This window comes from Enterobacter sp. B79-1 (assembly GCF_057444735.1).
The window spans coordinates 1,485,836-1,542,162 of sequence record NZ_JBYAZJ010000001.1; the positions used below are offsets into that span (position 1 = coordinate 1,485,836).

General features: G+C 59.0%; 57 protein-coding genes (2 of these 57 running past the window's edge). 22 read left to right on the plus strand and 35 right to left on the minus strand.

What is annotated here, in order from left to right; genetic code table 11:
• Both mtnC and AC2T6E_RS07215 read left to right on the plus strand, forming a co-directional pair.
• Positions 1-225: the 3' portion of an acireductone synthase gene (mtnC, locus tag AC2T6E_RS07210; RefSeq protein ID WP_320741733.1), read on the plus strand. Its footprint begins 465 nt before the window's first position; the window shows 225 of its 690 coding nt (coding positions 466-690); the start codon falls outside the window, past its left edge; the stop codon is at positions 223-225.
• Entirely contained in the window at positions 222-764 is a 543-nt protein-coding gene (locus AC2T6E_RS07215) for a 1,2-dihydroxy-3-keto-5-methylthiopentene dioxygenase (protein WP_010428475.1), read from the plus strand. The genes mtnC and AC2T6E_RS07215 overlap by 4 nt, the downstream gene beginning before the upstream one ends.
• A gap of 43 nt (positions 765-807) precedes the next feature.
• Here the strand turns inward: AC2T6E_RS07215 and AC2T6E_RS07220 are convergent, their stop codons facing one another.
• On the minus strand, positions 808-1,287 hold the full coding sequence (locus AC2T6E_RS07220) for an SRPBCC family protein (protein ID WP_010428473.1): 480 nt from the start codon (positions 1,285-1,287) through the stop codon (positions 808-810).
• Positions 1,288-1,329: 42 nt separating this feature from the next.
• Positions 1,330-2,346, minus strand: a complete 1,017-nt coding sequence (mtnA, locus tag AC2T6E_RS07225) for an S-methyl-5-thioribose-1-phosphate isomerase (RefSeq protein ID WP_214594385.1) — start codon at positions 2,344-2,346, stop codon at positions 1,330-1,332.
• 104 nt (positions 2,347-2,450) lie between these two features.
• On the opposite strand from mtnA, the gene mtnK reads away from it, so the two are divergent.
• On the plus strand, positions 2,451-3,650 hold the full coding sequence (gene mtnK / locus AC2T6E_RS07230) for an S-methyl-5-thioribose kinase (protein ID WP_214605412.1): 1,200 nt from the start codon (positions 2,451-2,453) through the stop codon (positions 3,648-3,650).
• Positions 3,651-3,740: 90 nt separating this feature from the next.
• Here mtnK and AC2T6E_RS07235 read toward each other — a convergent pair whose 3' ends face one another.
• From AC2T6E_RS07235 to AC2T6E_RS07250, 4 genes are all read right to left on the minus strand, one after another.
• Positions 3,741-4,982, minus strand: a complete 1,242-nt coding sequence (locus AC2T6E_RS07235; RefSeq protein WP_486691059.1) for an LVIVD repeat-containing protein — start codon at positions 4,980-4,982, stop codon at positions 3,741-3,743.
• An 83-nt stretch (positions 4,983-5,065) separates the two neighbouring features.
• On the minus strand, positions 5,066-6,130 hold the full coding sequence (locus AC2T6E_RS07240; RefSeq protein ID WP_427353420.1) for a sugar ABC transporter substrate-binding protein: 1,065 nt from the start codon (positions 6,128-6,130) through the stop codon (positions 5,066-5,068).
• A gap of 20 nt (positions 6,131-6,150) precedes the next feature.
• Entirely contained in the window at positions 6,151-7,146 is a 996-nt protein-coding gene (locus AC2T6E_RS07245) for an ABC transporter permease (protein ID WP_039024441.1), read from the minus strand.
• Entirely contained in the window at positions 7,143-8,645 is a 1,503-nt protein-coding gene (locus tag AC2T6E_RS07250) for a sugar ABC transporter ATP-binding protein (protein ID WP_486691062.1), read from the minus strand. Before AC2T6E_RS07250 ends, AC2T6E_RS07245 begins: the two co-directional genes overlap by 4 nt.
• A gap of 159 nt (positions 8,646-8,804) precedes the next feature.
• Between AC2T6E_RS07250 and AC2T6E_RS07255 the strand changes: the two genes are divergently transcribed.
• The 4 genes from AC2T6E_RS07255 (at position 8,805) to AC2T6E_RS07270 (ending at position 11,560) form a co-directional block, all read left to right on the plus strand.
• Positions 8,805-9,893, plus strand: coding sequence for an oxidoreductase (locus tag AC2T6E_RS07255; RefSeq protein WP_486691064.1), 1,089 nt, complete (start codon positions 8,805-8,807; stop codon positions 9,891-9,893).
• 57 nt (positions 9,894-9,950) lie between these two features.
• Positions 9,951-10,694 (plus strand): SDR family NAD(P)-dependent oxidoreductase, encoded by a 744-nt coding sequence (locus AC2T6E_RS07260; protein WP_120159123.1) that lies wholly within the window; start codon positions 9,951-9,953, stop codon positions 10,692-10,694.
• Between the two features lie 184 nt (positions 10,695-10,878).
• Positions 10,879-11,184, plus strand: a complete 306-nt coding sequence (locus tag AC2T6E_RS07265) for a type II toxin-antitoxin system RelE family toxin (protein ID WP_120159122.1) — start codon at positions 10,879-10,881, stop codon at positions 11,182-11,184.
• Positions 11,156-11,560: a helix-turn-helix domain-containing protein gene (locus AC2T6E_RS07270; RefSeq protein ID WP_029740113.1), complete on the plus strand. Its 405-nt coding sequence runs from the start codon at positions 11,156-11,158 to the stop codon at positions 11,558-11,560. Before AC2T6E_RS07265 ends, AC2T6E_RS07270 begins: the two co-directional genes overlap by 29 nt.
• Here the strand turns inward: AC2T6E_RS07270 and AC2T6E_RS07275 are convergent.
• Entirely contained in the window at positions 11,557-11,754 is a 198-nt protein-coding gene (locus tag AC2T6E_RS07275; RefSeq protein ID WP_006809671.1) for a YbdD/YjiX family protein, read from the minus strand. The two genes, AC2T6E_RS07270 and AC2T6E_RS07275, sit on opposite strands and share 4 nt — an antisense overlap.
• Before the next feature lie 59 nt (positions 11,755-11,813).
• On the minus strand, positions 11,814-13,919 hold the full coding sequence (gene cstA, locus AC2T6E_RS07280) for a pyruvate/proton symporter CstA (protein ID WP_010428450.1): 2,106 nt from the start codon (positions 13,917-13,919) through the stop codon (positions 11,814-11,816).
• Between the two features lie 268 nt (positions 13,920-14,187).
• Between cstA and AC2T6E_RS07285 the strand changes: the two genes are divergently transcribed.
• From AC2T6E_RS07285 to AC2T6E_RS07295, 3 genes are read left to right on the plus strand one after another with little or no spacing between them, the layout of a single operon-like run.
• The gene (locus AC2T6E_RS07285) at positions 14,188-14,883 is read left to right on the plus strand and encodes a nucleoside recognition domain-containing protein (RefSeq protein ID WP_010428444.1); all 696 of its coding nucleotides are present in this window, start codon (positions 14,188-14,190) and stop codon (positions 14,881-14,883) included.
• Entirely contained in the window at positions 14,880-15,344 is a 465-nt protein-coding gene (locus AC2T6E_RS07290; RefSeq protein ID WP_023334858.1) for a YjiG family protein, read from the plus strand. Before AC2T6E_RS07285 ends, AC2T6E_RS07290 begins: the two co-directional genes overlap by 4 nt.
• A gap of 13 nt (positions 15,345-15,357) precedes the next feature.
• On the plus strand, positions 15,358-16,470 hold the full coding sequence (locus AC2T6E_RS07295) for a M20 family metallopeptidase (protein WP_278435565.1): 1,113 nt from the start codon (positions 15,358-15,360) through the stop codon (positions 16,468-16,470).
• A gap of 89 nt (positions 16,471-16,559) precedes the next feature.
• Here AC2T6E_RS07295 and entH read toward each other — a convergent pair whose 3' ends face one another.
• From entH to entC, 5 genes are read right to left on the minus strand one after another with little or no spacing between them, the layout of a single operon-like run.
• On the minus strand, positions 16,560-16,973 hold the full coding sequence (entH, locus tag AC2T6E_RS07300) for a proofreading thioesterase EntH (RefSeq protein ID WP_253178837.1): 414 nt from the start codon (positions 16,971-16,973) through the stop codon (positions 16,560-16,562).
• Complete coding sequence (gene entA / locus AC2T6E_RS07305) at positions 16,974-17,729, minus strand: 2,3-dihydro-2,3-dihydroxybenzoate dehydrogenase EntA (RefSeq protein ID WP_348573044.1); 756 nt, start codon at positions 17,727-17,729, stop codon at positions 16,974-16,976.
• Complete coding sequence (locus tag AC2T6E_RS07310; RefSeq protein WP_486691070.1) at positions 17,729-18,583, minus strand: isochorismatase; 855 nt, start codon at positions 18,581-18,583, stop codon at positions 17,729-17,731. The genes entA and AC2T6E_RS07310 overlap by 1 nt, the downstream gene beginning before the upstream one ends.
• Before the next feature lie 10 nt (positions 18,584-18,593).
• On the minus strand, positions 18,594-20,204 hold the full coding sequence (entE, locus tag AC2T6E_RS07315) for a (2,3-dihydroxybenzoyl)adenylate synthase EntE (RefSeq protein ID WP_341495069.1): 1,611 nt from the start codon (positions 20,202-20,204) through the stop codon (positions 18,594-18,596).
• A gap of 9 nt (positions 20,205-20,213) precedes the next feature.
• Complete coding sequence (gene entC / locus AC2T6E_RS07320) at positions 20,214-21,389, minus strand: isochorismate synthase EntC (protein ID WP_238459082.1); 1,176 nt, start codon at positions 21,387-21,389, stop codon at positions 20,214-20,216.
• Between the two features lie 188 nt (positions 21,390-21,577).
• Here entC and fepB point away from each other — a divergent pair, with 188 nt between their 5' ends.
• Positions 21,578-22,537, plus strand: a complete 960-nt coding sequence (gene fepB, locus AC2T6E_RS07325) for a Fe2+-enterobactin ABC transporter substrate-binding protein (protein ID WP_431642530.1) — start codon at positions 21,578-21,580, stop codon at positions 22,535-22,537.
• Positions 22,538-22,614: 77 nt separating this feature from the next.
• Here fepB and entS read toward each other — a convergent pair whose 3' ends face one another.
• Complete coding sequence (gene entS / locus AC2T6E_RS07330; RefSeq protein WP_486691073.1) at positions 22,615-23,841, minus strand: enterobactin transporter EntS; 1,227 nt, start codon at positions 23,839-23,841, stop codon at positions 22,615-22,617.
• Positions 23,842-23,949: 108 nt separating this feature from the next.
• Here entS and fepD point away from each other — a divergent pair, with 108 nt between their 5' ends.
• The 3 genes from fepD to fepC are packed head-to-tail and all read left to right on the plus strand — an operon-like array spanning position 23,950 to position 26,734.
• A complete protein-coding gene (gene fepD, locus AC2T6E_RS07335) occupies positions 23,950-24,954 on the plus strand; it encodes a Fe(3+)-siderophore ABC transporter permease (protein WP_486691075.1) in 1,005 nt (334 codons plus the stop codon).
• Positions 24,954-25,943, plus strand: coding sequence for an iron-enterobactin ABC transporter permease (fepG, locus tag AC2T6E_RS07340; RefSeq protein WP_486691232.1), 990 nt, complete (start codon positions 24,954-24,956; stop codon positions 25,941-25,943). The genes fepD and fepG overlap by 1 nt, the downstream gene beginning before the upstream one ends.
• Positions 25,940-26,734 (plus strand): iron-enterobactin ABC transporter ATP-binding protein, encoded by a 795-nt coding sequence (gene fepC, locus AC2T6E_RS07345; protein WP_486691077.1) that lies wholly within the window; start codon positions 25,940-25,942, stop codon positions 26,732-26,734. Before fepG ends, fepC begins: the two co-directional genes overlap by 4 nt.
• Positions 26,735-26,816: 82 nt before the next feature.
• Here the strand turns inward: fepC and entF are convergent, their stop codons facing one another.
• The 3 genes from entF to fes are packed head-to-tail and all read right to left on the minus strand — an operon-like array spanning position 26,817 to position 32,093.
• On the minus strand, positions 26,817-30,674 hold the full coding sequence (entF, locus tag AC2T6E_RS07350; protein ID WP_486691079.1) for an enterobactin non-ribosomal peptide synthetase EntF: 3,858 nt from the start codon (positions 30,672-30,674) through the stop codon (positions 26,817-26,819).
• Positions 30,671-30,883, minus strand: a complete 213-nt coding sequence (locus tag AC2T6E_RS07355) for an MbtH family protein (RefSeq protein ID WP_174340519.1) — start codon at positions 30,881-30,883, stop codon at positions 30,671-30,673. Before AC2T6E_RS07355 ends, entF begins: the two co-directional genes overlap by 4 nt.
• Positions 30,884-30,893: 10 nt before the next feature.
• Positions 30,894-32,093 carry an enterochelin esterase gene (fes, locus tag AC2T6E_RS07360; protein ID WP_148400378.1) on the minus strand — a complete coding sequence of 400 codons (1,200 nt, stop codon included), beginning with the start codon at positions 32,091-32,093 and terminating at the stop codon, positions 30,894-30,896.
• A gap of 146 nt (positions 32,094-32,239) precedes the next feature.
• On the opposite strand from fes, the gene AC2T6E_RS07365 reads away from it, so the two are divergent.
• Entirely contained in the window at positions 32,240-34,483 is a 2,244-nt protein-coding gene (locus AC2T6E_RS07365) for a TonB-dependent siderophore receptor (protein ID WP_312961979.1), read from the plus strand.
• A 166-nt stretch (positions 34,484-34,649) separates the two neighbouring features.
• Positions 34,650-35,324: an enterobactin synthase subunit EntD gene (entD, locus tag AC2T6E_RS07370; RefSeq protein ID WP_212474165.1), complete on the plus strand. Its 675-nt coding sequence runs from the start codon at positions 34,650-34,652 to the stop codon at positions 35,322-35,324.
• Here entD and AC2T6E_RS07375 read toward each other — a convergent pair.
• The 7 genes from AC2T6E_RS07375 to betT form a co-directional block, all read right to left on the minus strand.
• On the minus strand, positions 35,278-36,117 hold the full coding sequence (locus AC2T6E_RS07375) for a metal ABC transporter permease (RefSeq protein ID WP_214594403.1): 840 nt from the start codon (positions 36,115-36,117) through the stop codon (positions 35,278-35,280). The genes entD and AC2T6E_RS07375 overlap by 47 nt on opposite strands.
• Entirely contained in the window at positions 36,114-36,962 is an 849-nt protein-coding gene (gene sitC, locus AC2T6E_RS07380) for an iron/manganese ABC transporter permease subunit SitC (protein ID WP_486691083.1), read from the minus strand. The genes AC2T6E_RS07375 and sitC overlap by 4 nt, the downstream gene beginning before the upstream one ends.
• The gene (gene sitB / locus AC2T6E_RS07385; protein ID WP_416719400.1) at positions 36,959-37,765 is read right to left on the minus strand and encodes an iron/manganese ABC transporter ATP-binding protein SitB; all 807 of its coding nucleotides are present in this window, start codon (positions 37,763-37,765) and stop codon (positions 36,959-36,961) included. The genes sitC and sitB overlap by 4 nt, the downstream gene beginning before the upstream one ends.
• Before the next feature lie 2 nt (positions 37,766-37,767).
• Positions 37,768-38,679: a metal ABC transporter substrate-binding protein gene (locus AC2T6E_RS07390; RefSeq protein ID WP_120159105.1), complete on the minus strand. Its 912-nt coding sequence runs from the start codon at positions 38,677-38,679 to the stop codon at positions 37,768-37,770.
• Between the two features lie 203 nt (positions 38,680-38,882).
• Positions 38,883-39,167 (minus strand): NadS family protein, encoded by a 285-nt coding sequence (gene nadS, locus AC2T6E_RS07395; protein WP_148400373.1) that lies wholly within the window; start codon positions 39,165-39,167, stop codon positions 38,883-38,885.
• A 2-nt stretch (positions 39,168-39,169) separates the two neighbouring features.
• Positions 39,170-39,556 (minus strand): type II toxin-antitoxin system RelE/ParE family toxin, encoded by a 387-nt coding sequence (locus AC2T6E_RS07400; RefSeq protein WP_348573101.1) that lies wholly within the window; start codon positions 39,554-39,556, stop codon positions 39,170-39,172.
• A gap of 138 nt (positions 39,557-39,694) precedes the next feature.
• Positions 39,695-41,728 carry a choline BCCT transporter BetT gene (gene betT, locus AC2T6E_RS07405; protein ID WP_089599352.1) on the minus strand — a complete coding sequence of 678 codons (2,034 nt, stop codon included), beginning with the start codon at positions 41,726-41,728 and terminating at the stop codon, positions 39,695-39,697.
• Positions 41,729-41,856: 128 nt separating this feature from the next.
• Between betT and betI the strand changes: the two genes are divergently transcribed.
• Genes betI through betA form a run of 3 tightly spaced genes read left to right on the plus strand, consistent with a single transcriptional unit; the run spans position 41,857 to position 45,608 of the window.
• Positions 41,857-42,444, plus strand: a complete 588-nt coding sequence (gene betI, locus AC2T6E_RS07410) for a transcriptional regulator BetI (RefSeq protein WP_010428377.1) — start codon at positions 41,857-41,859, stop codon at positions 42,442-42,444.
• 13 nt (positions 42,445-42,457) lie between these two features.
• Entirely contained in the window at positions 42,458-43,930 is a 1,473-nt protein-coding gene (betB, locus tag AC2T6E_RS07415; RefSeq protein ID WP_486691087.1) for a betaine-aldehyde dehydrogenase, read from the plus strand.
• Between the two features lie 13 nt (positions 43,931-43,943).
• Complete coding sequence (betA, locus tag AC2T6E_RS07420; protein ID WP_486691089.1) at positions 43,944-45,608, plus strand: choline dehydrogenase; 1,665 nt, start codon at positions 43,944-43,946, stop codon at positions 45,606-45,608.
• 93 nt (positions 45,609-45,701) lie between these two features.
• Here betA and AC2T6E_RS07425 read toward each other — a convergent pair whose 3' ends face one another.
• The 5 genes from AC2T6E_RS07425 to budA form a co-directional block, all read right to left on the minus strand.
• Positions 45,702-46,400: a GNAT family N-acetyltransferase gene (locus tag AC2T6E_RS07425; RefSeq protein WP_486691091.1), complete on the minus strand. Its 699-nt coding sequence runs from the start codon at positions 46,398-46,400 to the stop codon at positions 45,702-45,704.
• 107 nt (positions 46,401-46,507) lie between these two features.
• Positions 46,508-46,981 carry a cold-shock protein gene (locus AC2T6E_RS07430; RefSeq protein WP_010428355.1) on the minus strand — a complete coding sequence of 158 codons (474 nt, stop codon included), beginning with the start codon at positions 46,979-46,981 and terminating at the stop codon, positions 46,508-46,510.
• A 138-nt stretch (positions 46,982-47,119) separates the two neighbouring features.
• A complete protein-coding gene (locus AC2T6E_RS07435; RefSeq protein WP_212474160.1) occupies positions 47,120-47,890 on the minus strand; it encodes a (S)-acetoin forming diacetyl reductase in 771 nt (256 codons plus the stop codon).
• A 20-nt stretch (positions 47,891-47,910) separates the two neighbouring features.
• A complete protein-coding gene (gene alsS, locus AC2T6E_RS07440) occupies positions 47,911-49,590 on the minus strand; it encodes an acetolactate synthase AlsS (protein WP_108415790.1) in 1,680 nt (559 codons plus the stop codon).
• 13 nt (positions 49,591-49,603) lie between these two features.
• Positions 49,604-50,383: an acetolactate decarboxylase gene (budA, locus tag AC2T6E_RS07445; RefSeq protein WP_454539139.1), complete on the minus strand. Its 780-nt coding sequence runs from the start codon at positions 50,381-50,383 to the stop codon at positions 49,604-49,606.
• 105 nt (positions 50,384-50,488) lie between these two features.
• On the opposite strand from budA, the gene AC2T6E_RS07450 reads away from it, so the two are divergent.
• The 3 genes from AC2T6E_RS07450 (at position 50,489) to AC2T6E_RS07460 (ending at position 52,762) form a co-directional block, all read left to right on the plus strand.
• Positions 50,489-51,370, plus strand: coding sequence for a LysR family transcriptional regulator (locus AC2T6E_RS07450; RefSeq protein ID WP_431642543.1), 882 nt, complete (start codon positions 50,489-50,491; stop codon positions 51,368-51,370).
• Between the two features lie 378 nt (positions 51,371-51,748).
• The gene (locus AC2T6E_RS07455; RefSeq protein WP_454539138.1) at positions 51,749-52,204 is read left to right on the plus strand and encodes a hypothetical protein; all 456 of its coding nucleotides are present in this window, start codon (positions 51,749-51,751) and stop codon (positions 52,202-52,204) included.
• A 183-nt stretch (positions 52,205-52,387) separates the two neighbouring features.
• Positions 52,388-52,762, plus strand: coding sequence for a CDI toxin immunity protein (locus tag AC2T6E_RS07460; RefSeq protein ID WP_010430595.1), 375 nt, complete (start codon positions 52,388-52,390; stop codon positions 52,760-52,762).
• Positions 52,763-53,164: 402 nt separating this feature from the next.
• Here AC2T6E_RS07460 and AC2T6E_RS07465 read toward each other — a convergent pair whose 3' ends face one another.
• The 6 genes from AC2T6E_RS07465 to AC2T6E_RS07490 form a co-directional block, all read right to left on the minus strand.
• A complete protein-coding gene (locus AC2T6E_RS07465; RefSeq protein ID WP_325840657.1) occupies positions 53,165-53,386 on the minus strand; it encodes a hypothetical protein in 222 nt (73 codons plus the stop codon).
• Between the two features lie 368 nt (positions 53,387-53,754).
• The gene (locus AC2T6E_RS07470; protein ID WP_325840656.1) at positions 53,755-54,159 is read right to left on the minus strand and encodes an SMI1/KNR4 family protein; all 405 of its coding nucleotides are present in this window, start codon (positions 54,157-54,159) and stop codon (positions 53,755-53,757) included.
• A 210-nt stretch (positions 54,160-54,369) separates the two neighbouring features.
• Positions 54,370-54,930 (minus strand): SMI1/KNR4 family protein, encoded by a 561-nt coding sequence (locus AC2T6E_RS07475; RefSeq protein ID WP_454539137.1) that lies wholly within the window; start codon positions 54,928-54,930, stop codon positions 54,370-54,372.
• Positions 54,931-54,995: 65 nt separating this feature from the next.
• The gene (locus tag AC2T6E_RS07480) at positions 54,996-55,082 is read right to left on the minus strand and encodes a hypothetical protein (RefSeq protein ID WP_234419554.1); all 87 of its coding nucleotides are present in this window, start codon (positions 55,080-55,082) and stop codon (positions 54,996-54,998) included.
• 362 nt (positions 55,083-55,444) lie between these two features.
• Entirely contained in the window at positions 55,445-55,747 is a 303-nt protein-coding gene (locus tag AC2T6E_RS07485; protein ID WP_278435588.1) for a hypothetical protein, read from the minus strand.
• A 477-nt stretch (positions 55,748-56,224) separates the two neighbouring features.
• Positions 56,225-56,327 carry the 3' portion of an SMI1/KNR4 family protein gene (locus tag AC2T6E_RS07490; RefSeq protein ID WP_126815815.1) on the minus strand. It continues 329 nt past the right edge of the window, so the window shows 103 of its 432 coding nt (coding positions 330-432); its start codon lies off the right edge, out of view; it ends in the stop codon at positions 56,225-56,227.

Here is a 56,327-nt window from a genome sequence, read left to right on the forward strand (position 1 = left end):
ATCGGCGCCAAGCGCGAAGTGCAGTCTTATCAAAACATTGCGGCACAAACGGGCATCGCCCCGTCGCAGATCCTGTTCCTGTCCGATATTCATCAGGAGCTGGACGCGGCTGAACAGGCAGGTTTTCGCACCCTGCAGCTGATTCGCGGCGATGATGACGGCGCAAGCCATCATCATCAGGTCCACCAGTTTGACGAGATTAATCCGGAGCAGATCCCTTCATGAGCGCATTGACCATTTATTCCGATAAAGACGCCAGTCAGCACCAGTGGCACAGCACCGACGCCGCCGAAATTGCCCAACAGCTCAACGCTAAAGGCGTGCGGTTTGAACGCTGGGCAGCTGACCGCGATTTAGGCCAGGATCCTGCGCCCGAAGCCGTGATCGAGGCGTATCAACATGCAATTGACAAACTGGTCGCAGAAAAGGGTTACCAGAGCTGGGACGTGATCAGCCTGCGCGCCGACAACCCGCAGAAAGAGGCGCTGCGCGCAAAGTTCCTGAACGAACACACCCACGGCGAAGACGAAGTGCGCTTCTTCGTAGAAGGCGCGGGGCTGTTCTGCCTGCATATTGGCGATGAGGTGTATCAGGTGCTGTGCGAGAAAAACGACCTGATTTCCGTGCCCGCGGGTACGCCGCACTGGTTCGATATGGGTTCAGAGCCGAACTTTACGGCGATTCGTATTTTCGATAACCCGGAAGGCTGGGTGGCCCAGTTTACGGGCGATGCGATCGCGGATGCGTATCCACGCCTGGCATAATCTTTTCTCCCTCTCCCCGTGGGAGAGGGCCGGGGTGAGGGCATCAGCGCGCACTACGCGTTAAGCCCTTCACATACCCCACCAGCTGGTCCAGCACAATGCCCCACCCTTCGTGGAAGCCCATCTGCTCATGCTGCTCGCGGATGTCCTTCGTCGGATGACGCGCTATCGCCGTATAGCGGGTTTTCCCCTCGCCGACGTCTTCCAGCAATAAAATCGCCGTCATAAACGGCTTTTCGGCCGGTTTCCAGCCTTCGGTATAACCGTCGGTAAAGACCAGCTTTTTACCGGGATCGATTTCCAGGAAGACACCGCGGTTATCCATACGCTGACCGTCCACCTCAAACACGGTGTTGAACCGCCCGCCCACGCGCAGGTCGAGATCGCATTCGGTCACCTTATGGGGAGCAGGAATGAAGAAGTTTTTGATGTGTTCCGGCGTAGTCCAGCAGAGCCACAGCAGGTCGCGCGGTGCGTCCACCACGCGCTCCAGTTTTAAGTCTGTTTCAGGATCGAGCGTCACGATGTTGTCCTCTCAGGGGAACCCCTTAAAGGATAGCCGGACTCAGGCGAATTTTCCGTTTGCCACTGCTTCCGGCGTGACCACGCCCGTATCCAGCACCCAGCCGCTAATCAGCGAGGCAGGCGTAACGTCAAACGCCGGGTTATAGACCTGCGCGTTTTCCGGCGCCCACTGCACCGCGCCAAAGCTTCCGGCCACGCCCGTCACCTCGCTGGCTGCACGTTGCTCAATCGGGATCGCGTCACCGTTCGGGCAGTCCGGATCGAGGGTCGTTTGCGGGGCAGCCACGTAGAACGGAATACCGTGGAATTTCGCCAGCACCGCCAGAGAATAGGTGCCGATCTTGTTCGCCACGTCGCCGTTGGCGGCAATACGGTCTGCTCCCACCCACACGGCATCTACCTCCCCTTTTGCCATCAGGCTGGCGGCCATGGAATCGGTGATGAGCTGATACGGCACGCCCAGCTCGCCAAGCTCCCACGCGGTCAGCCTGCCGCCCTGCAGTAGCGGACGGGTTTCATCCACCCAGACGTTGCTAACGTTACCGTCCTGATGCGCGCGGGCAATCACGCCCAATGCGGTGCCGACGCCCGCCGTTGCCAACCCGCCAGTGTTGCAGTGGGTCAGCAGACGGCTGCCGGGCTTCACCAGCGCGCTGCCGGCTTTCGCAATCGCGTCGCAAAGCCGCTTGTCTTCGTCAATCAGGCGCAGCGCCTCAGCCACCAGCGCCGGAACATAATCTTCCTGCCACAGCGCAATTTTCATGCGGTCGAGATTGTTCATCAGGTTCACCGCCGTCGGGCGGGAGGCGCGCAGGGTTTCCAGCGCCGCCGCCAATTCGTCGCGGCTTTTGCCGTTTTCCGCCAGCAGCGCCAGCAGCAGGCTTGCAGAGAGACCAATCAGCGGCGCGCCGCGCACCCGCAGGGCATGAATGTGCCCAACCAGCGCCTCTACCGTAGAGGCATCCAGCCAGCGTTTCTCCTGCGGAAGCGCCTGTTGGTCGAGAATAAAGAGCTGATTATTCGCCACCCGCAGGCTGGTCGTCTGTAATGTCTGCATGTCGTTAATTCCCTGTTGCGTTGTTGTAGCACATTGTGTCAGGATGAAATCCAGATGTATAGACGTCTACATGTCTTTATTAGCAAACCCGTGAGGAACAGGCCATGTCGCAATACCGTACCTTTACCGCTCAGGACGCCGTGGAATATGCCAGGCAGTTTGGCGGCCTTGATGACCCATCATCGCTGGTGGAGGCGCAGGAGATAGGCGACGGCAACCTCAATCTGGTCTTTAAAATTTTCGACAGCGCGGGCGCGAGCCGCATCATCGTCAAGCAGGCGCTGCCCTACGTGCGCTGCGTCGGGGAGTCCTGGCCGCTGACGCTGGACCGCGCCCGTCTTGAAGCGCAAACGCTGGTCGAGCACTACCAGCACAGCCCGCAGCACACCGTGAAAATCCACCACTTCGACCCGGAGCTGGCGGTAATGGTGATGGAAGATCTCTCCAGCCATCGCATCTGGCGCGGCGAGCTGATCAACAACATTTACTACCCGCAGGCGGCGCAGCAGCTGGGCGAATACCTCGCGCACGCGCTGTTCCACACCAGCGATTTCTACCTGCACCCGCACGCGAAAAAAGCGCAGGTGGCGAAATTCATCAACCCGGAGATGTGCGAGATCACCGAAGATCTGTTCTTTAACGATCCGTACCAGATCCACGAACGCAACAGCTACCCGGCCGAGCTGGAAAATGACGTTGCGGCCCTGCGCGACGACGCCCAGCTTAAAGTTGCCGTGGCTTCCCTGAAGCACCGTTTCTTTTCTCAGGCTGAAGCCCTGCTGCACGGCGATATCCACAGCGGGTCGATTTTTGTGGCCGACGGCAGCCTGAAGGCCATCGACGCAGAGTTCGGCTATTTCGGGCCGATTGGCTTTGATATCGGCACCGCCATCGGTAACCTGCTGCTGAACTTCTGCGGCCTGCCTGGGCACCTGGGCATTCGCGATGCCGCCGCCGCGCGCGAGCAGCGCCTGACCGATATTCAGGAGCTGTGGAATACCTTCGCGGAACGCTTCCAGGCGCTGGCAAACGAGAAAACCCGTGACGCGGCGCTGAGCGCGCCGGGCTATGCCTCCGCGTTTCTGAAAAAGGTCTGGCACGATGCCATCGGGTTCTGCGGCACCGAGCTGATTCGCCGAAGCGTCGGGCTTTCCCACGTGGCGGATATCGACACCATTGCGGATGACGCCATGCGCCACGAATGCCTGCGCCACGCGATAACGCTTGGCAAAGCCCTGATTGTGATTGCCGACCGCATCGACAGCGCGGAAGAGCTGGTGGCACGAGTGCGGCAGTACAGCTGAGTGCCAGCTTTGTGCCCGGTGGCGCTGCGCTTACCGGGCCTACGATTCGAATGTAGGCCGGGTAAGGCGAAGCCGCCACCCGGCAAAAACTCACCCCAAATACTCAATCACCGATAACCCGCCGTTATAATCCGTGCTGTAAATAATCCCCTGCGCATCCACAAACACGTCGCACGACTGGATCACCTGCGGGCGATTGGGCCGCGTGTCCATCATCTTCTCCGGCGCGGCGGGCACCAGCGCTCCCGTTTCCACCGGTCGATACGGGTTCGAAATATCGTACGCCCGCACGCCCGCGTTCTGATACGTTGCAAAAATCAGCGTTGAGCTGACAAAGCTCCCCGGCCGGTTCTCGTGCAGGTTGTGCGGGCCGAAATGCGCCCCTTTCGCCACGTAGTCGGTTTCATCCGGCTGTGGGAAGGTCGAGACGCTTACCGGGTTCGACGGCTCGCGGATATCAAACAGCCAGATCAGCTTCTCGCCGTCCTCCTGGTTATCCAGCACCGCTTCGTCCAGCACCACCAGCAAATCGCGGTCCGGCAGCGGCAGCGCGGTGTGCGTCCCGCCGCCAAACGGCGGGCTCCAGTTGCGATGGCTAATCAGCTTCGGCTGGGTGCGGTCCTTCACGTCCAGCAGAGTCAGGCCGCCGTCGCGCCAGCTGCCGTAGGCGGTATCACCCGCGATAATCGCGTGGTGCAGCGCGTAGCGTTTCCCTTCCGGCCAGTTCGGCTTCTCCCCTTCGGCCTGGTTCATCCCCGCCAGCCACCAGCGCCCCGCCACTTCAGGCTTACGCGGGTCCGCAAGATCGATGGTCAGGAAGATGTAGTCGGTAAAGCCGTCGATCAGCGCCGACACGTAGGCCCAGCGGCCGCCGACGTACCAGATGCGGTGGATGCCGATGCCGCTCAGCGACAGAAAGCCGATTTCACGCGGCCTGTCCGGCGTGGAGATATCAAACACGCACAGCCCGGCGCTCCAGCCTTTGTCCTGCACGTCGCTGACGGTCTCCCCCACCTGCCGGGTGTAGTAGACCTTTTCGTCGGCAAAGCGGGCATCGGCAAACAGATCCCTGGCGTTGATCACCAGCAGCAGGTCGTCATGCGCCTGCAGGTGCACGTTCCAGGTGCCGGGCGGCGCGGGCACGTAGCCTGCCGTTTTCGGGTTCTTCGGGTCGCGCACGTCGACAATGGAAAAACCCTGCGACACCATATGGCCGATATAGGCGAAACCGCGATGCACCATCAGCTGCACGCCGTCCGGGCGACCGCCCTGGTCGCTATGGCCAATCAGCCGCATATTGCGGCTGTATTCGGGTTGAGGTAATGCAGACATGTATAAGTCCTTTCGCCGGATGGCGGCTACGCCTTATCCGGCCTACAACACCGTAGGCCCGGTAAGCGAAGCGCCACCGGGCATTATTTTGACCTGGCTTCCAGCGTCGCAAACCACGGCGCGATAAAATCTTCCGTCTGGCCCCAGCCCGGAATGATTTTGCCCAGAGACGCCACGTTCACCGGGCCCGGCTGGGCGGTCAGCAGCGCCTGCGGAATGGCCGCCGCTTTGAAATCGTAGGTTGCTGGCGTGGCTTCCCCGGCAATCTTGTTCGCCACCAGACGCACGTTCGTCGCGCCAATCAGCTTCGGATCCACCGCCACGCTCACCTTCCACGAACTGCCCGGCTCGCGCATCAGCTGCAGATCCTGGTTGGAGATATCGATGCTGTAGAGCTTGATCTCGGTGCGGCCGTTCTCTTTCAGCGCCTTATACGCGCCCTGGCTGAAGGCGTCCCAGGTGCCCCAGATGGCGTCGATTTTGCCTTTCGGGTATTTCGCCAGGATCGCGCCCACCTTGTTGGCGGTATCACCCTGCACGTCAGACGAGACCGCGCCGATAGACTCCAGCTCTTTGATGTCCGGATACTGCTTTTGCAGTTCTTTATACGCCGCCTGACGACGCTCCATTGGCGGGAAGCCCGCCACCCACAGCTTGACGATATTGGCCTTGCCGTTGAAATCTTTCGCCAGCTGGCCGAAGGAGAGATTTGTCAGAGAGGCATCGTCCTGCTGGGTGACGGTCACGCCCGGGATCTCACCGTTAACGGCGGTATCAAATACCGAGACTTTGATCCCGGCATCCACCGCTTTCTTCACCAGCGCGGTGGAGTACGGATCGCGCCCCTGAGACAGGATAATCCCGTCATATTTCTGGCTGATCGCCTGGTTCACGAAGTCCTGGAATTTGGCATCGTCCCCGTTGCTTAAAAAGGTGCTGACCTTAAACCCGAGCTTTTTCCCTTCCTGAATCGCACCGGCAATAAACTGCGTGGTGTTGTCGTCTGAGCCGAGGTTACGGATCACCGCGATGCGGATCGGGCCGTCATGGTTGGCAATGGCGGCCGGAAGCGGCGCGGGCGTAGCCGCAAAGCCTGGCAGAGAAGCGAGCAGCCCAAGCGCCACTAAAGAGAGTGCAATCTTTTTCATTTTTTTATCCCGTTGTGTTGTCAGCGTTTTTGTATGTAGGTAATCGCCAGCGCTACCGCAAGCACCAGCCCTTTTATAATGTCCATGGCGTAATACGGGACGGAGAGCATCACCAGCCCGTTCGACAGCACGCCAAGAATGACCGCCCCGACCAGCGTACCCAGCGCGTTCGGCTTGCCTGAACCTGCCAGCGAGAAGCCAATCCACGCCGCCGCCACCGCGTCCATCAGATATCCACCGCCCGCATTCACCTGTGACGAACCGATGCGCGAAGCCAGCAAAATCCCACCCAGTCCCGCCAGCAGCGAGGCGATCACGTAGGCCGCCACCTTGTAGCGCGTGGTGCGAATGCCGGAGAGACGCGCGGCTTCGGGGTTGCCGCCGATGGCGTACATCCGGCGTCCGTGAGTGGTCAACGACAGCCCCAGCTGCGCAAGGACGGTCACCACCAGCATGACGATCACAATCGTCGGCACCTGCCCCAGCAGGCTGAACGCCGCCGGAATGGTTCCTTCCGCCATGTCGCCGCTCGGCAGCACCATGTTCTCGGTAATCGAGCCGCCGTAGCTGTAGGTCATCGCCACGCCCTGGATCACAAACAGGCTGGCAAGCGTCGCGAGCATGTCCGGAATGCGCAGAATGACGATCAGAAAGGCGTTAAACAGCCCCACCAGCGTGCAGAGCGCAAGGGTTATAAGAATCGACTCGGTGGTACCAAAGCCGTGCCAGACGAAAAGGGAAATCACCAGGGCGTTCGCCAGCGAGGCGGTGGATCCAACGGAGAGATCGAACCCGCCGATGGTCAATGAAATCGACACGCCAATGGCAATCACCGTCACGATGGCAATCGAGCGCAGAATATTGATGATGTTGTTCGGATCGAGGAAGCTGTCCGACGCCAGGCCAAAGACGGCCACCAGCGCGACGACGGTTAACAGCATGCCCCACTTGTAGAGAAAATCGAAAATCTGCTGGCGGCCAGACGCCGCCGCGTTCACTGAAAGGGCCTTGCTCACGACGCCGTTCCTCCGGTTGAATAATAAAGTAGTGTCTCTTCGCGGGCCTCGGCCCGGGCGATTTCCGCCACGATGCGCCCGTCCCACAGCACGCAGATGCGGTCGCACAGCCCGACCAGTTCAGCAAACTCGCCCGAGGCGTAAATCACCCCTTTGCCCTCGCGCGCCAGGCCGTCAATCAGCTGGAACAGGTCGGTTTTGGCCTTCACGTCCACGCCCTTGGTCGGCTCGTCGAATATCAGCACGCTGGCGTCATTGCGCAGCCATTTGCCGATGGCGACCTTCTGCTGGTTGCCGCCGGACAGACGTCGCAGTACCTGCCCCGGCCCACGCGCACGCACGCCGACGCGTGCAATCACCTCTTCCGCCCAGCGCCACGCCTGACGATGGCCAAACAGGCTCCAGCGCGAAAAGCTGTTATCGGCGCACACGGCAAGATTCATGCTCACCGGCTCGTCGATAAAAATGCCCTCTTTCCGCCGCTCCTCCGGCACCAGCGCCAGCCCGCGCAGCACGGAGTCTGCCGGGTCGCGCGGCTGCCAGGATTGATGATTAAACTCGCCGTTTGCCACGCGGCTTTTGCTGGCACCAAACAGCGCCTTGCAGAGTTCGGTTTTCCCCGCACCCGCCAGCCCGGCAATCCCGAGGATTTCGCCTTTGCGCAGGTGCAGGGAGATATCTTTCAGCAGCGCGTCGTCGTGCAACCCCTCGACGCGCAGCAGCGTTTCGTCGCCGTGCGGCGGGCGCGCGGGCGGGTAGATATCGCTCAGCACGTGGCCGAGCATCTTCTCGACGATGGCTTCGCCGCTCAGATCGGCCATCGGCCCGGACTCGATCAGCTTGCCGTCGCGGAGCACCGTCAGGGTGTCGCAGATGGCCTTCAGCTCGTGAATGCGGTGGGAGATAAACACCACGCCGATACCCTGCTGCTTTAAACGTCTCACTACCGCAAACAGGCGCTCGCTCTCATGCGCATCCAGCGGCGCAGTGGGTTCATCAAGAACCAAAAAACGGCAGTGGTGGGACAACGCGCGCGCCAGCAAAATCTGCTGCTTCTCGGCCAGCGAACAGCTGTCAATGGAACGGCGTACGTCCAGAGAAACATCCAGCTGCGCCAGCGCCTGTCTCGCCTGCTGGCGGATCGCGCGCCAGTTGAAGCGATGCCCCGGCTGCGCCAGCTGGTCAAGCATGATGTTCTCGGCGATGCTCAACCCCGGGATCAGCGCTACGTCCACCTCCTGCTGCACGAGGTGGATCCCCAGCCGTTTGGCATCAAGCGGTTCGCGGATCGTCACCGGCTGGTTGTTAATGCTGATCTCACCCTCATAGTGGTCGTGCGTGCCGCACAGCACCGCCATCAGGGTCGATTTCCCCGCACCGTTGGCACCGGTTAGCGCATGTACGGATCCGCCGGTTAAGGTGAAATTCACGCGCGACAGCGCCTGAAAGCCGGAAAAGGCCAGGCTGATACCGCGCATCTCAAGGCGACTGGAAACCATCCGCGTAAATCCTTCATTACTCTTCTGATTTATCGAATTTTTCACAGCTCCGGTTGACTGACAACGACGGAAAAGGCATAAGATAAAGCGAAATATTATTAGCCATCCGGATGTCCAGACATAACATCGGGTTAGCGCTTGCTAAAAAAGGACAACACCATGAGCAACACCGATATCCGCGTCGTGCCTGGCCCGGCGAACTACTTCTCTTACCCCGGAAGCCTTGCGCAGCTGGATAATTTCTTTACCCCGGAACAGCTTTCCCGCGCGGTGTGGATCTACGGCGAGCGCGCTATCGAAGGCGCGCGTCCTTTCCTGCCGGAGAGCTTTAACGCGCCGGGCGCGAAGCACCTGCTGTTTAAGGGCCACTGCAGCGAGCGCGACGTCACCCACCTGGTGAACGACGCCGGTAGCGGTGCGAGCGTGGTCATTGGCGTCGGCGGCGGCGCGGTGATGGATACGGTGAAAGCCGTGGCGCGTCGTTTAGGCGTTCCGTTCGTGGGCATCCCCACCATTGCCGCCACCTGCGCGGCGTGGACCCCGCTCTCCGTCTGGTACAACGATGCCGGTCAGGCGCTGCATTTTGAGATCTTCGACGACGCCAACTTCCTGGTACTGGTGGAGCCGCAGATCGTCCTTAACGCCCCGGCGGAATATCTGCTGGCGGGCATCGGCGATACGCTGGCGAAGTGGTACGAAGCGGTGGTGCTCGCCCCGCAGCCTGAAAACCTGCCGCTGACCGTGCGGCTGGGCATCAACGGCGCGCTGGCGATCCGCGACGTGCTGCTGGAACACAGTGAGGAAGCGCTGGCCGACCAGCAGCGCGGTGAACAGACGCAGGCGTTCCGGGACGTGGTGGACGCGATTATTGCCGGTGGCGGGATGGTCGGCGGTCTGGGCGAACGCTATACGCGCGTGGCGGCAGCGCATGCGGTTCACAACGGCTTAACCGTGCTGCCGCAGACGGAAAAATACCTGCACGGCACCAAGGTAGCCTACGGGATTCTGGTGCAGAGCGCCCTGCTCGGTCAGGACGATGTGCTGGCGCAGCTGGTGACGGCGTACCGGCGTTTTAACCTGCCGACCACGCTTCGCGCGCTGGACGTCGACATCAATAACCGGGAAGCGCTGGATAAGGTCATTGCCCACACCCTGCGCCCGGTGGAGTCGATTCACTATCTGCCGGTTGCGCTAACGCCTGACGTTCTGCGCGCCGCGTTTGAGAAAGTAGAATCCTTCAGCCGTTAATCGCGCCGACAGGCTATACCTAATGATGATTCTTTCTACTCTTGCAACGAGGTCATCATGCAGATCGATTTAACAGGTAAAAAGGCGCTGGTTACCGGCGCCAGCCGCGGGTTGGGTCGGGCAATTGCACTCTCGCTGGCGCGCGCCGGTGCAGATGTGATTATTACGTATGAAAAATCCGCCGATAAAGCCCAGGCGGTCGCCGATGAGATTAAGGCGCTGGGACGACACAGCGAAGCCGTGCAGGCGGACAGCGCCAGCGCGCAGGCGATTCAGGATGCCGTCACCCATGCGGCGCGTTCCCTCGGCGGGCTGGACATTCTGGTTAACAACGCGGGTATCGCGCGCGGCGGCCCGCTGGAGTCCATGACGCTGGCGGACATCGACGCCCTTATCAACGTCAACATCCGCGGCGTGGTGATCGCCATTCAGGAAGCGCTGGTGCACATGTCCGACGGCGGGCGCATCATCAACATCGGCAGCTGTCTGGCAAACCGCGTGGCGCAGCCGGGTATCGCCGTCTACTCGATGACCAAATCGGCCCTCAACTCCCTCACCCGCGGGCTGGCCCGTGATTTAGGGCCGCGCGGCATTACCGTTAATCTGGTCCACCCCGGCCCCACCAACAGCGATATGAACCCGGAGGACGGGGACCAGGCTGACTCTCAGCGTCAGCTTATTGCATTGGGCCACTACGGTCAGCCGGAAGACGTCGCAGCGGCGGTCACGTTTCTTGCCAGCCCTGCTGCCGGGCAGATCTCCGGTACCGGCCTGGACGTGGACGGCGGTTTGAACGCCTGATCGCATTTTTCCTGCAAGCCTCTGTCGCCCGACAGAGGCCTTCTCGAGCGCTCTCGACGGTTCGCATTTTGCCGCTTTCTCCCGTTTTTTCACCGCTCTACAGTACCCCCATTAGAAATTCGGAATTTATCTAATAGTCTTATTATTTCCTTATATTTTATGTGGGCGTACAGTGGAGGTACGGATGAAGATTGTCTGGTCCAATGGTGCAAAGAAGGCGTTTTCAAAGATTGACGAGCGGTATCAGCGTCGCATTGAGGTAAAGCTCTCCGAGCTGGATGACCGCTCGGCTCCCCGGCCCGATATCAAAAAAATATCGACGACAGAAAATCATTTTCGGCTTCGCGTAGGCGATTACCGCATCGTCTATACGCTTCGGGACGATCCCGATGACCATTGTTATGTTTTGGCCGTCAAGCGCAGAACTTCAACGACTTACCTGCATGAGGAGAGTGCCAACTATGGCTGTACAGCTAATCAAGGACGATAACGGGAAAACGCAGTACGTCGTTATTCCCTATCACGAATATTTTCGTATGCTCTTACAGATGGCAGAAATTGACGACGAAACCGACGACGATCTGGAGGATATTGAGGTCGAACACGATAGTCTGGATGACGTGGAGTTGCCTGGGGAAGTGTGCAGCATCATGACCTGGCAGAACGTCAGCCTGCAGGCCGCGTGGCGTATCCTGCGCGGCATGTCCCAGCAGGAGGTGGCGGAGAAACTCGGCATCACCCAGTCCGCCGTGTCACAACTGGAAGCGCTGGACTCTCGCCCACAAAAGCGCACCCGTGAAAAACTGGCAGCCATTTACGGCTGCAAGCAGGAGCAAATCAGCCTCTATTTACCGAAAGAGGGTTAACAGCACTTCGCCCCGCCCTTGCCGCCGTAGCGGGCGTCCTGACGGTCGCGGAAAAATTCTTCGTAGGTCATGGGCGTCTGGTCCGGATGGTTGACGCGCATATGCTCGACGTAGTTGTCGTAGTCCGGCACGCCAATCATCATTTTGGCGGCCTGGCCCAGGTATTTACCTGCTTTGGAGAGGGTGTCGAACATAATTTTGGTCTCACAGGAAATGTAGGCCGGGTAAGCGCTAGCGCCACCCGGCACACAGGTTAATGCGCCCCTTTGGCCTGGGTGACAATCTCTTCCAGGTTTTCAGGCATCGGCTCGTATGGTGTCTCTTTCGCCGTTGGCTTGTCGACTTTCAACGCCGCCAGCGCGGTTTTGAGAGAATACAACGCCAGCACCACGACCACCACCATAAAGAAGATAGTCAGCCCGGCGTCCAGACGGTTGTTAAACACCAGTTGCGACAGCTGCGACTCGGTGTACTGCGCCGGGATCTTACCGCTGTCGATCATCGCCTGGAACTTGTTGGCGATTGCTAGGAAGCCCACCTTGTTGTCCGGGCTGAAGGCTTTCTGCCAGCCTGCCGTCAGGGTACAAATCAGCAGCCATGCGGTTGGCACTAATGCCACCCAGGCGTAACGCTGGCGCTTCATCTTGAACAGCACCACCGCGCAGAGCATCAGCGCCATGCCCGCCAGCATCTGGTTGGCGATACCAAACAGCGGCCACAGGGTGTTAATCCCACCCAGCGGGTCGACCACGCCCTGGTGCAGGAAGTAGCCCCACGCCAGCACGCACAGCGCCGTCGCCAGCAGGTTAGCCGGGAGCGAATCGGTACGCTTTAGGTTCGGGGAGATCACGCCCAGCAGGTCCTGCAGCATAAAGCGCGCCGCACGGGTACCCGCATCCACCGCCGTCAGGATAAACAGCGCCTCGAACAGAATGGCGAAGTGATACCAGAAGGAGACGTCCATCAGCCCGCCCAGCGCGCCGTGCAGGATGTAGGCCATCCCCACCGCCAGCGTCGGCGCACCGCCCGCACGGGAGATGATCGACTGCTCGCCCACCTCATTAGCAATATGCGTTAGCGTTTCAGGGGTAATGGCAAAGCCCCAGCCGCTCACCACCTGTGCAGCGGATGCCACCACGTCAACGGTTCCGGCAGGTGCCAGCACCGCCATCGGGCTGTTCATCGCGAAGTACACGCCCGGATCGATAATGCAGGCCGAGACCAGCGCCATGATGGCGACAAAGGATTCCATCAGCATGCCGCCGTAGCCAATCAGGCAGGCCTGATTTTCATTCGCCAGCATCTTCGGCGTGGTGCCGGAGGCAATCAGCGCGTGGAAGCCAGACACCGCACCGCAGGCGATGGTGATAAACAGGAACGGGAACAGGTTACCGGTCCAGACCGGGCCGGTGCCGTCAATAAATTTGGTCAGCGCAGGCATGGTCAGGGTCGGGCGCATAATCAGAATGCCGATGGCCAGCCCGACGATGGTACCGATTTTCAGGAAGGTGGAGAGGTAGTCACGCGGAGCGAGCAGCAGCCACACCGGCAGCACCGCCGCCACAAAGCCGTAGCCCACCAGCATCCAGGTCAGCTGCACGCCGGTAAAGTCGAAGAACGGTGCCCAGGTTGGGCTTTCCGCCACCCAGCCGCCGGAGATAATGGCGAACACCAGGAACACCAGACCAATCACCGACACTTCACCAATGCGCCCCGGGCGCAGATAGCGAATGTAGATCCCCATAAACAGCGCCAGCGGAATGGTGAAGGCAACGGTGTACGTCCCCCACGGGCTGTGGGTCAGCGCTTTCACCACGATCATCGCCAGCACCGCGAGTATGATCACCATGATCATAAAGGTCGCCACCAGCGCAATCACCCCGGCGGTTGCCCCCATCTCCTCTTTCACCAGCTCGCCCAGCGAACGACCGTCGCGGCGGGTGGAGACGAACAGCACCATAAAGTCCTGCACCGCCCCCGCCAGCACCACGCCCGCGAGGATCCAGATCATCCCCGGCAGGTAGCCCATCTGCGCCGCCAGCACCGGCCCCACCAGCGGGCCCGCGCCGGCAATCGCCGCGAAGTGGTGGCCAAACAGCACCTTTTTGTCGGTCGGCACGTAGTCCAGCCCGTCGTTATGGCGCACGGCAGGCGTCATGCGCGTCGCATCAACACCTAATACGTTCTTCGCGATATAGCGGCCATAAAAACGGTACGCGATCAGATAAATGCAGACGGAGGCGACGACGATCCAGAGCGCGTTGATCTGTTCCCCCCGGTTGAGGGCGATATAGCCCAGGGCAAAGGCTCCCACAACGGAGAGCCCTGCCCATGTAAGGTATTTCCCTGAGTTGTTCATAGTGGTTATCCGTTGTAGTGAAACAGTGAGATGTTACATTTTGTTTCTAGAACAACCGGAAAAATTTAACAACTTTGAAACGCAATAATGCGTGGTCAAACCAGACATTTACACCACATTGTTAAGCCGATCACTTTCGTGACGTCCTCGGTCACACTTTTGCCTTTTTCATCCATGCGCCGCCTTACGGAATGATTTGTATCATTTTTTTTGCTCATAACCTCGCCAGAATGATCCTGCGCAATCGCGTACATACAAGGAAAAGGATATGAACAGTTCTGTACCTCAGGATCATAAGGTCGGGCCGGGCGCGTACTTCGCCCTGGCGTTTGCAGCCGTTTTCTTCTCCGGCCTGTTAGGCGGAAAAGAGTGGTACGGCGTCTTTGATTTCACCACCCTCAACGGTGCGTTTGGCAAAGTGGTCAGTAAAGCCAGTCTGGATGACGGTACGTTAACCACAGCCAGCAGCGCCTTTCGCGGCACCGGCGGCAGCGGCGCGATGGACGGGTTTCTCTTCGCGCTCGGTTTAATTCCCGCGGTGATGTTCGCGCTGGGGATGATCAACGTGCTGGAGCACTATGGCGCGCTGCGTGCCGCCCGCAAACTCTTAACCCCTCTGCTGCGCCCGCTGCTGGGCATTCCCGGCACCACCGGGCTGGCGCTGATTGGCAGCCTGCAAAGCACCGACGTCGGCGCGTCGCTTACCCGTAATCTGTCAGACGAAGGGCAAATCAGCGAAAAAGAGAAAGACGTTTTCGCCATGTTCCAGTTCTCCGCCGGGGCGATGATCACCAACTTTTTCTCTTCCGGGGCGATCCTCTTCACGCTGGTCGCCGTTGACGGCACGGCGGCGGTTCCCACGTCCATCGGAGCCTGTATCGCCGTCATGTTTATCATGAAAATCGTGGGCGCAAATCTGCTGCGATTGATCCTGTCCTTCACCCGTAAAGGAGACGCCGCATGAGTGCCCCACAGTCTAACCCCGTGATTACCGATGTCTTCGTCGAAGGCGCGCGCAAAGGCTGGAGCATTGCCACCAGCAGCACCCTGCCCAACGTGGTGATGGCATTTATCATCATCAAAGCGCTGGAAATTACCGGTGCGCTAAAAGGGCTGGGCATGATCTTCGCCCCACTGATGGGCCTGTTCGGCCTGCCGGGTGAGGCTGCCGCCGTGCTGATTGGCGGCTGGATGTCGATGGGCGGCGGGATCGGCGTCGCCATCGGCCTGTTTGATAAAGGCATTATCTCCGGCGAGCACCTGGCGATCCTGGCACCCGCCATCTACCTGATGGGCTCGCAGGTGCAGTATCTGGGCCGCATTCTGGGCGTGATCGGCACCCGCGCCAAACGTATCCCGCTAATGATCGCCATCTCGGTCGTCAACGCGTTTTTAGCCATGCTGCTGATGCGCATTATTCTCTGAACAGGACGTGAACATGAATCTTGACCACTATATTGAAGAGCTGAAAACCCTGGTGAACGTGGACTGCGGCACCCAGACTATTGCGGGCGTTGCCGCCGTGGCAGGCATCATGCAGCAGCTCTGGCAGCGCGAAGGCTGGCACACCGAGCAGGTGAATCTGGGCGATAAGGTGGGCCCCGGCGTGTTCGTCAGCAACAAACCGCAGGCGGAACGTTTTGACGTGCTGCTGGTCGGGCACCTGGATACCGTATTTGCCCCCGGCACCGTCGCCGAGCGCCCGATGAGCGAGGACGATACCCGCCTGTACGGCCCCGGCGTCTCGGATATGAAGAGCGGACTTCTGAATATTTTGTGGGCAATGCGCGGGCTCGACGCCGCAGACAACGATCGTCTCGCGATTGCCGTGGCGATGAACCCGGACGAAGAGACCGGCTCTGTCCATTCCCACGAATGGATTGGCGAGCTGGCGAAGCGTTCACGCTGCGTGCTGGTCTGCGAAGCCGCCCGCGCCGACGGTTCACTGGTGAAAGCGCGTAAAGGGATGGCGGGCTATCACCTCACCTTCAGCGGCGTGGCGGCACACGCGGGCAACGACCCGGAGAAAGGTCGTTCGGCAATTACCGCGCTGGCAAACAGCGTCATCGCGATTAATGCGCTAACCGACTGGGATCGCGGCACCACGCTCAACGTCGGGGTGATTCACGGCGGCAGCGCGGCCAACGTGGTCGCGGACAGCGCCGTGGCAGAACTGGACGTTCGCTTCTGGGAAAACGACGAGTACGACCGGGTGAATCAGGCGCTGGAGGCGTTATGTGAAAAAGGCTTTTTAGACGGCGTGACCACTACGCTTGCGCGGGTGAATCACAAACCGGCGATGGCAACCAGTAAAGCGACTCAGGCCCTGATGCAGCAGGTTGAAGCTGCAGGAAAAGCGGAGGGTATCGACATTACCTGGCAGGCGGTCGGCGGCGGCAGCGACGCCAACCACACCGCCGCGCTGGGCATCCCGACGCTCGACGGCCTGGGGCCGATTGGCGCCGGGTTCCACAGCCCTGCGGAATGGCTGGATAAAGCGTCGATTGTCCCGCGAATTCGTCTGTTGAAGCGGGTGGTATCGATGCTGTAAACATTGCCCGGTGGCGCTTCGCTTACCGGGCCTACGTGTGAGGTGTAGGCCGGGTAAGGCGAAGCCGCCACCCGGCAATTCTGCACCGTTCAACCCAACACCATCGTACTCAACCGGCAGGTACAGCACCGCCGCCCCTGCTCGTCGAATACCACAATCTCCCAGCTCTGGCTTGAGCGCCCCAGATGCAGCGGCTGGCACACCCCGCGCACTCTCCCCTGCGACACCGCCCGGTGGTGCGTGGCGTTCAACTCCGTCCCCACCACGTTCTGTCCGTCACGGGTCATCAGAAAACCGGCCATTGAGCCGAGCGTTTCCGCCAGCGCCGCCGATGCCCCGCCGTGCAGCAGGCCAAACGGCTGATGGGTGCGCGCATCCACCGGCATCTCCGCTTCCAGCGTGTCGTCGCCGATACGGGTATAGACGATGCCGAGATGCCCCACCATCGTGTTCTGGCTGGTGGCGTTCAGCTCCTCGAGCGGTAAATGACGTTTCCAGATCATTTACGCCCCCAGCGTGGAGCCGCCGTCCACCACGATATCCTGCAGGGTGATATGGCTGGCGGCATCGGATGCCAGGAACAGCACCGTGCTGGCAATCTCCTGCGGACGGGCGATTTTGCCCAGCGGAATGCCGAGCTTGAACTGCTCGCCAAAGCCGCGAATGCGCTGCAGCTCCGCATCGTCGCTTTTCCACAGGGTGCGCTGCATATCAGTGTCCGTTGAGCCTGGTGACACCAGGTTACAGCGCACGCCGCTGCCCGCCAGCTCCAGCCCGACGGTCAGGGCCAGGCTTTTCAGCGCCGCTTTCGACGCACCGTAGGCGCTCATGCCGATGCGCGGCGTGTGTGCCGCGTCGGACGCCACGGTGACTATCGCCCCGCCCTGCTGACGGCGAAACTGGCCCATCGTCTGCTGGAACAGGTTGAACGCGCCGCCGACGTTGATCGCGAAGGTCTGCTGCCAGTCCTCCTGCGAGAGCTGGTCCGTCGCCCCCATGCGCAAAATGCCCGCTGCGTTAACCAGCACGTCCAGACGCTCAAGGGTATTAAGCAAACGGCCACACGCATCGCTGACCTGAGCAAAATCCGCCACGTCCAGCGTTTCGGTGGCGAACGGATAATCACCCAGCGGAAACGCCAGGTCGAACCCGGTCACCTGCGCGCCAGCATCCACAAACGCCAGCGCCGTCGCGTAGCCAATCCCTTTGCCCGCGCCCGTCACCCAGACCGTTTTACCGGTAAAATCGAAACCCGCCATTACTTCACCTCGCGGGACAGCAGCGCCCACCAGGCGTCGATTGTGGGATTTTTTGCCAGCATCACGAAGTCGATATCGCCGTGCACTTTGCGCCAGCGGGCGGCCAGCGCCATCATGCGCACCGAATCCAGACCGTAGTCGATCAGGTTTTCGTCATCCATCGGCTCGTCGGATTCGTCCAGCAGCGGCAGGATCAGCTCGCGCAGCGCGGCCTTCGAGGCCGGAACGGACGGCAGCAGCTCGTCGGTCATCACCACGCGTCCCGAGCGCCCTGCAACGTAATTCAGCGACATCAGGTGCTCGTCGCGGGTGAAATCCGCCAGCGCGTCGGCAATAAAGAACGGCTTGATGTCGCGCATGAAGGCATCGGTGGCGGTGGTCATACAGCCGATATGGGCGTACACGCCGGTAATCAGCAGCTGGTTGCGGCCCGTCTCCTTCAGCATCTGCTCCAGCGGCGAGCGGTGGAACGCGCTGTAGCGCCACTTCACCAGCACGGTGTCGGCTTCGTCCGGCGTCAGTTCACGGACAATGCGCTGCTGCTCCGGCGAGCGGGTCAGGCCCGGCCCCCACATGTCGTTCAGCAGGGCGCGGTCTTCATCGCTCTGCTCTTTCGGCTGGGCGGTGTAGTACACGGGAATATTGTGCGCTTTGCAGTAAGCGCGCAGTCTGGCGATATTCGCCACCACCTGCTGCATCATCGCGCTGTTTTCGCCCCAGAAGTTCAGGAAATACTCCTGCATATCGTGGATCAACAGCGCGGCGCGTTCCGGCTCAAAGCTCCAGTTCACCTTGTTAGTCGGCAGCTCTGCGGCGGTCGGCAGCGCGTAAGCGGTTAATTTTGGGATAGCCATTCTCTGTTCCTCAGCCCCGGGCGCGTTCTGCAAGCCACAGGCGCAACTGTTTCTTATCGACTTTGCCGACCGGCGTTAGCGGGAGCGCATCCACGCTCTCCACGCGGTCCGGCAGCTTAAATTCGGCAACGCCCTGCTCGCGCAGGAAGCGGCGCACCTCCACCGCGCGCAGGGGCTGTTTCACCACCAGGTACGCGCAGCTTTTTTCGCCCAGCAGGCTGTCCTCCATGCTCACCAGCGCGGCGTGGATCACCGCCTCGTGGCGCAGCAGCAGGTTTTCAATCTCTTCGGCGGCGATCTTCTCCCCGCCGCGGTTGATCTGATCTTTCTCGCGCCCCTGCACGGTGATGTAGCCCTGCTCGTCAATGGCGATCAGATCCCCTGAGCAGTAGAAACCGTTCGCATCGAAGGCGCTGGCGTTGTGTTCCGGGCTGTTGAAATAGCCGCGGAAGGTATACGGCCCGCGCGTCATCAGACGCCCGACCTCACCGCGCGGCAGCGGGTTGCCGTGCTCGTCCGCCACCCACACTTCGTCGTCCGGGCACATCGGACGGCCCTGGGTGTTGATGATGCGTTCCGGCGCGTCGTCGAGCGCGGTGTAGTTCACCAGCCCTTCCGCCATGCCGAACACCTGCTGAAGCTGGCAGCCGATTTCCGCCGGAATGCGCGCCGCGAGCGTGGCGGAGAGGCGCGCGCCGCCCACCTGAAGCAGCTTCAGAGATCTCAGCTGCGCGTTCCCCGCGCCGTCGGCAATCGCCTGCAGCCACAGGCTCACCGCCGGGGGCACCAGCGAGGTGACGTTGATCTGATGCCGTTCAATCAGCGGGAAGCAGAACGTCGCGCTCGGATCGTTCGCCAGCACCACGCAGCCGCCCGCGGTGAAGACGCCTAACGATCCCGGCGAGCTCATGGCGTAGTTATGCGCCGCGGGCAGCGCGTTCAGGTAACGCGTTTCGGCGGTGATGCCGCAAATCTCGTTGCTGCGGCGAATGCTGTAGTCGTAATCGTTATGCGTGCGCGGGATCAGCTTCGGCGTGCCGGTGCTGCCGCCGGAAAGCTGGAAAAACGCCACTTCGTCGGCGGGCGTCGGATTCGGGATGAAGTTATCCGCCGGACGCGCAATCGCCGCTTCCAGCGCATGTTCGCCCTTATCGCCGCGCAGCAGCACGGCGCGTACCGAGCGGTGCGCATCCACAAAGGTATTCAGAAAGTCATCGCCCACAAACAGCGCGTGGTCGCGTTCGGCAATCAGCACGGCGGGTTTGATCTGCGCGGCGTAGGCGTTCAGCTCGCTGCGCTGATGGCTAAAGAGCGCGTTCACCGGCGCGACGCCGATTTGCAGCAGCGCGAAGAAGGTGATGTAGAACTCGGCCACGTTGCCGAGCTGCACCAGCGCGGTCTCGCCGCGGTGCAGCCCCTGCGCCTCAAGGGCGGACGCCAGGTTGTTCACCGCCTGATTAAACGCGCGGTAGGTGATGTGCCGCTCGCCGTCGATTATCGCCACGGCATCGCTGTCCGCGCGATCCGTCAGGATGTGGGTCAACGGCAGATCCTGCCAGTAGCCTTTTTCGCGGTAGCGGCGGGCAAATTCCTCAGGCCAGCGGGTAAAGGGAATGGTCATGAGTCTTCCTTAGTGCAAACCAAACACGTTGAGCATGGTGGAGAGCTTCACGCCGGTTTCGCGCCACTCGCCCACCGGCGAGGAGGCAGGCACAATGCCCGCACCGGCAAACAGGCGAACGGTGTTTTTATGCAGACGCGCGCAGCGGATGGTCACCACCCACTCGCCGTTGCCTTCGCTGTCGCACCAGCCGACGATGCCGCCGAACAGCTCGCGGTCGAACGGCTCCAGCTCGGCGATCAGCTGTTTTGCCGCCTGGTGCGGGAAACCGCTCAGCGCCGGCGTCGGGTGCAGCAGGCAGGCCAGCGTCAGGGCGTTTTCATTTTCACGCGCCTCGCCTTCTACCGGCGTTGCCAGATGCCACAGCGTCGGCGTGGTAATCAACTGAGGAGAAGCCGGCATGCTGAGATGATGGCTGCGCGGTGCCAGAATGGCCTTCATCGCCTGAGTCACCAGGTCGTGCTCGTGACGGTCTTTTTCGGAGGCCAGCAGCTTATTGCCCGCTTCGCGATCTAATACGTCGTCCGGCTGACGACGCGCCGAGCCTGCCAGCGGCAGCGAGCTAAAGTGCCCGCCCTCTTTGCGCAGCAGCAGTTCGGGGCTTGCCCCCAGCAGCACGCCGCCGTCTTCCAGCGGCACGTGGAAGTTAAAGCTCGCCGGGTTCTGAGCGATCAGGCGCTCCATCAGCGCACCGCTATCAATGTTGTTATCGGTCGCGATATCAATCAGGCGCGACAGCACGACCTTGTTCACCTGCGGCGTGGCGGTCAGCGCCGCGGCGCGGGCGACCATCTCTTCAAACACAGGCTGCGGGGGGATCTCGGTACGTTTTTCAATATTCAGTGACTGCGCACCGGAGAAATAGCGTGAAGACTGCTGACGCGCCGGGCGAGAAAACGTCTGCCAGCGTTGGGGAATAAACAGCGACGACGGCTTGCGGGTATCGAACGGGATTGCCCCTACCATGACCGGATGGGCGATGCCGCTGGCCTTCGCGTTCTGGAAAGCCTGGGCTAATTTCTGCTGGAAGCGGCCTGCCGGATCGTCGCCGCCAACGGCGGACTCAGAAAAGCGGGCAAAGCAGCCGGACGTGGTAAAACTGCGGTAAGGCGACATAAAGAAAAAGCTGTCTGATTGCAGCGTGGTCGCGGTGTGCTGAACTTCCTCAGCCAGGGACGTATCCATATCATCCTCCTCAAAATGATAAAAGAAGCAATAATGATTATCATTTATATTTTCGTCGGCTAACCTAATCCCACAGCGCCCCGCTGTCAACCGTCGGTCAAACAACTTGTGCGACAAACGCTTGCATCCCTTCCCGGCAATCATGAAAATGAGAAGCATTAACTTCAACAATAACAGGATGCCGCTCAGTGAAATTCCCTGCCCTTTGCCGTAATGCCTTTCTTCTGACAGGCTTTTTTGTTTTAGGACTAACCTCAGCGACCGCCGCCGACTGGCCGCGCCAGGTGACCGACAGCCGCGGCGTGCATACCCTTGAGAGCAAACCGACGCGCATAGTCTCCACCAGCGTGACCTTAACCGGCTCCCTGCTGGCGATAGACGCGCCGGTCGTCGCCAGCGGTGCGACCACGCCGAACAACCGCGTGGCGGATGGGCAGGGTTTCCTGCGCCAGTGGGGTGATATCGCGAAACAGCGCAAGGTCGCGCGGCTGTACATCGGCGAGCCGAGTGCCGAAGCGGTTGCCGCCCAGATGCCGGATCTGATTTTGATCGGTGCCACCGGCGGAGATTCCGCGGTGGCGCTGTACGATCAGCTCTCCGCCATCGCGCCGACGCTTATCATCAACTACGACGACAAGAGCTGGCAGGAACTGCTGACCCAGTTGGGGACCATCACCGGGCAGGAAACACAGGCCGCAGAGCGCATCGCTGCCTTCGATAAACAGCTCGCCCAGGTGAAGCAGCAGATGAAGCTGCCGCCGCAGCCGGTGAACGCCATCGTCTACACCGCCGCCGCGCACAGCGCCAACCTGTGGACCGCTGAATCCGCGCAGGGCAAGCTGCTGCACCAGCTGGGCTTTACGCTGGCGGAGCTGCCCGCCGGGCTGCAGACCTCCAAAAGCCAGGGCAAACGCCACGACATTATTCAGCTGGGTGGTGAAAACCTGGCGACGGGGCTGAACGGCGAAGGGCTGTTTGTATTTGCGGGCGATAAGAAAGACGTGGATGCGATTTACGCCAACCCGCTGCTGGCGCATCTGCCGTCGGTGAAAAACAAACGGGTTTGGGCATTGGGAACCGAGACATTCCGCCTGGATTATTACAGCGCGATGTTGGTGTTGCAGCGTTTGAATTCAATTTTTAAATAAGAGGCACGTTTCCCGTAGGCCCGGTAAGCGCAGCGCCACCGGGCGTTTTGTCGGGTGGCGGCTACGCCTTACCCGACCTACAGGTTCTGCCTGAACCGACGCAACTCCACCAAAACCGCCAATAAAATTACGCCAACCATCGCTAACGCAAACCCGCCGCAGCTCGCCGAGGCCACCGGGGTTATCATCGCCCCCAGCCCGCCGAGGATCGCCGCGCCAATCGCATCGCCCGTCACGTTCTGCGCCGTCCACAGGCCGTTAATGCGCCCGAGCATCCCTTCCGGCGTCTGGGTCTGGATCAGCGTGTACTGCAAAAGCGAGCTGATGGCGCTCAGCCAGCCGAAAATCACCAGACACAGCACCCCCAGCGCCCACACCGGCATCAGGCTGAAGAAGCCAATGGCGACAAACGACGCCAGCGTGGCAAGCAGCATAATCAGCCCCGGACGCGCGCTTTGCGCCAGGTTGCCGCTGGTCAGCGCCCCGCAGGCCGCGCCGAGCGGAATGGCGGCGTAAAGAATGCCAATCTCCGAGGCGCTCATCTGCCACTCTCCCGCCAGCGCCGGGTACAGCACGCGCACGGCGCTCGCCATCGTCAGCAGGCCGCCGAGCAGCGCAATCCCGCCAATCAGCGGGTTGCTGAACAGGAAACGAATAGCGGCCATCAGCGATTTCAGCGGATGCTCGCGCGGCTGCGGCGGAGGCGGCAGCCGCGGCAGGCGCAGCAGGGTCAGGGTGGTGATAAAGGTCCCCGCCGCCGCCAGCCCGTAGTTCCACGCCACGTTGCCGGTCGCCAGCAGCAGGCCGCCCACCATCGGCGAAATCACCGAGCCGAGGCGCACGGTGAGCATGGTGATCGCCCCCGCCTGCATCAGGTTCTCGCGCCCGACCAGCGCGGGCGTTGCCGCCAGCAGCGCCGTCACGCCTAATGAGGCAAAGAAACCGTCCCACAGCCCCAGGGCGTAAATGGCGATCAGCGACGGCTCCGGCAGCATGGCGTTCAGACACAGCCCGATAAAGCCCACGCCGCAGGTGCCGCGCGCCAGCAGGATCAGCTTCTTACGCTCGTAGCGGTCCGCCAGCACACCGCCGACCATCAGGCCGATGAACATCGCGCCGCCGGTTAAGGTGACGGATAACCCCACGAGCCAGCTGGAGTGCGTCAGGGTCTGGATCTGTACCGGCACGGCCACGCCGAGCAGCCCGAGGGACAAAATGGAGATAAAGCGAGCGATAAATACGGCGCGATACGCCGGGTGCGTTTTCAACAGGCTGAGGTTGAGCAGCCAGGATTTTTGATTCATGACAAAGCCTTGAGTGTAATTCTACCCATTCCATGGGCGCACATGCTAACATAGCCAAATAAGATAGATAACGATAATCACTATCATTATCAAATCATGGATGTTGCTATGTCGTTTTCCTCTTCTGCGGTGCGCGCCGTTGCCGTGCCCGTTTTACTGCTGCTCCTGAGCCTTGCGGTTGCACTCAGCCTGCTGGTGGGCGCGAAGCCGCTGCCCGCGTCCGTTATCGTTGATGCGCTCTCCGGCACCTGCCAGAGCGCCGACTGTATTATCGTGCTCGACGCCCGACTCCCCCGCACGCTTGCCGGACTGCTGGCGGGTGGCGCGCTCGGCCTTGCCGGTGCCCTGATGCAAACCCTTACCCGTAACCCGCTGGCGGACCCCGGCATTCTCGGCGTTAACTCCGGCGCCAGCTTTGCCATCGTGCTCGGCGCGGCGCTGTTCGGGTTGACCTCGCCCTCGGAGCAGCTGGCGATGGCCTTCTGCGGCGCGCTGGCCGCCTCGCTGGTCGTCGCCTTTACCGGCAGCCAGGGCGGCGGCCAGTTGAGTCCGGTCCGCCTGACGCTCGCGGGCGTGGCGCTCGCGGCGGTGCTGGAAGGCTTATCCAACGGCATCGCCCTGCTCAACCCGGACGTTTACGACCAGCTGCGCTTCTGGCAGGCCGGTTCGCTGGATATTCGCACCCTTGAAACGCTAAAAGTGGTGGCGATCCCGGTCATTATCGCTGCCGCCGTGGCGCTGTTTTTAAGCCGCGCGCTCAACAGCCTGAGCCTCGGCAGCGACACCGCGACCGCCCTCGGCAACCGCGTGGCGCGCACTCAGCTGATTGGTCTGCTCGCCATCACCGTGCTGTGCGGCAGCGCGACCGCGGTGGTCGGCCCGATCGCCTTTATTGGCCTGATGATGCCGCACATGGCGCGCTGGCTGGTGGGGGCGGATCACCGCTGGTCGCTGCCGGTGACGCTGCTGGCCACCCCTGCCCTGCTGCTGTTTGCCGACGTGCTGGGCCGCCTGCTGGTGCCCGGTGAACTGCGCGTCTCGGTGGTCAGCGCCTTTATCGGCGCGCCGGTGCTGATCTTCCTGGTACGCCGTAAACGCGGAGGTAGCGCATGATGGCCCCGTCCCGTCGTTTACTCACCAGCGTCTCGCTGCTGCTTATCGCCATTCTGCTGCTGGCAGTCTGGAGCCTGCGCAGCGGCGCGGTGACGCTCGACTTCACTCAGGTCTTCAACGCCCTGCTCGGCAGCGCGCCGCGCAACATCACCATGGTGGTGACGGAGTGGCGACTGCCGCGCGTGGCGATGGCGATTCTGGTGGGCGCGGCGCTCGGCGTGAGCGGTGCGATATTTCAGTCGCTGATGCGCAACCCGCTCGGCAGCCCGGACGTGATGGGCCTCAACACCGGGGCCTGGAGCGGCGTGCTGGTGGCGATGGTGCTGTTTGGTCAGCACCTGACGGCGATTACCTTTACGGCGATGGCGGGCGGCATTCTGACGTCATTACTGATCTGGGCGCTGGCCTGGCGCAACGGCATCGACACCTTCCGCCTGATCATCATCGGGATCGGCATCCGCGCCATGCTGATGGCGTTTAACACCTGGCTTCTGCTACAGGCCTCGCTGGAAACCGCGCTCTCCGCCGGGCTGTGGTACGCCGGTTCCCTCAACGGCCTGACGTGGGGCAAAACCTGGCCCGCCGCGCCGCTGATTTTGCTGATGTTTATCGGCGCGCTGCTGCTGGTGCGACGCATGCGCCTGCTGGAGATGGGCGACGACAGCGCCTGCGCGCTGGGCGTGGGCGTCGAGCGCTCGCGCCTGATGCTGATGCTGGTCGCCGTCCTGCTGACCGCCGCCTCTACCGCCATCGCCGGGCCGATCTCGTTTATCGCCCTCGTGGCACCGCACATCGCCCGCCGCCTTAGCGGGACGGCGCGCTGGGGATTAACCCAGGCGGCGCTCTGCGGCGCATTGTTGCTGCTGGCCGCCGATCTCTGCGCTCAGCGGCTGTTTACGCCTTATCAACTGCCGGTGGGCGTGGTGACCGTCAGCCTCGGCGGGATTTACCTCATCGTCTTGCTCGTTCAGGAGTCACGCAAGAAATGACAGATTCAACACCCCGCTTGCGCGGCGAAAACTTGACCCTCGGCTACGGAAAAAAAATCATTGCCCGTGACTTATCCGTCGCCATTCCAGACGGCCATTTTACGGCAATCATCGGGCCGAACGGCTGCGGCAAATCGACCCTGCTGCGCACGCTGAGCCGCCTGATGACGCCGGCTGAAGGCAGCGTGTTCCTCGACGGGGAGCAGATCCAGCGCTTCGCCAGCAAAGAGGTAGCGCGGCGCATCGGGCTGCTGGCGCAAAACGCCACCACACCGGGAGACATCACGGTACAGGAGCTGGTCTCGCGCGGGCGCTACCCGCACCAGCCGCTGTTTACCCGCTGGCGTAAAGAGGATGACGAGGCGGTCAGCCGAGCGATGCGGGCGACGGGGATTACCGATCTCGCCCTGCAAAGCGTGGACACCCTCTCCGGCGGGCAGCGTCAGCGGGCGTGGATCGCGATGGTGCTGGCGCAGGAGACCTCCATCATGCTGCTGGACGAGCCGACGACCTGGCTCGACATCAGCCATCAGATTGACCTGCTGGAGCTGCTGAGCGAGCTGAACCGCACGCAGGGCTATACCCTGGCAGCGGTGCTGCACGATTTAAACCAGGCGTGCCGCTACGCCACGCATCTGATTGCCTTGCGAGACGGTGAGATTGTGGCGCAAGGCGCGCCGAAAGAGATTGTGACGCCGGAGCTGATCGAGCGGATCTACGGCATGCGCTGCATGATTATTGACGATCCGGTGGCGGGCACGCCGCTGGTGGTGCCGTTAGGTCGGCGGTAATTGCCGGGTGGCGGCTGCGCCTTACCCGGCCTACACTCGGCTCCCGTAGGCCCGGTAAGCGCAGCGCCACCGGGCATTTGCACTATACTAAAATTTCCTTCAGTACCGGTCCTATCTTTTCAAACGCCTGCGGTGAAATGATATCCACGTGGGCGCAGTCCTGGCTGTACACCTCAAGCTCCGACACCCACGGTGCCCACGCGACCTGCGGATCCATCGTTCGCGTGCGCTCGGCGACAAACAGCGTCGCTTTACCCTCAAACCGCGCGCTGTGCGCCGTGGTGAGCAGCCGCACCGCGTCGGCGTAGTTGCCCTCAATGGCGCTAAACAGCTCGCTGGAGCCTTGCCCCTGCTGAGCGGCGATAAACGCCTGGCGCTCGCGCTCGATTTCCGCCAGCACCTCCGGGTCGAGGCCGTTGGCCTCTTTCTCCGCCCAGTTCTGGGTTTCCGGTGGCCAGGTATCCAGCAGGCCGAGGAAGGCCACCTCTTCACCCAACTCGCGAAGACGCGCCGCAATGCCCTGCGCCAGCGTGCCGCCGAGGGAATAGCCGAACAGGTAATACGGCCCCTGCGGCTGCTGCTTACGCAACGTATTCAGGTGATGTTTGATTACTCCATCCAGATCCGCACATTGCTGCATCGGCCCTTCCGGGCGCGGTGACTGAATGCCCATGATGGACCAGCGCGGGCTGAGGTAGCGCGCCAGCACGCTGAACTGCCACGCGAACCCGGACGCCGGATGGAAGCAGAACAACGTCGGACCATTACCTTCGCGCAGCGGCAGAAGGGTTTCATACCCCAGACGCTGCGCCTGCTCGTCGCTCATCTGCGAGTCCAGCAGCGCGCTGAGCTTGCTCACCGTGGAGGCGACCATAATCTGCCCCGGCGTCACCCTGCGTTCGAACGCGCGGCTAAGCTGTGCCGCCAGGCGCATCGCCAGCAGCGAGTGGCCGCCGAGGGCAAAGAAGTCGGCTTCAATGTCGTTCACCTCGCAGCCCAGCAGCGCGGAAAACGCCTGCGCGACGGCGACTTCGGTTTCCGTCTCCGGCGCACGGCCGGAGGATTTACTCGTCAGCTCCGGCAGCGGCAGCGCCTTGCGATCAAGCTTGCCGTTCGCGCTGAGCGGCAGCGCGCTGATTTGCAGCAGCACCACCGGCACCATGTGCGGCGGCAGCTGGGCTTTGAGCGACGCCAGCAGCGCGTCGCGATCCAGCGGTAAGCCGGATTCAGAGACGACATACCCTACCAGCTGACGGGCATCGCCGCCGGTTGCCACCGCCTGGTTGAACACGCAGGCATGGGCGACGGCCTGGGCGACGTCCGGCAGCGACAGCATCGCCCGGTCGATCTCGCCCAGCTCGATGCGCTGGCCGCGAATTTTCAGCTGATCGTCGCTGCGGCCGAGATATTCCACCGCGCCGTTGTCCAGCCAGCGGGCCACGTCGCCGGTGCGGTACATCCGCTCGCCGGGGGCAAACGGGTCGGCGATAAAGCGGCTGGCGGTGAGGTCCGGACGGCCCAGATACCCCTGCGCCAGCTGAATGCCGGTGAGATACAGGTCTCCCGCCACGCCGAACGGCACCGGGCGCATCATCGCATCCAGGATGCGTAGCCCCGTGTTCCACACCGGGAAGCCGATCGGCACGCTGTTGCCCTCAGCCGCCGCCAGTTCCGGGCCAAACGCCGGATACCAGCTGACGTCCACCGCTGCTTCGGTCGGGCCATAGAGGTTGTGCAGCGGCGCACGGGTGAGCTGTTCCCACTCCCGGCACAGCTCGGTCGGCAGCGCTTCGCCACTACAGAACACCTGCTTAAGGGTTTTGCAGCACGCCGCGTTTTCCGGGGTCAGCGAGGCGACAAAGGCCGCCAGCATCGACGGCACGAAGTGGGTGGTGGTCACGCCGTACTGCGCGAAGAAACTCTGCATTGCCTGCGGATCGCGGTGCGCGTCCGGCTCGGCCATCACCAGCTTCGCCCCGGCGATAAACGGCCACCAGAACTCCCACACCGACACGTCAAAGCTGCACGGCGTTTTCTGTGCCACCACGTCAAACGCCCTCAGAGGGTAATGGTCCTGCATCCACTTCAGGCGGTTAACGATAGCAGTATGGCCGACCATGACCCCTTTCGGGCGTCCCGTCGAGCCGGAGGTAAAGATGATGTACGCCGTCTGCTCCGGCGTCGCCAGCCGCAGCGGTTTCGCATCCTCAGCCGGTAACAGTGTGTTGTAACTAAATGCGGTTATGGGCAGATCGCTAAAGCGCGGAAGCTGCTCGTCGGTAGTAATGAGCAGGGACGGCTTCGCGTCCTCGAGCATCATCCGCAGGCGGTCGTCCGGGTAGCCGGTATCCAGCGGCAGCCACGCGGCACCGGCCTCGACGATGCCGTGCAGCGCCAGCGTCAGGAACACCGAGCGCGGGAGTGCCACCGCCACGCTGTCGCCCGGCTTCACACCGCGCGCGCGCAACAGGTTTGCCAGCGCGACGACCTGCTCGCGCATCTGGCGATAGTTCAGTTCGATGTGCGCATCCGCCAGCGCAGGGGCGTCCGGCGTTTTGCTCGCCTGCTCCGCCACCAGATCCGCCAGCGTGGTAGACGGCAGCGCCAGCCCGGTATCGTTGATGCGGGCGAGCTTCGCGTATTCCTGTTCTGAAACGGTTTCCACTTCGCCGCAGCGCAGGTCCGGATTAGCCGAAAACTGCAGCAGCATCGCGTTCAGGCGCGCCACGTGACGGGTAAGCGTCGCCTCATCGTAACGCTGTTTATTGGCGAGGATCTCAATGCGGAGCTCGCCCTGCTCGTCCGGGAACAGCGCCAGCTCGAGATCGTTCACCGGGCCGGTTGCCAGCGTATGGGTGATGGCCTCCACGCCGTCGATATCCAGCTGATAATCGAAAACCTTAACGTTCAGCACCGGGCCAAACAGCGCTTCGTCGCCTGCGGCACGCCCGCTGTCGCGTACGATCTGCTCGGCGTCGTAGCGCTGATGGCGGCGCATTTTTTTCAGCTGGTTAGCCAGTCGCAGCGCCAGCGCGGGCAGGCTCTCCTGCGCGTCGATATTGACCGCCAGCGGCAGGACGTTGAGCACCGGCCCGGTCGCGGTGAGCGCCGCGGAACCCATGCGGCGCATAAAGATAAACCCGGCGGCGTAGTCCAGCCGTCCGGTCAGGCGGCCCAGCCACAGCGCCACCAGCGCAAGCGCCAGATCGGTGCGCTGCGCCTGCCCTGCCGCCTGTGCAAGCTGGCTAAAGGCGCGGCCGTCCATTGCAATTTTCAGGCGCAGAATGTCGGTAGTGGCGGCGCGTCCCGGCAGCGGCGCGGAAGAGAGCGAGACCGGAGAAGGAAGCTGCTTGCGCTGCTCTGCCCAGAAGGCACCGTCGCGCGCGTATGCCTCGCTGTCGCGATAGCGCTGATACTCGTCCACCACCTCGGCAAACGGTGTAAACGGGGATGCAGGCGTCGGTTCACCCTTTTTCCAGGCGGTATAAATCGCGGCGATCTGGCGGGTAATGGCCGGGAAGCTGAAGCCATCCACCACCAGATGGTGATAGCGCTGATACCAGTACCAGTGGCTTGCCCCCACCTGAATCAGCTGGTGAAACGCCAGCGGCTGCCCGCTGTCGACGCGCAGGTTCTGGTTAAGATCGGCCTCCATCAGCGCCACGGCGTCGTCGTGAGAGGTAGCGCGAACGATGGACGGCTCCGGCAGAATGAAGGTGTCATCCACCCACTGCCACACCTCGCCGTTATCCTCGGTAAAACGCATCCGCAGGGTATCGGCCTGCATCATGCCTTCAGCAATCGCTTTTGCCAGCAATGGCGCGTCAATGTCGCCTTTCAGTTCGGTGTAGTGCGCCACGCTCCAGGCGTTTGGCAGGGAGGAAAGCTGCTCCGCCATCCAGATACCCGGCTGGGCGGCAACGAGAGGAAGACGGTTCATGCGCTCCCCTCCGCAAAATGGGACGGGATAAGCGTTTGCCAATGCCCGGCAAGCCACTGCTGGCACGCCTCCTGGGACTGCGGCTCGCAGACAACGCGCCAGCCTGCGGGCAGTTCGCACTGCTGCGGCCACAGGCTGTACTGCCCCTGGTCGTTTTGCAGAATGGCGAACTGTCCCTGCGGATTATCGAAAGGATTGCTGAATTCCATACAGACTCCGTTAGTGAATAAGCGGCTGCCAGAGGGTCATCAGCCCCTGCGTCAGCCCACCGCGCCAGCAAAGCGCATCGTGTCCGCCGTCAACCTGACGCCAGAAAATCGGCTGCTGCGTGTGTAGTTCGGCGAAAATCGCCTGATTCGCGCGGAAGATAAGCGGCTCGTTGCGCCCGGCCTCGAGGACAATGCGCAGCCCGCGTGCGGTTTTTTCACCCGCTTTCAGTTGTTCGATGAGCAGCCCATCCTGCTGCGCGCCGCGGTGCGGCCACCAGTAGGAGCCGGACTGGCTGAGGATGCAGCCAAAACGCTGCGGCCAGTTGAGGCCCGCATAGAGCGAAGAGAGGCCACCAAAGCTCTGGCCTGCCACGATGGTCCGATCGGCGCGGTCGCTGAACGAGGCGGTTGTTGTCACAAGAGGAAGGAGTTCTTCCTGCACCGCCAGCCAGAAATCGGGATTACAGGGCAGTTCCCGGCTGCGATGTTCCGTGTCGATCGCATCAATTAAGACGTAGACCGCAGGCGGCAGTTTGCCGTCGCGGGTCAGCGACGCCAGCGCAGGCCAGACGGGCATGCTTTCGGCCCAGAACTGCCCGTCGAGCAGCACCGCCAGCGGGCGCTCCGGGTCATCATCGCCGGTGGTAAAAATCCACACGCGGCGGCGGTTGTTGAGACGTGCACTGTTCCACTCAATGCAGACCGGCGACTGATACGGTGTATCGGGACGATCCCAGCCGGGCTGAACGGGCGCGTCCGGCATCTCCAGCGCCGAGACGGCATGACCGCGCCCGCCGCGCCAGCTCTGCGGATTCAGCGGGTCGGAGACCGCGTGCGGCAACAGCTTGCGCCAACCTTCACGCAGCGCCATGCGGTCCGGCTGCTCGCCTTCAAACACTTCGCTGGCAAAATCATTTTCGTTATCGGAGGGGATAAAACAGTAGCTGCCGCGCCATTCAGGGCTGAACTCGCCCCGCCACTGCCAGACGTCGGTATCCGAGATACGTTCAAGGGACTGCGGACGGGCATTTTGATGATGATCGGTCACGCCGGTGATGTAGAGCCAGACGCGTTTAACCGTTGACGTTTTCTGCGTTCCTGCCGGGTCACGCCACCAGAAGGTGACGCGATAGCTCGCCTTCAGACGTTCCCATTCTGGCCCGTTTTTCGACTGCCACCAAGCTTCACTTCCCGTTGTTAACGCCGTCACCCTTATAACCTCATGTTTAACAGTCTTTTTTGTTTCAGGACAAATTTTATTGATAATATTATTGATAACTATTTGCATTTGCAATAGCGTAATGCCCGCGCTGTGGGAAGCGCGCTCATTAAATAACCATAAAAGCGGGACGTACAATGAATAAGAAGATTCACTCTCTGGCCTTGCTGGTCAATTTAGGGATTTATGGTGTCGCGCTGCCCGCTCTGGCAGACGACAACACCGCCACCGCCGCGCAGCACGAAGACACGATGGTGATCACCGCCGCCGAGCAGAACCTGCAGGCGCCAGGCGTGTCGACCATCACCGCCGATGAAATCCGCAAAAACCCGCCCGCGCGGGACGTGGCGGAAATCATCCGCACCATGCCGGGCGTTAACCTGACCGGAAACTCCACCAGCGGCCAGCGCGGGAACAACCGTCAGATTGATATCCGCGGCATGGGCCCGGAAAACACCCTGATCCTGATCGACGGCAAGCCGGTGACCAGCCGTAACTCCATCCGTCTGGGCTGGCGCGGCGAGCGTGACACCCGCGGCGATACCGGCTGGGTGCCGCCAGAGATGATCGAACGCATCGAAGTGATCCGCGGCCCGGCCGCCGCGCGCTACGGTAACGGCGCGGCTGGCGGCGTGGTGAACATCATCACCAAAAAATTCGACAACCAGTGGCACGGTTCCTGGAACACCTACCTGAATGCGCCAGAACACAAGGACGAAGGTTCCACCAAGCGCACCAACTTCAGCCTCAGCGGTCCGCTGGGCGGCGATTTCAGCTTCCGCATGTTCGGCAACCTGGACAAAACCCAGGCCGACGCATGGGACATCAACCAGGGCCACCAGTCCGATCGTACCGGTGCCTACGCCAACACCCTGCCGGCTGGCCGTGAGGGCGTGGAAAACAAGGACATCAACGGCGTGGTGCGCTGGGACTTCGCGCCTATGCAATCCCTTGAGTTTGAGGCGGGCTACAGCCGCCAGAACAACCTCTACGCGGGCGACACGCAGAACACCAACAACGACAACGCGCTGGTGAAGAAGAACTACGGTAAAGAGACTAACCGTATCTACCGCCAGAACTTCGCGGTGACCTGGAACGGCGGCTGGGATAACGGTATCACCACCAGCAACTGGGCGCAGTACGAACATACCCGCAACTCCCGCCTGGGCGAAGGGCTGGCGGGCGGTACGGAAGGTCTGTTCAACAGCAATAAATTCACCGACACCGACCTGGCCGACGTGATGCTGCACAGCGAAATCAACCTGCCGATTGATTTCATCGTCAACCAGAACCTGACCCTGGGCACCGAGTGGAACCAGCAGCGCATGAAGGACTCCACCTCCTTCTCGCAAACCCTGCAGGGCGGCACCATCCCGGGCATGAGCGACGACCGCAGCCCGTACACCTCGGCGGAGATCTTCTCCCTGTTCGCCGAAAACAACATGGAGCTGACCGACAGCACCATGCTGACCCCGGCGCTGCGCTTCGACCACCACACCATCGTCGGCAATAACTGGAGCCCGTCGCTCAACCTGTCGCAAGGTCTGGGTGATGACTTCACGCTGAAGATGGGCATCGCGCGCGCCTACAAAGCGCCGAGCCTGTACCAGACCAACCCGAACTACCTGCTCTACAGCAAAGGTCAGGGCTGCTACGCAAGCTCCGACGGCGTGGGCTGCTACATGATGGGCAACGACGACCTGAAAGCTGAAACCAGCATCAACAAAGAGATCGGCCTGGAGTGGAAACGCGACGGCTGGCTGGCGGGCGTGACCTGGTTCCGCAACGACTACCGCAACAAGATTGAAGCGGGCTACGCGCCGATTGGCCAGACGTCCACCAGCAAAGTCACCACCGATATTTACCAGTGGGAAAACGTGCCGAAGGCGGTGGTCGAAGGTCTGGAAGGCTCCCTGAACGTGCCGGTAAGCGACACCATCAACTGGACCAACAACATCACCTACATGCTGCAGAGCAAGAACAAGGAGACCGGCGATCGTCTGTCGATCATTCCTGAGTACACGCTGAACTCCACCCTGAGCTGGCAGGTGCATCAGGACGTGTCGCTCCAGTCGACCTTTACCTGGTACGGCAAGCAGCAGCCGAAGAAGTACAACTACAAAGGTCAGCCGGTGACCGGGTCTGAGAAAGACGAAGTCAGCCCGTACAGCATCGTTGGCCTGAGCGCGACCTGGGACATGACCAAAAACGTCAGCCTGACCGGCGGCGTGGACAACGTCTTCGACAAACGCCAGTGGCGCGCGGGTAATGCCCAGACCACCGGGAACACCACTACCGGTGCGTATATGTACGGTGCGGGTGCGTATACGTATAATGAGCCGGGCCGCACCTGGTATATGAGCGTAAACACAAGATTCTGATACAGGCAGTGACGTCCCCCTCTCCCTGTGGGAGAGGGTTGGGGTGAGGGCGAGGTAAAAGCAAAACGGCAACCCTGTTGCCGTTTTTAGTGTTTGCTCCCTCTCCCCGTGGGAGAGGGTCGGGGTGAGGGCATCAGGCCGCACTATTTAGTGATAGAGGAAAAACATGCACACCACCCACAGCACATTCATTCTCGCTAACCTCACCGTCCACCACGTCACCTTCGACCCCACCACCTTCACCGACGCCGATCTCCTCTGGCTCCCCCACCACGCTGAGCTTTCACACGCCGGACGCAAACGCAAAGCCGACCATCTTGCCGGACGCATCGCCGCCGCGCACGCCTTACCGGATCACTCCATTCCCGGCATTGGCCCCAGCGGCAAACCGCTCTGGCCGGACGGTATTTCCGGCAGCATCACCCACAGCGGCACGCAGGCCATGGCGGTTGTGGTCCGCGAGCGACAGGCGCTTATCGGCATCGATTGTGAAGCGATACTTCCCGAAAACGAAGCCAGAGAAATAAAGGATGGGATCATCGATGTGCAGGAAGAGCCTGTGCTTTCCCGCTCGGGATACCCGTTCGCCCTTGCACTGACGCTGGTGTTTAGCGCCAAAGAGAGCCTGTTTAAAGCCCTCTTTCCACGGGTGCAGGCTTATATGGGGTTTGACAGCGCCCGGGTGACAAAGCTTGACGATAAGACGCTTACGCTGGCGTTGACTCGTCAACTGGCAGGCTTTAACGAAGGTGCAGCCTTCACCCTTCACTGGCAACAGCAGGGTGAACAGGCGATCACCCTGCTGTCACGCTCTCCTGCCGACGGGCCTTCACGCTGGTGACCCCGAACGTCACGATAAACACCATCGCGAACAGCACTACGATGGTCGGCGCAGGCGCGCTGTCGAGATAAAACGACGCATATACACCGCTTACCGACACGAGGACTGAAACGGCGACCGCGACCAGCAGCGCCATGTGGAAGCGTCGGGTGATCAGCACCGCCACCGCGCCGGGGGCAATCAGCAGCGAAATCGACAGAATAATCCCCACCGCCTTCAGCGTCGCCACGATGGTTAGCGAGACCATGCACAGTAAGCCGTAGTGCAGCCAGCGGGTGCGCAGCCCGCTCGCCTGCGCCTGCTGGTAATCAAAGCAGAACAGCAGAAAGTCGCGCCACTTCAGGCCAATCACCAGCGCGATCAGCCCCGCCACGATCCCGCTTTGCAGAATGTCCATCCCGTTAATGCCCAGCATATCGCCGAACAGAATGTGGTCGAGATGCACCTCGGGTTTGACGGCGATATAGAGGATCAGGCCCGCGCCGAACATGCCGGAAAACACGATCCCCATGACCGTATCCTGCTTGATTCGGCTGTTATCCTTCAGGTATCCGGTGGCGACCGCGCAGAACAACCCGGCCACAAACGCCCCCAGCGCCAGCGGCAGGCCCATCATCCACGCCAGCACCACGCCGGGAAACACCGCGTGGCTCATGGCGTCGCCCATCAGCGCCCAGCCTTTCAGCACCAGAAAAACCGACAGCAGCGCGCAGGGCACGGCCACCAGGAGTGAAATCAGCAGCGCGTTGTTCATAAACGCAAACTGGAAGGGGTCAAGGAGCAGCGCCATCATGGGTGTGCCTCCTGTGCGAGACGGCGGCTGGCGAGCAGCCCATGCTTCGGCGCAAAGACGAATGCCAGCAGGAACAGCAGCGTCTGGGCGACCACGATAATGCCGCCGGTCGCGCCGTCCAGATAGTAGCTGGCCCACGCGCCGAGGAAGCTGGTGATGCTGCCAATGGCGACCGCAATCATCAGCAGGCGCGGAAAGCGGTCGGTCAGCAGCCACGCGGTCGCGCCGGGGGTGACCACCAGACAGATCACCAGAAACGCGCCGACGGTTTGCAGCGCCGCCACAGTAGAGACCGCCAGCAGGGTAAAGAAGAGGATTTTCAGGCGTTCAGGACGCAGGCCGATGGCGCGGGCGTGGTTCTCATCAAAAAAGGTCACCATCAGATCTTTCCATTTGAACAGCAGGATAACCATCGACACCACGCCGATAATCGCCAGCTGAACGATATCTTCCGGGGCGATAGCCAGAATATTGCCGAGCACGATGGTCTGAATGTTCACCGAGGTCGGGTTGAGCGAGACCATAAACAGCCCCAGTCCGAAAAAGGAGGAGAAGATCAGCCCGATGATGGCGTCCTCCTTCAGGCGGCTGCGCTGGTTGAGAAACAGCATGCTGCCCGCCGCCAGTCCGCCTGACAGGAACGCCCCCAGCGAGAACGGCAGCCCAAGCATGTAGGCTCCTGCCACGCCGGGCACGATGGAGTGCGACAGCGCATCGCCGATCAGCGACCAGCCTTTAAGCATCAGGTAGCAGGAGAGAAACGCGCACAGCCCGCCCACCATCGCCGAGACCCACATCGCGTTGAGCATGTACTCGTAGCCGAAGGGTTCGAGAAGCGCGTTCATTTAGCCTCCTGTCGGTGCGTCACGAAGGGGCGTTCGTCGTCGGTAATAATGCGATCTTCCGAACCGCTGAGCACCACGTGGCGCAGCACGCCGCTAAAGGCGCGCTCAAGATTCTCGGCGGTAAAGGTGGTTTCCGTCGGGCCGCTCGCCAGAACGGTGCCCTTGACCATCACCGTGTAATCACAAAACTCCGAGACCGAGCCCAGGTTATGGGTCGAGACCAGCATTGTTTTGCCCTCGTCGCGAAGCTCGCGCAGCAGGCTGATGATCCTGGCTTCGGTTTTGACGTCCACGCCGGTAAACGGCTCGTCGAGCAGGATCACCTCGCCCTGCTGGGCAATCGCCCGGGCCAGAAACACGCGCTTCTTCTGCCCGCCGGACAGCTCGCCAATCTGCCGATGGCGCAGCTCGAGCATATCCACGCGCTTCAGGGCGTCGGTCACGATTTGTCTGTCGCGATCTTTGGGCCGACGCAGAAACCCCATGTGCCCGTAGCGGCCCATCATCACCACATCTTCGACCAGCACCGGAAACGACCAGTCAACCTCTTCCGACTGCGGCACGTAGGCGACCAGGTTCTGGCGCAGCGCCCGGTGAGGCGGCAGCCCCAGAATGGTGATAGTGCCGCTCGCCGCCCGCACAAAGCCCATCACCGCCTTGAACAGCGTGGATTTGCCGGAACCGTTTACGCCAACCAGGGCGGCAATCGATCCGCCCGGCACGCTGAACGACGCGTCGCGCAGCGCCGTGTGGCCGTTGCGGTAGGTCACGGTGACGTCTGAGACAACAATCCCATCGTGCATGGTTACTCCTTCATGCCGTCACGGATGCCCTGCACCAGCGTGCGGGTGGTGACGTTCAGCAGATCGATATAGGTCGGTACCGGGCCGTTTTCCGCGCTCAGGGAGTCGACGTACAGCACGCCGCCGTAGTGGGTGTCGGTTTCCCGTGCCACCTGACGCGCGGGCTTATCGGAGACCGTGCTTTCGCTGAACACCGCCGGGATATGATGTTTTTTCACCTGGTCGATCACCTTGCGCACCTGCTGGGGCGTGCCCTGCTGATCGGCGTTGATCGGCCACAGGTATAGCTCTTTCATCCCCAGATCCCGTGCCAGATAGGAGAAGGCACCTTCGCTGGTTACCATCCAGCGCTTGTCTTCCGGGATCTCCGCCACCTGCTTGCGCAGCGGTTCGAGAGTGGCGGTGATCTTCTGCTTGTAGGCTTCAGCGTTGCGCTGGTAGGTCTGAGCGTTGGCCGGATCATACTTCACCAGCGCGTCGCGGATGTTATCGACGTAAATCAGGGCGTTGTCCGGCGACATCCACGCGTGCGGGTTGGGCTTGCCGTTATACGGCCCCTCGCCGATCCCCATCGGCGTAATGCCGTTAGTGACAATCACTTCCGGCACGCCGTTCAGGTGCTGATAAAAGCGCTGGAACCAGAGTTCCAGATTCATGCCGTTCGCCAGGATCAGCTGTGCCTTCTGCGCGCGTTTGATATCGCCCGGGGTGGGCTGGTATTCGTGAATTTCCGCGCCCGGTTTGGTGATGGAGGTGACCTCTGCGGCATCCCCCGCCACGTTTTTCGCCATATCAGCAATAACGGTAAAAGTGGTGATGACCTGGAACTTTTCAGCCGCCAGCGCGCCGGTCGTGGTCGCGGTCATGAGCAGCGCGCCGAGCAACAAACGCTTCAATCCTTGCCGTGGATGCATCGCAGAAGTCTCCTGAGGTGATTAAATTCAAAGCAAAATTAGCCTGTGCTATAAGGTATAGCACAGGCTATATTTAAATGAAAATGGTTATCATTAAAGTTGTGTCAATGAAGGGCGTGCCTGATGGCGCTTCGCTTATCAGGCCTACGGTAAAGCAGTTTTATAGGCCGGGTAAGCGCAGCGCCACCCGGCAAGAGGGCTGCCTACTGCCCGGCAAGGGCCTTATAAAATGCAGGATTCTCCCGAATCACGTTAAGTACCTTCGCCGCCAGCCCGGTTGGGTTGCGACGTTTGGACTCCCAGCTTTTTATCGTGTCAACGCTCGTGCCAAGCGCCTTCGCCATTTCGCATTGGGTAATATTGAGCTGTTCTCTGATTGCGCGAACATCTGCAACTTCATAGCGAGTTACTCTGGAAGCTGCTTTCCTTCCGCTATGGATCTCAACAGCCTCTTCGAGTGAAGATTTTAACTCATCAAAGATACTCATTGTCAGCCTCCGCCTGTCCGATTGGAGTACATAGTACACCTTTCATTTATGGCATTGGAAGCCGTATTTTTCAGAACAGAAGTTAGTTTTTTAAGTTCAGCTTTCTCTGTCTCAGTCAGGCTGTCCCTGGTGCTTTTTAGATAGGCCATGATGAAATAGATCACCTCCTCCGTGGCCAAAAAGTAAATCACTCTGGCACCGCCTCTCTTTCCCTTTGAACCTGCCGCCATCCTTATTTTACGTAACCCACCCGTCTGTTGGATCAGGTCACCTTTATCAGGCCAGGCAATGAGTTCCTTTTGCAGATCCTTTAATTCATCATCCGTAGCAATGCTTTTAATCTGTCGGGTAAAGAGTGATGTTTCGATAAACTCTATCGCATGACTCATCCATAGTTCCTTCCCTAATCGCAGCAAAAACCTGAAGACATCAGGATCAGGCTCTTGCTGCATTGTTACTCTTCCTTGAGTAATATTGCGCCATACAACTGTATTTATATACAGATTAACGGTATTTTAAGAATCCATTTAGACATCCGGGAACATCACGCTATTCCCCGGCGCTTCCCTGTGCAGATGGATAAAGTTCAGGTGCCGTTCATACTGGTCCAGAATGTCCGTAATCACCTGCTCCTTGCTGTAATCCATCAAATCATTCCCCTGGCTCCCTTCCAGCAGGAAGGTCTCAAGCCGGTAGTAGGTCGACTTCCCGCTGCGCGCCCGATAGGTAAACCCGGGTACCGAATACTGCTGTGGCCAGATCTGATAGACAAAGTTCTGCTCGTCGCCCATGTGCACCAGCAGATCCAGGTGCCCCAGGTTCTCGCCCTCGTCCGGCGGCAGGTTTTTCAGCTCCACGTAAGCACCGCGCAGCTTCAGCTCCTGTGCCACCTCTTGCATGGCCGGGTAACACACCGTCTCCATCATCTGTCGGGTATAGCGCGTGCCGGGGTAGTTCATCAGGCGTGAGAGGCGTTTCTTCCAGCTGAGCCTGTCCTGCGCGCCCAGCGGTCGCGGCGCGGTGTCGCGGTTGGCGCTTTCGCGGCGGTAATCTTCCACCTTGAGCGATTTATACAGCCCGGCCATCACGAAGAAGATCACGAAGCTGAACGGCAGGCCCATGATCACCGTGGTGTTCTGCAGCGCAGAGATACCGTTGGTCATCAGCATGCCGAGCGTCAGCAGGCCGATGGCGACGGACCAAAAGATGCGCAGCCAGTTCGGCGCGTCGCTGTTGATGTCCTTCAGCTTCGAGGTGAAGTTGCCCAGCACCAGCGCGCCGGAATCCGCCGAGGTGACGTAAAACAGCAGGCCGGTGATGGTCGCTACGGAGGCGCTAAAGGTAAACGCCGGATACTGCGCCAGCAGGCTATAGAAGCCGCGCTCTGGGTGCGCCATCGCTTCCTGCGCGAAGGTCGCATTGCCGTGGATAATTTCGTGCAGCGCGCTGTTGCCGAAAATCGACAGCCACAGCAGGGTAAAGGTGAACGGGATAATCAGCGTACCCATTACGAACTGACGAATGGTGCGGCCACGCGAAATGCGCGCGAGGAACAGGCCGACAAACGGCGACCACGCGACCCACCACGCCCAGAAGAACAGCGTCCAGTTGTTCATCCACTCGACCGGGCGGTCGAAGGCGAAGCTGTTCAGCGTCATGCCCATAAAGCGGTTCACGTAGTCGCCCACGTTGAGCACTAAGGCATTGAGCAGGAATGAGGTGTCGCCCATAAACAGCACGAACAGGATCAGGCCCAGCGCCAGCGCCACGTTCAGCTCGGACAGCACGCGGATGCCCTTATCAACGCCAGACGTCACCGAAATGGTGGCGATAATGACGGAGAGCGCAATCAGCGCCGCTTTGGCGGCCATCGAATCCGGGATATCAAACAGCACGCTCAGCCCGTAGTTGAGCTGCACCACGCCAATCCCGAGCGTCGTCGCGATACCGAAGATGGTGCCGATCACCGCCGCTATGTCGACGCTGTGGCCAATCGGGCCGTTAATTTTTTTACCGAAAATCGGATACAGCGCAGAGCGGATGGTGAGGGGCAAATTATAACGATAGCTAAAGTATCCGAGCGCCATGCCCATCAGGGCGTACATCGACCAGCCGGTCAGACCGTAGTGGAACAGCGTCCAGACCATCGCCTGGCGCGCGGCCTCCATCGTCTGCCCTGCCCCTTCCGGCGGCTGCATATACTGCGTGACCGGTTCCGCCACGGAGAAGAACATCAGGTCGATGCCGATGCCTGCGGCAAACAGCATCGCGGCCCAGCTCAGCAGGCTGAACTCAGGCTTGGACTGCTCTGGCCCGAGTTTCACCGAACCGAAGCGCGAGCAGGCAATGCAGACCACGAAGACAATATAGAGCGTCGCCGCCAGCAGATAGTACCAGCCGAAGGTCTTTGACACCCAGTTCAGGGTGCGCCCAATCCACTCGGCAGAAAAATCACGAAAGAAAATGGTCGTCAGGGAAAACAACAAAATCAGCCCGGCGGAAGTATAAAAAACGACCGGGTTGATTTTGTCTTTTTCTCTGTCCTGTGAAAGGTCTGTCATCCAGTATCCCCACTGTTTTTGTAACTATTAAAATCCAAATCCGCAACAATTAAGACACATTTTATATTGAACGTCCAATCAAAAACCGCTTTAATGGTTAACCAACGCTGATGAATGGAGTGGCAAAAATGCCCAAAGTGGGGATGCAGCCGATCCGGCGCAGGCAGCTTATTGACGCCACGCTGGAAGCAATAAATGAAGTGGGTATGCATGACGCGACGATCGCGCAGATCGCCCGTCGGGCTGGCGTTTCCACGGGGATCATCAGCCATTACTTCAAAGACAAAAACGGTCTGCTGGAAGCGACCATGCGCGACATCACCGGCCAGCTTCGCGACGCGGTATTGAGTCGTCTGCACGCCCTGCCGGACGCCAGCGCGGAGCAGCGATTGCAGGCCATTGTCGGCGGCAACTTTGATGAAACCCAGACCAGCGGCGCGGCGATGAAGGCCTGGCTGGCCTTCTGGGCGAGCAGCATGCACCAGCCGATGCTCTACCGCCTGCAGCAGGTGAGCAGCCGCCGTCTTCTGTCGAACCTGGTGTACGAGTTTCGCCGCGAGCTGCCCCGCGAACAGGCCGAAGAGGCGGGCTACGGGCTGGCGGCGCTGATTGACGGCCTATGGCTGCGCGCAGCCCTGAGCGGCAAGCCGCTGGATAAAACTTTGGCCCAGTCGCTCACCAGCCACTTTATCAGCCAGCATTTACCGACCGAATAACCGAGGAGGATTTATGTCCCGAATGGCAGAACAGCAGCTTTATATCAATGGTGGTTATACATCCGCCACCAGCGGTCGCACCTTCGAGACCATCAACCCGGCCAACGGTGAAGTTCTGGCGACCGTACAGGCCGCCGGAAGAGAAGATGTCGATCGCGCCGTGGAAAGCGCAAAACGCGGGCAAAAAATCTGGGCGGCGATGACCGCCATGGAGCGCTCGCGCATCCTGCGCCGCGCCGTCGATATCCTGCGCGAGCGCAACGACGAACTGGCGAAGCTGGAAACCCTCGACACCGGTAAAGCGTTTTCTGAAACCTCAACCGTCGACATCGTCACCGGTGCGGACGTGCTGGAGTATTACGCCGGGCTGATCCCGGCGCTGGAAGGCAGCCAGATCCCGCTGCGCGATACCTCATTCGTTTACACCCGCCGCGAACCGCTGGGCGTGGTGGCGGGCATCGGCGCGTGGAACTACCCGATCCAGATCGCCCTGTGGAAATCGGCCCCGGCGCTGGCGGCGGGCAACGCGATGATCTTCAAGCCGAGCGAAGTGACGCCGCTTACTGCCCTGAAACTGGCGGAGATCTACACCGAAGCGGGCGTACCGGACGGCGTGTTTAACGTCCTGCCGGGCGTGGGCACGGAGACCGGCCAGTTCCTGACCGAGCATCCGGGCATTGCCAAAGTCTCCTTCACCGGCGGCGTCGCCAGCGGCAAGAAGGTGATGGCCAACTCGGCGGCCTCGTCCCTGAAAGAGGTGACGATGGAGCTGGGCGGCAAATCCCCGCTGATTATTTTTGACGATGCGGATCTCGATCTCGCGGCAGACATCGCCATGATGGCGAACTTCTTCAGCTCCGGCCAGGTGTGCACCAACGGCACCCGCGTGTTCGTGCCCGCGAAATTTAAAGCCGCGTTTGAGCAGAAAATCGTTGAGCGCGTGGGCCGCATCCACGCGGGCGATCTGTTCGATGAAAACACCAACTTTGGCCCAATGGTCAGCTTCCCGCACCGCGACAGCGTGCTGCGCTACATCGCCAAAGGCAAAGAGGAAGGCGCGCGCGTGCTGTGCGGCGGCGACGTGCTGAAAGGTGACGGCTTTGATAACGGCGCGTGGGTCGCCCCGACCGTGTTCACCGACTGCACCGACGAGATGACCATCGTGCGCGAAGAGATCTTCGGCCCGGTGATGTCCATCCTCACCTATGAAAGCGAAGAAGAAGCCATTCGCCGCGCCAACGACACCGACTACGGACTGGCGGCGGGCATCGTTACTGCCGATCTGAACCGCGCGCACGGCGCTATTCATCAGCTTGAAGCGGGCATCTGCTGGATCAACACCTGGGGTGAATCCGCCGCTGAGATGCCGGTCGGCGGCTACAAACACTCCGGCATTGGCCGCGAGAACGGGGTGATGACGCTACAGAGCTACACCCAGGTGAAGTCCATCCAGGTTGAGATGGGTAAATTCCAGTCCATATTTTAACCGGGAGGTTTATTTGCAATTTGACTACATCATTATCGGGGCCGGCTCTGCCGGCAACGTACTGGCAACGCGACTGACTGAAGATCCGAACACCACCGTCCTGCTGCTTGAGGCGGGCGGGCCGGATTACCGCTTTGACTTCCGCACCCAGATGCCCGCCGCGCTGGCGTTTCCGCTGCAGGGCAAGCGCTACAACTGGGCGTACGAAACCGAGCCAGAGCCGTATATGAACAACCGCCGCATGGAGTGCGGACGCGGCAAAGGGCTGGGCGGCTCGTCGCTGATCAACGGCATGTGCTACATCCGCGGTAACGCGATGGATCTCGACCACTGGGCAAAAGAGCCGGGTCTGGAACACTGGAGCTACCTCAACTGTCTGCCCTACTACCGCAAGGCCGAAACCCGCGATGTGGGGCCGAACGACTACCACGGCGGCGACGGTCCGGTGAGCGTCACCACCTCTAAGCCGGGCGTGAACCCGCTGTTTGAGGCGATGGTGGAAGCTGGCGTGCAGGCGGGCTATCCGCGCACTGAGGATCTCAACGGCTACCAACAGGAAGGCTTCGGCCCGATGGACCGCACGGTGACGCCGCAGGGCCGACGCGCCAGCACCGCACGCGGCTATCTGGACCAGGCCAAAAAACGCCCGAACCTGACCATCCGTACCCACGCCATGACCAATCATATTGTCTTTAACGGCAAGCGCGCGGTGGGCGTCGAGTGGCTGGAAGGCGAAAGCACCATCCCGTCGAAAGCGACGGCCAATAAAGAGGTACTGCTGTGCGCAGGGGCCATTGCCTCCCCGCAGATCCTGCAGCGCTCCGGCGTGGGCAATGCCGGGCTGCTGAAGCAGTTCGATATTCCGCTGGTACACGACCTGCCCGGTGTGGGCGAAAACCTGCAGGATCACCTGGAGATGTACCTCCAGTACGAATGTAAAGAGCCGGTTTCCCTCTACCCTGCCCTGCAGTGGTGGAATCAGCCGAAGATTGGCGCAGAGTGGCTGTTTGGCGGCACCGGCGTGGGCGCGAGCAACCACTTCGAAGCGGGCGGGTTTATCCGCAGCCGCGAGGAGTTCGAGTGGCCGAACATTCAGTACCACTTCCTGCCGGTGGCGATTAACTACAACGGCTCGAACGCGGTAAAAGAGCACGGCTTCCAGTGCCACGTCGGCTCCATGCGCTCCCCGAGCCGCGGCCACGTGCGCATCAAGTCGCGCGATCCGCACCAGCATCCGGCGATCCTGTTCAACTATATGTCCCACGAGCAGGACTGGCAGGAGTTCCGCGACGCGATCCGCATCACCCGCGAGATCATGCACCAGCCCGCGCTGGATAAGTACCGCGGTCGCGAAATCAGCCCGGGCGTCGAGTGCCAGACCGACGAGCAGCTGGACGAGTTCGTGCGTAACCACGCGGAAACCGCCTTCCACCCGTGCGGCACCTGTAAGATGGGCTATGACGAGATGGCTGTGGTCGACGGTGAAGGCCGCGTTCACGGGCTGGAAGGGCTGCGCGTGGTGGATGCGTCGATCATGCCGCAGATCATCACCGGCAACCTGAACGCCACCACCATCATGATTGGCGAGAAGATTGCCGACGCCATTCGCGGGCGCGAGCCGCTGGCGAAGAGCACGGCGGCGTATTATGTGGCGAACGGGGCGCCGGTTCGCCGTTGAGTTGCCTGATGCCCTCACCCCGGCCCTCTCCCACAGGGAGAGGGTGACAACCTATTCCCTCTCCCCGTGGGAGAGGGTTAGGGTGAGGGAAAATTACTGCCGAAATTCCTCTAACCGCTTAACCTGCCGCCCTTCCCCGTCAAAATTCTCCGCCTCCAGCCAGGCGCGCAGCTCCGCGTCCCTTTCCGGCCACTCGCTGTCAATAATAGAGAGCATATCGCTGTCGCGGTTGCGGCCTTTGCGCACCAGCTTCTGGCGCAGCCGTCCCTCCCAGACAAACCCCAGCCTCTCTGCCGCGCTACGTGAGGCGATATTCATCGAATCACACTTCCACTCCAGCCGACGGTACTTATGCTCGAAGGCGTTTTTCAGCAGCAGCCACACCGCTTCGGTGCCGATGCGGGTGCCTTTCATCTTGCGCGACCAGGTGACGTGGCCGATTTCTACCGAGCCGAGAAACCGCTCGATCGCCATATAGCTCACCAGCCCTACCGCTTTTTCGGTGCGTAAATCGATCACCGCAAAGGGCACCAGGTCATCGTCCAGCACCTTTCCCAGCACCCAATGCGCGGTCGCTTCCACGCTTTCCGGCTGCGTGCTGGCAAGCCATGTCCAGTCGCTGTCGTCGCCCAGAGCATAGGCTTCGAACAAATCTGAAGAGTGATGCTCCGCATCCAGCGGCTCAAGACGGCAGTACTGGCCGGTAAGCGGCGTGCGGGTTAACACGCGGGCGCATTTCCAGTCCGGGACGATATCGTTAACGGTTTGACCATGTTGATTGATTTCGGGCACGGCGGTGACTCCCTGAAAGGTAAGGGATTTGTTATAGCAGGTTAAAAAGCGGACGAAAAGAGAGAACGTGTTGGCCGGGTAAGGCGTCGCCGCCACCCGGCAAAAAATCACTTCAGCAGCTTCACCGTGGCATCAATGTCGATTTCATCTTCGGTGAAGATCATCGTCGTATTCTGGAAGGTGGTGATCGCCAGCTTCTTCACCGAACGCGTTTCGCCCGGCTTTTTATCGGACTTCGGCTTGATGCTGTTCATCAGCAGTCCTACCGACAGCACCGCGTTCTCTTTGTCGATTTTGGCATCAACCGGCTCTTCTTCGCTGAACACCACGAAGGATTTGATTGAAGTGAGCTTCACGCGCTCGCCCGCAATATAGAGGTGCTTACTTTCGGGGATCACCTTCACCGCATAGGCGGAGAGGCCTTTGTTATTGGTGGTTGGCTCAAAGGTCACCGCGGCATCTTTCTTAATCAGATCGGGGTTCGCGACCTTAATCACATGAAAATAGCGGTTGTCGCCGTTTTCATCTTTGATAAATCCAAAGCCTTTATCTTTAAACCACGTTGTGATTGTACCGTTCATCGCTGTTACCGCCTGTCAGATCGTAATGACTAAAGTTTTGCAGCGCGCAGTGTAATGCACAATGGCGGAGGAGACAAAAAAAAGCCCCTGCACGGGGGCAGGGGAAAACTCATGTCAGAGCTTATTAGTATTACGTTATTAGTTGAACACCATTCCACCGTCGATCAATAAGGACTGGCCAGTCATATAGTCAGAGTCTGGCCCGGCGAGGTATGAAACGCAGGCGGCCACGTCTTCCGGCTCGGACAGGCGGCCAAGCGTAATGCGTTTGGCAAAGGTTTCGGTCCCGTAGCCGAGCGGTTTACCCGCCGCCTCGGAGACCTGACGGTCGATCTCCGCCCACATCGGCGTTTTGACGATGCCCGGGCAGTAGGCGTTAACGGTGATCCCCAGCGGCGCGAGATCCCGTGCGGCGGTCTGGGTTAAGCCGCGCACCGCGAACTTGCTGGAACTGTAGACGGCCAGCTCCGGGTTGCCGGTGTGGCCCGCCTGGGAGCAGGCGTTGATGATCTTGCCGCCGTGCCCCTCTTTGCGGAACGCGTCAATTGCGGCCTGGATCCCCCAGATCACCCCTTTCACGTTGATGTTGTAAACCTTGTCGACAATCTCCGGGGTGATGGATTCGATTGGCGTGGACGGCGCAACCCCGGCGTTATTAACGATCACGTCGAAGCCGCCCAGCGCGGTGCGGGCTTTCTCCACCGCCGCAAACACCTGCTCGCGGTCAGAAACATCCACCTTCACGGCGACGGCTTTTCCGCCGTTGCGGGTGATTTCATTGGCGACCGCCTTCGCCGTCTCCTCGTTGTAATCCGCGATGGCGACGGCAAAACCATCCTTCACCAGACGAAGCGCGATCGCTTTACCAATCCCCTGGCCTGAGCCTGTTACGAGAGCAACTTTTTGCATTTCTCTGTCCTTATATTGAGTCACAAAATCTGGCTGAGATGGAGCTGGCCCATCAGCAGCGGGTTATCGCTGTAGTCGACGGGAATGGCTACCACGGCGGGGCCGTCGACATCCATTGCCGCGCGCAGCGTCGGCTCAAGCGCCTCGGCGCTCTCCACGGCAAAGCCTTTCGCGCCGAAGGCGTCAGCATAGGCTTTGAAATCGACCGGCCCGAATTCGACGCCAGAAAGACGCTGGTATTTTTTCTCTTCCTGGATGGCCACCATGTTGTAGCCGTTATCCACCCAGATGATGTGCAGCACGTTGGCGTTGAGGCGCACCGCGGTTTCCAGCTCCATGCTCGACTGCAGGAAGCCGCCGTCGCCGGAGACCGAAACCACCTTGCGGCCCGGGTTCACCAGCCACGCGCCAATCGCCCACGGCAGCGCGACGCCCATGGTCTGCTGACCGTTGGAGATCATCACCTGACGCGCCCGGAAGCTGTAGAGGTAGCGGGCGATCCAGATGTGGAAGCTGCCCATGTCGACGGTAAGCGTCACGTCGTTATTCACGATGTCCTGCATGGCCCGCACGATGCGCAGCGGATGCAGGGCAAACTGGTTGAGCGACGCGCCGCGGCGGTCGAGCAGATCGCGCTGATGCTGGCGATCGACCAGAATCTCTGATGCCCGCTGGCTCAGCTCCAGCTTACGCTCGATGCGGTTAGCAAGCAGGTTCAGGGTTTCGGCGATGTCCCCCACCAGCTCCAGATCCGGCACGTAGTTACGTTCTTCATAGGCGGGCAGCACGTCAATGTGCACCAGCGTGGCGTCGCCGCTGTTCCACATGGACGGCTCGTATTCCACCGGGCTGTAGCCGATGCAGATAATCAAATCCGCCAGGTGCAGCAGACGGTCGCCCGCCTGGTTGTTAAACAGGCCGACGCGTCCGGCAAAGCGGGTGAAGTGCTCCTGGTTTACCGCCCCGGCGGCCTGATAGGTGCTGGTGACCGGAATGCGGCTTTTCTCCAGCAGCGTGCGCAGCGCGGCGCTGTTCGCGGGCTGGCTGGCCATCAGGCCGAGCAAAATGACTGGATTTTTGGCGTTTTCGATAAGCTTCGCCACGTCGTTAATGGCGGATTCCGGTGCCGGGCCCATCAGCGCCGGGCCGCTGGCGGGTAAAATCGCCCCCGTCGCGGGCTGGTCGACAATATCCTGCGGCAGGCTGACGAACGCGCCCCCCGGCCTACCGTGCTCGGCGGCGCGAAACGCGTTCGATACCACCTCGGCAATCGCATCCGGTGAATTCACTTCAACGGCGTATTTGGTGACCGGGCTGAACATGGCGACGGTGTCCATGCTCTGGTGCACCAGCTTGGCTTTATCTGCCCGCTTCACCGCCCCGCCCAGCGCCACCACCGGGTCGCCTTCGCTGTTGGCGGTGGCGATGCCGGTGATCAGGTTGGAACAGCCCGGCCCGGAGGTGACCAGCGCGACCCCGGCCTTGCCGGTCAGCCGCCCTACCGCCGCCGCCATAAACGCCGCGTTGGCCTCATGGCGTACCGGAATGATCTCAATGGAGGAGTCCAGCAGGGAGTCAAAGACCTTGTCGATTTTCGCGCCCGGAATGCCAAACACCTGCTTCACGCCCTGCGCTTCCAGCTGGCCGACAACCATATCGGCGCCGTGCGCCCACTGACGTGACTGTTTCTCACTGTTCACGGTAGTTCTCCTGTTAGTTTTCGACGGAACGGATCGCTGCATCAAGATTGCTGGGGTGAAGGTTGGCCTGTAAAAACGCGCTGTCGGCGGGCAGGTCAATCATCAGCTTGTGGATTTCGCCGAAGGTGAGCACGCCGTTCTCAAGCTGATAGTCGAGCAAATGTCCGCCGCCCTGACGGTCATCGGTGATGAAATGCTCGTGATAGCCCGCCACGTTAATGCCCTGCATATGCTGCGGCGTGCGGAACCCGACCAGCACCCCTTCGCGCTGGTTAAAGCGGAACACCGGCTGGTCGTCCAGCACGTCGGTCATCGCGCGGTACGGCGGCGTCTGGCGCGGCACGGTGCGGGTGTGGGCATGGCGGAAGTTGCCGTCGATGCGCAGCGCGCAGAACAGGTTATCGGAGGGGATTTGCTGGTCGATCGCATCGTGGATCTGCTGACGGCTGACCGGGCCATTAAAGGTTATCCGGTACTGCGGCTGGAACCAGGTCATCACCGCGAACGGCGTTTTCTGCTCTGGCTTCGCGGCCCGGGCGCTGCCGTCGGCGCGCAGCTGGTACACCTGGCTGCTGAAGGCAATCATTTCGCCGTCCAGCTCGTTGAAGGTGCCCAGACCAAAATCACCGTGTGCCAGCAGGTCGGCGATGGTGGTCTCCCCCTCGTACACGCCGCTTAGCAGGGCGCTCATTAGCGATGTCTGATAGATCACGCTGTCAGGATGCTGGGCGGAGAACCCGCGCAGGGTCTCGCACAAATTGGCCTCACAGTCGCAGGCAGATGAATGCATCATCGTGCTGGTCCTCTTCAACTTTATTTAGAAAGGTTAAATAAATGTTGACCCGATTCAGCAGAGAGTTCCAATATAGAAACCATGCTGGTTTGAGACGTTTTTGATATGGAACTTCGTTATCTGCGGTATTTTGTCGCGGTTGCACGCGAGCGACACTTCACCAGGGCGGCCGAAGCGCTGGGTATTTCACAGCCTCCTCTGAGTCAGCAGATCAAACGGCTCGAGGAGGAAGTAGGCACGCCGCTGTTCAGACGCCTGACGCGGGGCGTGGAGCTGACCGAGGCGGGAGAAGCCTTCTATGAGGACGCCTGCAAGATCCTGGCGCTGAGCGACGCCGCGCTGGAAAAGGCCCGCGGCATCGCGCGCGGGCTGAACGGCAACCTGTCGATTGGGATCACCAGTTCAGATGCCTTTCACCCTAAAATTTTCTCCCTGATTCGCCAGTTTCAGGTGCAGAACATGGCGGTGCAGGTTCACCAGGTGGAAGCCAATATGTCTTCGCTGACGACGATGCTGGCGGAGGGTGAACTGGATATCGCCTTCGTGCGCCTGCCGTGCGAGAGCAGCAAGGCGTTCGAGCTAACAATCCTCGACCGGGAGCCGATGGTGGTGGCGCTGCATCGCGACCATCCGCTGGCGGCGTGCGGCGATCTGGCGCTGGATCAGCTGCGTGATACGCCGGTTGTGCTCTTCCCGCAGGAGGTCGCGCCCGGCCTGTACGACCGGGTTTACGGCTGCTGCGAACGGGCCGGGATTGACGTGCAGCATGCGCTGCAGTCATCACAGCTTTCCTCCTCCCTGAGCATGGTTTCCGCCGGCGGCGGCTTCGCGCTGGTGCCGAAGTCAATGGCGGCCATTTCTCCGCCGAATGTCACCTACCACGCGCTGAGCTCGCCGGAGCTTTATACCGATATCGCGCTCTGCTGGCGGCGTTTTGAACGCTCGCGGACGGTGAAACGGTTTCTGGCGATGATGAGCGAGGGGTAGCGGTCGGTTTGGTTGGTGGATGTTGTAGGCCGGGTAAGGCGTAGTCGCCACCCGGCAATGCCCTTCTGGAAGCCGCCTCGCAAACCTGCAAACAACCTTATGTAATTCAGGGGCATCCCTTTTTATCCCTTCTTCACGGTCGTAAAGTGCCTGCGTTGCGGCACATCCGTAACCGGGCGTAGGAACCCGTTTAACATGACTCGGCAATAATTTTTTGTCGCGACAGCGCTCATCCCGTTAAAATACGGTCGCGCTGGCGGAGCAACCGAAAGGTTGGCCGTTTTGTCATGTGCGGCATTCCTACCTCCGTCAGCGCTACCACCCATGAGCGTAGGAACTTATGCGGTGGTCTGGATTATTTTTGAAAAGGAATACTACATGACAACTATACCTCCCCTGTCTTACGCACTTTCTGAGGAAAGTGCTGTTCATCACCTTCTTCACCTGCAACTTCCAGATTCTGCGGATCTCTTTGAACTGGCTGACGCCTGCACTGCGTATGTGAGCGTGCTGGTGGAAACTGACGACGCGGTGACGTTTGCCACGCTCTGCAAGCGATTGTTGGCTGCGCTGAAGCGGCTGCGTGAATGCTGTGACTCGGAGCTTCCGTCGTATCTTGTTGAGCAGTTGATTGCAGGGGAAAAGATTACCTCCTGCGTGCCGGATTGCTGGCAGGAAACGGCGTTGCAGGTGGATTATGCCGTTGCGTTAACGCTGGCGGTGATGGGAGGGACACTGCCTGCGAGCGTGGCGAAAGAACTCGTCGGGCTACTGCATGATATGGTCTGGCTGCAGGCAGAGTTTGTGAAGGAGCCGTATATAACGGCGCACTGAGGCGGGTGATGGGAGGCCGGAGTTCTGCTAGGTAAGAAGCAGGATTTCGGCCTTATGCAAAATTCAATGTTGTTAGTTGAATGTCTGCCAGGAGCGATCAGCGGACGTTCCTAATTCCTTTAAACAATCCTCCTGGGAGGATATGATAAAAATATACAGCCATAAAGCCTACAGGGAGTTGACATGACATTGTTTGAGGAATGTAAGGACCTGCTCAAGACAGATTTTAATGTTATGGAAGGGGATGATTTGAGTGCGGTAATGGATATTTTTCATCAATATCCATGGCATAGCGGTGATCTCAAATGGTCGGAAATGGACTTTAGCGATTATGAACCTAGTCATGAGATGTTTAAAGTGAGCGACTTAGGCAATGAAACTGTATTTGTCGTAGCGGATGATGCGAATGTGCCCGTGTTCAGAACCCATCTACAACTCATTGTCGATAATATCTACGATGTCATCGCCCTGTCACCTAAGCTATTTATTTTTAACGATAAGATAATGATTAAGCCTTTATTCCCTCATGATCTTATAAGGTTTGGTCTGCGAAAGTGATGAGCAGAAATGCTGACCAGCTCCCCGTTGCTCAACAAAGACTGTTGTTCTCCAGGTCCGCTCCTGGCACGAAGCGGGCGAACTAACCGAGTTGATGGCCTGCTGTGAGCGAAGATCGGACATTCAAAACAATGGTAAAAAAGTTGTGGCGAGAAAAATAGGGCAGGATCGTCTACCTAGATGCGATCAATCCAAGAAACTGCAATTTCATCCAAGTTTCCACATTATCAACCCACTAACCATCAACTATAATATTATAGAATAGTGTATTCAAGATTAAAAAATTGGTTAAGGCGGCAACATTATACCCACACTCTTTGGCTATTATGGCCAAAGCATGAATATTAGTACCAACTCAATAAAGTTCAAAGACTGGGACCTAATTTTACATACTTTTTGTAACTAGAACCATTTTGTGATTCTAGTAAGGAAGGATTGACAAGCATCACTTTCATTAGCAAAATATTCAACCTCTGTGCGTTTTCCATGTTCACTATAAAAAACACGCCATAGCCCTCCATCTAGGATCAAACATAATGCCTCATCCTCAACACCATCAATAGAATAGCTATCTCTTGGTATGTTTAATTTATACAACTCATTTTGTAACTCTACTCTATCCACCGGTTAAGCCTCGTGCTTGCTAAATTAGTTTCAAATATCCGGAATCAATATGACTATGCATACATTATTGGAGCTTATATTGAGTGCCCGTATACAATTCACCAAACAAAGGGACAGTTTTACTTCCCTATACGCTTGGTATATATCTCATAAATAATATAAGGTTGTGCATCAGTTCTCGGAGGCAAAGCGCGTATCAGACCTGAAAAATTTCAATAGTTACCGTCCAACATTAATAAACCCGACATAAGCCGGGCTATAAATTCTTAAGTCAATGACTGAACTTAAATATTTTAGACAGACTCTGACTTTAGATTTCGTCAACAACAACCTCACTATCGAGAATTTTAGAAACTGCTTCTTTACTTTCAAGCAAACAATTCTTCTAAAAAGTCCGAGAACGAATCGGCAACCAACTCAACCTCTTTATCATCCATCAGAAAAATAAATACCTTCCCTAATGAATCATCAGATTTGAGAGATAGTAGAAAAGAGTTCCCCCCGTCATCATAAGCAAAAGGAACCATATTCCTCAACTCGCCAAACGACTCAATAAGGTCACGATAGATTTGCTCAATCGGCAGGTCACCATATTTTATTGGGTTAAAACCGCCAAGCATAAATGGATTGCCACCTTCATTATCATGAGGATACCCGCCATTATTTTTTAGATAAAATTCAAGAAATGACGCGGGAAGATGATTATCAAAAATCGAATTGTAAGCATTTATTTCGCATACAGTTAGTTTATTTTCTGAATCAGTAAGATACATCGTAATTTCACCCTAACGCATCTATAGATGCGGATTTTTGTAAAGGTTCTGCACGTATTAAATTATACAAAAGGACTGAGTTCGCAAGTTGGTTTAATACCCACCTCACCACAACAATTTAGGAAATTATTTCTTTCGCTATTTTTGATATTGTTTCAAAAAAAAATACATCCAACGCAGTAATAGATAAATTATCACCAGACAACGCCATCAGATATCATTCCAAAATGAAGTATCGCTCGCCCCTGTTAACTTGATAATTTCCGATAAAGGACATGTTTTTAAAAAATGCGAACCAACACCTCTGATAAATAGCTCAAAACTATCAGCTATCGATTCCCCCCCATCCATAGTTTGCTCGCTTGTAATAGCATAAACTTTGCCATCGTGAGTATTAAGTAATATCGTATAAGGATCTGATATTGCAACACATATCACACCATCTGGTCTATGCTCGCCAATCCACCAATGGTTAAACTCATCATTGTTAATACTGACTATTTTCTCCAAATAATCACCACCATGGCCGAAAGATATATTCCCAAAAGAGAAGTTATCAACATCATAATTATTGACAAACTCAATAAAATCCTTTGGGAAATTTACAAGAAGTCTTTCCTCAGAAAGTTTGACATTGTTTACAGGCGACATTCTTTTTTTCAAAATCAAATCATCCATCTCTCCATTAAAAGGAGAAAACTTCTCATTTAATTTAACTTCAATTTCATTTATTGTTATTAACACAATTATTACTCCCAATTCGTATGCCAAACATCGCCATTGCCAACATGAGTACGTCCAGGTTCGGGTATAGCATATGTTCCAAAATCGACATGTTAATGTATTATTGCATCTCCTTTATAATTCACATGCTCAGGAAATACTTTAATCCAGGTTTCATCTATTTTCGGTAACTTTCCCACTTCTTTTATTCTATATAACTTGCTTTAACTTAAGGAACCCGATGCATATCAGATTATTGACTCCAAAATTCTTGGCATTTACTTATATCGCAGTTTGAAATAAGTATTCCTGATACAAATGTTCTGCTATCTATTTAGAATGCATGATGAGCTCTTCCGGGGTAATGAGGATCAACCCGCGTCTGATATGGATTGTTACCACTGACTTCATATCCCCTACATAACCCAATCGGATCCTGTACAGTAAACCGCATAATCTGCGGGTCGTAGTAGAGGATGGATTATTAATTATATGTTTGTGGTTCAAGACAGGATTATATCATATCAAAGCCGGGCGAATTTCTCACCCGGCCTTCACTCTTTTAGCTTAAACAGTTTATTACTAGCGAGTCTAACTCTATCCATGCATCTTCTAATTTAAAAGCCAAATCTGGTTTGCTTTCCACATTTTCAAAACTAGCATACGCATTTCTTATCATTTGAGGTATTGTATATAAATACAAAGCTAATTCTTTATCTATGAATTGATTACTTTTCAAGAGGTTAGCAAGCACCTCTAAACTAGAGACCAATTCATTATACTGTTCATCATTGAAAACCATATTAACTCTAACAATATTAACAAAATTATTATCAATTAATTTTTTCTTTACATCACTTAACATAAATGACCTATTGAAATATTATGTTTCCGAGAGATTCCTCACCATAATTAAAACTTTCTGATGCGCCACATCAACATTTCGAGTAAACGGTGTTTGTAAATTCTCTGCTGATGCCTGGCTTCTGGTGGAGGAAATCTAAGAGTCACGCTAATGCGGAGCACCTACAATATGTTAGGCCGGCGTTATTTTATGCTAAAGTGTTGTTCTTATTGTTTTTATCCGCTCACATACTCTCTCGTTTTCAGGCGTCACCGCTCTTATGACACTATTACCATTACATAACCTGCACGGAGCAAACCATCCCAGCGGATTCAGCGCATACTGATAGATTCCACCCACTATTCAACCCAATCGGATCCTGTACGATATACATTCTATCCGAGGAACGTAGCAGTTATATTAAACTTAATAGGTAAAACAAGCCGGAAATTAAAAAGTACTTCCCGGCGTTTTAGTTAGAATGGAAAAATACAGTTATTAAATGTATGCTAACAATCGTTTCTTGAGATACTCAATAAAATCATCAGCGTAGGGTTGAACATTCTCCCCTAATGATACATATATTTTTTCCATTTCATTT

Bases quoted from the DNA above. Each gene is read 5' to 3' on its own strand.
- AC2T6E_RS07215 (WP_010428475.1), top strand. From the start codon at position 222: ATGAGCGCATTGACCATTTATTCCGATAAAGACGCCAGTCAGCACCAG.
- mtnA (WP_214594385.1), bottom strand. From the start codon at position 2,346: ATGCAGACATTACAGACGACCAGCCTGCGGGTGGCGAATAATCAGCTC.
- mtnK (WP_214605412.1), top strand. From the start codon at position 2,451: ATGTCGCAATACCGTACCTTTACCGCTCAGGACGCCGTGGAATATGCC.
- AC2T6E_RS07235 (WP_486691059.1), bottom strand. From the start codon at position 4,982: ATGTCTGCATTACCTCAACCCGAATACAGCCGCAATATGCGGCTGATT.
- AC2T6E_RS07240 (WP_427353420.1), bottom strand. From the start codon at position 6,130: ATGAAAAAGATTGCACTCTCTTTAGTGGCGCTTGGGCTGCTCGCTTCT.
- AC2T6E_RS07250 (WP_486691062.1), bottom strand. From the start codon at position 8,645: ATGGTTTCCAGTCGCCTTGAGATGCGCGGTATCAGCCTGGCCTTTTCC.
- AC2T6E_RS07255 (WP_486691064.1), top strand. From the start codon at position 8,805: ATGAGCAACACCGATATCCGCGTCGTGCCTGGCCCGGCGAACTACTTC.
- AC2T6E_RS07260 (WP_120159123.1), top strand. From the start codon at position 9,951: ATGCAGATCGATTTAACAGGTAAAAAGGCGCTGGTTACCGGCGCCAGC.
- AC2T6E_RS07265 (WP_120159122.1), top strand. From the start codon at position 10,879: ATGAAGATTGTCTGGTCCAATGGTGCAAAGAAGGCGTTTTCAAAGATT.
- AC2T6E_RS07270 (WP_029740113.1), top strand. From the start codon at position 11,156: ATGGCTGTACAGCTAATCAAGGACGATAACGGGAAAACGCAGTACGTC.
- AC2T6E_RS07275 (WP_006809671.1), bottom strand. From the start codon at position 11,754: ATGTTCGACACCCTCTCCAAAGCAGGTAAATACCTGGGCCAGGCCGCC.
- cstA (WP_010428450.1), bottom strand. From the start codon at position 13,919: ATGAACAACTCAGGGAAATACCTTACATGGGCAGGGCTCTCCGTTGTG.
- AC2T6E_RS07285 (WP_010428444.1), top strand. From the start codon at position 14,188: ATGAACAGTTCTGTACCTCAGGATCATAAGGTCGGGCCGGGCGCGTAC.
- AC2T6E_RS07290 (WP_023334858.1), top strand. From the start codon at position 14,880: ATGAGTGCCCCACAGTCTAACCCCGTGATTACCGATGTCTTCGTCGAA.
- AC2T6E_RS07295 (WP_278435565.1), top strand. From the start codon at position 15,358: ATGAATCTTGACCACTATATTGAAGAGCTGAAAACCCTGGTGAACGTG.
- entH (WP_253178837.1), bottom strand. From the start codon at position 16,973: ATGATCTGGAAACGTCATTTACCGCTCGAGGAGCTGAACGCCACCAGC.
- entA (WP_348573044.1), bottom strand. From the start codon at position 17,729: ATGGCGGGTTTCGATTTTACCGGTAAAACGGTCTGGGTGACGGGCGCG.
- AC2T6E_RS07310 (WP_486691070.1), bottom strand. From the start codon at position 18,583: ATGGCTATCCCAAAATTAACCGCTTACGCGCTGCCGACCGCCGCAGAG.
- entE (WP_341495069.1), bottom strand. From the start codon at position 20,204: ATGACCATTCCCTTTACCCGCTGGCCTGAGGAATTTGCCCGCCGCTAC.
- entC (WP_238459082.1), bottom strand. From the start codon at position 21,389: ATGGATACGTCCCTGGCTGAGGAAGTTCAGCACACCGCGACCACGCTG.
- entS (WP_486691073.1), bottom strand. From the start codon at position 23,841: ATGAATCAAAAATCCTGGCTGCTCAACCTCAGCCTGTTGAAAACGCAC.
- fepD (WP_486691075.1), top strand. From the start codon at position 23,950: ATGTCGTTTTCCTCTTCTGCGGTGCGCGCCGTTGCCGTGCCCGTTTTA.
- fepG (WP_486691232.1), top strand. From the start codon at position 24,954: ATGGCCCCGTCCCGTCGTTTACTCACCAGCGTCTCGCTGCTGCTTATC.
- fepC (WP_486691077.1), top strand. From the start codon at position 25,940: ATGACAGATTCAACACCCCGCTTGCGCGGCGAAAACTTGACCCTCGGC.
- entF (WP_486691079.1), bottom strand. From the start codon at position 30,674: ATGAACCGTCTTCCTCTCGTTGCCGCCCAGCCGGGTATCTGGATGGCG.
- AC2T6E_RS07355 (WP_174340519.1), bottom strand. From the start codon at position 30,883: ATGGAATTCAGCAATCCTTTCGATAATCCGCAGGGACAGTTCGCCATT.
- AC2T6E_RS07365 (WP_312961979.1), top strand. From the start codon at position 32,240: ATGAATAAGAAGATTCACTCTCTGGCCTTGCTGGTCAATTTAGGGATT.
- entD (WP_212474165.1), top strand. From the start codon at position 34,650: ATGCACACCACCCACAGCACATTCATTCTCGCTAACCTCACCGTCCAC.
- AC2T6E_RS07375 (WP_214594403.1), bottom strand. From the start codon at position 36,117: ATGATGGCGCTGCTCCTTGACCCCTTCCAGTTTGCGTTTATGAACAAC.
- sitC (WP_486691083.1), bottom strand. From the start codon at position 36,962: ATGAACGCGCTTCTCGAACCCTTCGGCTACGAGTACATGCTCAACGCG.
- sitB (WP_416719400.1), bottom strand. From the start codon at position 37,765: ATGCACGATGGGATTGTTGTCTCAGACGTCACCGTGACCTACCGCAAC.
- AC2T6E_RS07390 (WP_120159105.1), bottom strand. From the start codon at position 38,679: ATGCATCCACGGCAAGGATTGAAGCGTTTGTTGCTCGGCGCGCTGCTC.
- nadS (WP_148400373.1), bottom strand. From the start codon at position 39,167: ATGAGTATCTTTGATGAGTTAAAATCTTCACTCGAAGAGGCTGTTGAG.
- AC2T6E_RS07400 (WP_348573101.1), bottom strand. From the start codon at position 39,556: ATGAGTCATGCGATAGAGTTTATCGAAACATCACTCTTTACCCGACAG.
- betT (WP_089599352.1), bottom strand. From the start codon at position 41,728: ATGACAGACCTTTCACAGGACAGAGAAAAAGACAAAATCAACCCGGTC.
- betI (WP_010428377.1), top strand. From the start codon at position 41,857: ATGCCCAAAGTGGGGATGCAGCCGATCCGGCGCAGGCAGCTTATTGAC.
- betB (WP_486691087.1), top strand. From the start codon at position 42,458: ATGTCCCGAATGGCAGAACAGCAGCTTTATATCAATGGTGGTTATACA.
- AC2T6E_RS07430 (WP_010428355.1), bottom strand. From the start codon at position 46,981: ATGAACGGTACAATCACAACGTGGTTTAAAGATAAAGGCTTTGGATTT.
- AC2T6E_RS07435 (WP_212474160.1), bottom strand. From the start codon at position 47,890: ATGCAAAAAGTTGCTCTCGTAACAGGCTCAGGCCAGGGGATTGGTAAA.
- budA (WP_454539139.1), bottom strand. From the start codon at position 50,383: ATGATGCATTCATCTGCCTGCGACTGTGAGGCCAATTTGTGCGAGACC.
- AC2T6E_RS07450 (WP_431642543.1), top strand. From the start codon at position 50,489: ATGGAACTTCGTTATCTGCGGTATTTTGTCGCGGTTGCACGCGAGCGA.
- AC2T6E_RS07455 (WP_454539138.1), top strand. From the start codon at position 51,749: ATGACAACTATACCTCCCCTGTCTTACGCACTTTCTGAGGAAAGTGCT.
- AC2T6E_RS07460 (WP_010430595.1), top strand. From the start codon at position 52,388: ATGACATTGTTTGAGGAATGTAAGGACCTGCTCAAGACAGATTTTAAT.
- AC2T6E_RS07470 (WP_325840656.1), bottom strand. From the start codon at position 54,159: ATGTATCTTACTGATTCAGAAAATAAACTAACTGTATGCGAAATAAAT.
- AC2T6E_RS07485 (WP_278435588.1), bottom strand. From the start codon at position 55,747: ATGTTAAGTGATGTAAAGAAAAAATTAATTGATAATAATTTTGTTAAT.